Here is a 57671-nt window from a genome sequence, read left to right as displayed (position 1 = left end):
GTTGCCAAATGGAAGAAGCGGACCGGAACCCAAGACCTGCCGACAGGCCTGAAGGATGTTCATTCGACGATATTGAGCATTGAGGATGAGGCGATCATTGTCGCCTTTCGCAAGCACACGCTGCTGCCGCTGGATGATTGCCTCTATGCCTTGCAGGCCACGATCCCACACCTGACGCGCTCATCCCTGCATCGCTGCTTGCAACGGCACGGGATCAGCCGGCTGCCAGAGGTCACTGGCGACAAAGAGCCCAAGCGCAAGTTCAAGACCTACCCGATCGGCTACTTCCATATCGACATCGTCGAGGTTCAGACCGCCCAAGGCAAGCTACCATTACGATAGCCATGCTCAACTGATCGCACACCTCAGCGACTTCATCGACGCCTATAACTTCGACCGCCGCCTCAAGACCCTCCGTGGCCTGACGCCATACGAATACATCTGCAAAATCTGGCTAATCGAGCCCGAAAGGTTTACGCTCAACCCGCACCATCAAAGGCTGGGACTAAAAACCTAGAGCATCGTGCGGAAAAGTGGAACCCGTTTTAGCTACGCTGGCCTTCGGCTCCGCATGAAACGATGCGACAACAAAGAACTAGATCGCGCGACCTGTGTCGGATTTAACGCAGCGCGCTCTAAGCTGAACACTGCCCCTCGAACCTCGCGATCAGGTGGCAACATCAGCAACCGCTGCGCTACCGAGCGAAATTGCATCCAGTTCGAGAATGGTGACGGCATGGCTTAAAGGCCAGACCTTGAGCGCAGCTTATGGGTCCGCCGACACGAATCAATTGACCTAATTATCTATCAATATAGTAGACAATATGTTGGCGGCGCGGGGCGGCTTTGGCAGAGTAAGTATGAAATTTTTCAATCGGTTTCTTCTGGTGGGCACTGTTTGTGCCTCGGTTCCTATGCTGCTGGAGACCTCTCAAGCCCAGCTTCAGCCCGCCGAAAGTGCGGATGCCGGGGGTGAGATCATAGTCACCGCCGAGCGCCGAGCAACCGACCTGCAAAAGACTGCCATTGCCATTTCGGCCTTCACGCCCGAATTGCTGGAGCAGCGCAACATCACCAGCGTGCGCGATCTGGCGGGGCAGGTGCCCAACCTGTTCGTGGCGCGCACGTCGATCAGCCATACCACCCAGACCTTCTCGCTGCGCGGCGTGGGCGAGGGCGACCCGATCCAGGAGCCGGTGCTGGCCGTCTATATCGACGACGTCTATGTGCCGCGCCAGATCGGGTCGATGAGCGAATTCGTCGATCTGGAGCGGGTCGAGTTGCTGCGCGGACCGCAGGGCACGCTTTATGGCCGGAACAGCAGCGCGGGTGCGCTGCGCCTGATCACCCGTGATCCTGACGATATGACGCATGTCACTGCCGAGGCTGGATATGGCAGCTATAATGACGTGCAGTTGCGTGCGCTGGTCAGCGGGCCGATCATCAAGGATGCATTGTCGGCCAGCATTTCCTATATTCACCGAACGCGCGATGGCGTGACCTATAATCCGACTCTGGGTCATGATGTGAACCGGATCGATCTGGATGGTTGGCGCGGCAAGCTGCGCTTCACCGGCATAAACGACCTCGACGCATTGCTGACGCTCAATGTGATCCGCGACCGCAGCGACAGCCGGTCCTATATTCCGGTCAATCAGCCGGGCGGGACATTCAGCCGCCGTCGCTCCTATTCGGAGGTCGAGCCGCTTCAGCATTTCAATGCGCTCAACGGATCGCTGCGCCTGATCTATACATTGTCGTCCCAGCTTTCGATCAAGTCGATCACGGCAGCGGGCGGCTTCAACCTGGACCCCGTCTATTATGAAAATGACGGACAGGCCGCGCTGATCCAGAAGAACCTGATCCACTATAATGACAAGTTCATCAGTCAGGAAGTGCAGCTGAACGGCGAGCTTGGCGACGTCAGCTTCACCAGCGGCCTCTTCTATCTGCATGAGCGCTTCTTCGTGGAGCGCGACGGTTTCAGCCGCGCCGGTACGGCAGCGACCGCGCCCGTGAACAAGCAGCGTGCGCACAACATCACCTATACCGACGCCTATGCCATATTTGGCGAAGGGACATGGAAGGCGAATGATATTTTCAGCCTGACCGCCGGCATTCGCGGCACGATCGAAAAGAAGCGGTTCGTTTTCGACAACAAGGTGATCGACGATAATCGCAATGTCGTGTCGCAATCCATCGCTGGGGAAGCGGAAAAGACATGGAAGGCGCTGACGCCCAAAGTCTCAGTTCAGGCGCAATGGACGCCCAATCTGCTCAACTATCTGACTTGGTCGCGCGGTTTCAAGTCCGGCGGGTTCGACAATCGCGCCACCCGGTTGGATCTGGCGACATTGCCCTTCAATCCGGAAAAGGTCACGACCTATGAAGGCGGACTGAAGGCGACCTTGTTCGACCGGGCGCTGCGCAGCAATCTGGCGGTCTTTTACAATGACTATAAGGATTTGCAGGTGTCCTTTTACGATCCAGCCTATGTCGGCAGCCGGCGCGGCAATGCGGGCAAGGCGCATAGCTGGGGCGTGGAGCTGGAAAACGACCTGCGGCTGAGCGATGCGTTCACTGTGCAGGCGTCGGGTGGCTATCTGAAGGCCGTCTATGACGATTATAAGGGTGCGGGCGGCAATGGTGTAGATGCCGATGGCAATCCGCTGACCAACGCGCCAAAATACTCGCTGTCGGGCGGGGGCACTTATGACCTGCCGCTGGGCGCGAATGGGAGCCATGTGCGGCTGTCCGCCAACGCGCAATATCAAAGCAGCTTCTATGCAAGCGCGCTTGCCCGCGTGCAGGATCGGGTGCCGGGGCAGACCTTCGTCAACGGATCGGTGACATGGATATTGCCGGACGACCGGTTCCAGATTGCGTTGACCGGCAAGAACATATTGGGTGCGAATAAGCCCGTCAGTTCGACCTATACGCCATCGACCGGGGTCTATTACCGCAACTATGCCGATCCTGCGACGGTGCTCATCAGCGTGCGCTTTGCGTCCTGATCATCGCCCGGCCAGGCGCATGAGACAACTGGTGCCTCATCGGGTCGACGACGTGACCCGGCCCGGTAATGTCCAAGGGAGATCGCGGCGAGTGCGTATCGTTGCGCTTGCTGAGCTTCATTCGAAGCGGCCTATCATCTCTGCTTTGCGCAGTATTTCGAGATTTTCGCCTCATGTATCAGGTATTTATAATAGAAAGTTAGGTGAAATTTCCCGCTTTCCCAATGGTGTCGATAACAGTAAAAATTTGCTGGAAATTACTACAATAAAAAATGGATTTATACAAGATAAGTTCGGTTCACTGAGATCGTTGGCAATCTTGTTTAATTTGGTTATCTTGGAATATTGTAAATATATTATCTTCGATCATGTGCGTCTAAATTTAGCATTCCGGCATCGGGCGCATAGCATTGACCTGACGCACGAGTTCGAGATCGGCTTGACCAAACCCCTGCAGATATCGACCGGAGCAGAATATCGACTCGACCGCTTCCGGACTTTCGCTGGCGCCCCACTCGCTTACGAGCCGGCAACCTACACATTCCAGCCAGGTTGCCAGCAATATGACTGGAATGTCGGCCGCGTCGCGTCGCCGGTGGTGCAGGGCGCGATCCTTCTGTCGCCCGCCGACGAAGCCGACATCAGCCGAAAAGTCTATGCCGGCTATGTCGACTTCGGTGTCTACCCGACCGACGCCCGGTATATCGGCGCAGCGCTGCGAGCAGAACATTATAGCGACGGATCGGGCAGTCCGATCGGCCCCGGCTTCCGCGCCCTCTCCGACGCAGATCGGCTATGCCCAGACGGATGGCCGTACATCGTCCTTCTTCAACGCCGAAACCGGCCAGACCGAACTGCGTCCGACCGTCGCGAAACTGGTGAAGGCGGACAGCAATGTCGGCCAGTTGCTCGGCGCAGGCTCCGTCTTCTTCGGCGGCGACAAGATCGGCGAACTGGAAGTACTCCAGCCGCACACCAAGTTGGTCAGCACGCTGAACTGGACCAAAGGCATTTTCGGCCTGAGCATCACCAACACCCGCTATGGCAAATATACGCAACGCACCGCGGCGGGGGACGATCGCTATTTCGGCGCGAAGATCATCACCGACGCCAGCATCAGCGCGAAGGTGACGGATTTCGCTACCCTCTCGGTAGGCGCCATCAACCTGTTCGACGTCCGTCCCGAAAAGAACGGGCCGGGCAATCCCCAGACAGGGCAGGGCTATTATGGCCGGTCGCCCGTCAACCCAGCGGGTGGCTATTATTATGGGCGGATCGCTCTTGCTTTCTGATCGACGCAATTTCCTTGCCAGCGCCGCTGCGCTCGGCCTCGCCGCTTGCGGCGGGGTCGCGAACGGCGCGCGCACGAAACTGGTCCTGGGCGACCAGGTGCACCTCCTTCAGTCGAAGGCGGAGGCGGCGGGCGCGCTCAGGAACCTGGACTATGACATAGAATGGGCCAATTTCGTCGGTGCCGCGCCCTTGCTGGAGGCGCTGAACGCCGGGGCAGTGGATACCGCACCGGCGGGCGACCTGCCGGTCGTACTGGCGGCAGCGGCCGGCGCGCCGCTCAAGGTGATCGCGGGGTCGGTTTCCTCCACCCGCGACATCGGCATCATCGTGCCGCCGGAATCGCCGATCCGCAGCGTTGCCGGCCTCGCCGGCCATCGCGTCATCGTGTCCAGCGCGCGAGGTAGCATCTCCCATTATCTACTGATCGAAGCGCTCAAGGAAGCAAAGGTCGATCGCAAGGCGGTCGATATCGGCTTCATGCTGCCTAATGACGCCGCCGCCGCCTTTACTGCCGGCCGGGTCGATGCATGGGCGACCTTCGGCACTTATCAGATTGCCGCGGAATCGCGTGGCGCCCGGGTGCTGCGGGACGGGCAGGGAATCAACACCGGCCTTACCCTCATCGCGGCATCGCAGGCAGCACTCAATGACCCTGGAAAGCGTCGCGCGCTCAGGGACGTGCTGGCCCGGTTTCGCACCGCCAGCCGGTGGGCGCAGGCGCATCCTGACGCCTATGCAGGCCTGTTTGCCAAGGCGACGGGCGTCGATCCCAAATTGGCGAAGCTTATCGTCGACCGACAGAATCCCCTGCTCGTTCCGCCGGACGGGGCAATCATCAAGCCGTTGCAGCGCGTGGTCGATCGCTTCCACGCCGATGGCGAACTGCCTGTCCATGTCGATGTCGCGAACATCGTCGATCCGACGGTCTTCCCGGCATGAGCAGCATTGTCCGACCCTTCAGACATTCTCATTGGGCGGCGGGATGCCGCCTTTCTACAATTGCCCACAAAGGAGCATCGACATGGCCACTGTCTTGAAGGATGATCGTTTCCGCCAATCCGGCATCAGCGAGGCGGAATGGAAGGTGCGCGTCGATCTCGCCGCCTTCTATCGCCTCTCGGCCCTTTATGGCTGGGACGACTTTATCTACACCCATATCTCCGCCCGCGTGCCCGGACCGGAGCATCATTTCCTGATCAATCCGTTCGGCCTGACGTTCGATGAGATCACGGCCTCCAGCCTGGTGAAGGTCGACCTGGATGGCAATGTCATCGGCGAAAGTGATTTTGGCATCAACTACGCCGGCTATGTGATCCATTCGGCGATCCATGGTGCGCGCGATGACGCCCATTATATCGCGCATTTCCACAGCGCGGACGGGATGGCGGTATCGGCTCATGCCGAAGGGCTGCTGCCCTTGAACCAGCGTGCGCTCGCGCTCATCCCGCGTCTGTCCTATCATGATTATGAAGGCGTGGCGCTCAATCTGGATGAGCGCGAACGGCTGGTCGCGGACCTTGGCGATACCAAGGTCATGTTGCTGCGCAATCATGGTACGCTGGCGCTCGGATCGACGCCCGGCGAGGCATTCAGCGGCATTTACCATCTTGAGGAAGCCTGCAAGGCACAGGTTCGCAGCCTCGCCATTGGCCGGGACAATATCCTCATCGCGCCCGAAGCGGCGCAGGAGGAAGTGCGCAAGCAGATCAGCCGCGAGCGTCAGCCGGTGGAAGGCGCCAAATCCCATCATGACATCGTCTGGGAAGCGGCCCTGCGCAAGGCGCAGCGTCAGTCGCCCGGTTTCGATGCCTGAGGGGGACGGCATGACACAACGGCAACTCAAGCTCGGCCTGGTTCCGACCGGCGTCGGTGGTCCCGGCGACAGCAACCGCTGGCTGGACACCGACATCCCGCTCGACGCCAGCATCAATATCGACTGGTATATCGATATCGTGCGTCAGGCGGAAGCGGCCAGGTTCGACCTGGTCTTCATCGTCGACAGCCAGTTCATCACCGCCAACTCGCCACCGCATTATCTCAACCGGCTGGAGCCGTTGACCCTGTTGTCGGCGCTGGCGGTGGCAACCAGGCATATCGGCCTCGTCGGAACGCTCACCACCTCCTACAACGACCCGTTCAATCTTGCCCGCCGCTTCGCCTCGCTCGATCTCATCAGCAAGGGACGGGCGGGATGGAATGTCGTCACCAGCGGCGATGCCGGCACGGCGGGCAATTTCAGCCTGCCCGAACATTTCGACTATGACACGCGCTATCGGCGTGCAGTCGAGTTCCTCGATGTGGCGCGGGGCTTGTGGTCGAGTTGGGAGGATGGCGCGCTGGTGCGTGACCGCGCGACCGGCCAGTTTCTCGATCCCGACAAGCTGCACCAACTCGATCACCGCGGCGAATTTTTCCAGATTGCCGGGCCGCTCAACATCCAGCGCTCACCGCAGGGTGAACCGGTGATCTTCCAGGCCGGCGACAGTGACCAGGGTCGCGATCTGGGCGCTACCATCGCCGACGCCATCTTCACGCATGCGGCGAGCTTCGAGCAGGGCCAGGCCTTCTATGCCGATCTCAAGGCCCGCGCCGCTCGGCGGGGCCGCGATCCCGACCAGATCGTCATTCTGCCCGGATTCTCCGTCTATGTCGGCGATACCGATGCGCAGGCCAGGGAGATCGAGCGGCATTATCGCGAACTCGACCAGAGTTTCGATCAGGCGTTGGCCGAATTTGGCCGTCCCTTCGGTTGGCATGATTTCCGTGCCTATGATCCCGACGTCCCTTTTCCGGTCGAGGCGCTGGAATATGCAAAGAGCAGCTTCTACACTCAGGCGAAGAGGATTACGGACCAGGCCGTCGAGCAGGGATTGACTCTGCGCCAGGCCGTGGAACGCGTACGTGCCGGACGTGGCAGTCCCTTCGTCGGATCGGCGGAAACGGTAGCCAACGAGATACAGCGCTGGTTCGATGGGCGTGCGCTCGATGGCCTCAACGTCCATTTTGGCCATCCGGCACAGTTCAGGCGGTTCGCCGATGAAGTCGTACCGATCCTGCAACAGCGCGGCCTGTTCCGCACCGAATATGAAGCCGATACGCTGCGTGGCAATCTGGGCCTTGGCGTACCGGTCAATCGGTACGAAGCCCGGCGATCGCATCGCGACGCCGCGTGAATCTATGACAATTCATCGACGCTCTCCCGCCAACTCTCATTGGCGGGGGGCATCGGCTCTCGCCACTATGGTCCCGACCGCAAGGAGATCATCATGGCGACACTTCTCACCGATACGCTCAAGGCCCGCTATGCCGCGTTGCAAGCGGAGCGGGAACGCAGCTGGTCCGCTGCGCAATTGGCAGGCAACGCCCGCCAGCGCGCTGTCCTGACAGAGCGTTTCGATCCTGCAGCGGTCGCGCAACCTGGCAGTATTCTTCCGCCCTTGTCCTTTGCTGAAGTCGACGGCGAAACGCTTTCCCTCGATTCCCTGACGGCCGACGGCCCCGCGCTTTTCCTTTTCTTCCGCTTTGCCGGCTGTCCCGCCTGCAACATCGCGCTGCCTTATTATGCCGAACATCTCTATCCCGTGCTCAAGCAGCGGGGCATTCCGCTGGTAGCGCTCAGCCCGCAGCATTCGGACCGGCTAAGGGATATCAAGGTCCGCCATGACCTGCCCTTTGCCGTTGCCACGGATGCGAACAATGACTTGGCCCGGACACTGGGGATCAGCTTCGTTCCGGATGATCGTCCGACGCCGCCGCCTGCCGGCTGGATTGGCGAAGTCATCGGCACGAACAGCTGGGAATTGCCACAACCGGCTGTCCTGCTGGTCGGTCCGGGGCGCCGCGTCGAATGGCTTCAGGTCAGCCCCGACTGGCTCGATCGGCCGGAGCCGGAAGAGATACTGGATCAGATCGCGCTGCGCTTGTCCTGATATCCGGGACGCGGCCTGCGCCAGCGGATCATGCCAAGCAGTGCATTGATCGTGCGCGCATTTGGTTTGGACCCGCTGGCAGGCAAAGCCTATCTCCTCTCTATCAACGCTGGCACGGCCAGTCGTCCTGGAGAGGAGATTTCAAGACATGAGTCATTTTAGCCCCACTGATCTGGCGCGCCAACTGGGCCAGGGGCTATTGTCCTTTCCAGTCACGCATTTCGATGCACAGGGCGCATTTAGGGAAGGCCCTTATCGCGACCATTGTGGCTGGATGCTGGAACGGGAATTGACTGGCCTGTTCGCAGCCGGCGGGACTGGTGAATTCTTTTCGCTGACCCCGACGGAAGTGGCCCGGGTGGTCGCCGCCGCAGTCGCTGAAAGCAACGGGCGCATTCCAGTCATCTCGGGCTGCGGCTATGGTACGGCCATCGCCACCGACATCGCCCGTGACGCGGAGAAGGCGGGTGCGGACGGCTTGCTGCTCCTTCCGCCCTATCTTATGAACAGCAAGCAAGAGGGGCTGGCCGAGCATATAGAGGCGGTCTGCCGCGCGACTGGCCTTGGCGTCATCGTTTACAATCGCGACAATGCCATCGTGAATGACGATACGCTGGCGCGCCTTTGCGATCGCAACCCCAATCTGATCGGCTTCAAGGACGGGGTCGGTGATATCGAACTGATGACCCGGATCTATGCCCGTATGGGCGATCGGCTGACCTATATCGGTGGATTACCGACGGCAGAAACCTTCGCCACGCCCTATCTCACCATGGGTGTCACGACATATAGTTCCGCCATCTTCAATTTCATGCCGGAATGGGCACTGGCTTTCTATAAGGCGGTGCGCGCGGGGGATCAGGCATTCGTGATGGAACAGCTGCGCAGCTTCGTCCTTCCCTATATCGCCTTGCGCGATCAGGGGCGCGGTTATGCTGTGTCGATCGTGAAGGCAGGGATGCGGATCATCGGCCGTGATGCCGGTCCGGTTCGCTCGCCGCTGACCGACCTTTCGGCAGAAGAGGAAGCGCAACTGCGCGTCCTGATCGAGCGCGCCGGTGCGGCGTGACTAAAAGGCGGAGCGCGGATAGTCTGGCATGATGTTCGAACTCAGCCAGCTCCGTTGCTTCGTCGCCGCCGCCGAGGAATTGCATTTCGGCCGGGCCGCCCAGCGGCTCAACATGACCCAGTCTCCGCTCAGTCGGCAGATCCAGCTGCTTGAGCGGATATTGGACGTGCAGTTGCTGGAGCGGACAAGTCGACAGGTAAGCCTGACTCCGGCGGGCAGCGTTTTTCTGATCGAGGCGCGCCGCATCGTCCGTCTGGCCGACAGCGCCGCGCTCTCCGCCCGTCGCGTGGCGAAGGGGGATGCCGGGCGGGTCGCGATCGGATTCACGGCCGTTTCGGGCTACAATATCGTTCCCCGTATCGTCGCGCAGGCGCGCGCCGTACTGCCCAATATCGAACTGGAACTGCGCGAGATGGTGTCGGGCGACCAGGTCGACGCGCTGCTGACGGGGTTGGTCGACATCGGCTTCGTCCGACCGCCGGTCAACCGCCATGAATTCGACAGCGCCTGTGTGCTGCACGAGCCTTTGTTCGTCGCCCTGCCGCCTGGCGACCCGCGCAAGGCGGTGGCGGCGCTTGCGCCAGCCGATTTCGATGGCCAGCCGCTTATCATGTATTCCCGGCAAGGCGCGGGCTATTTCCACAACATGCTCGAAAACCTGTTCAACGAGGTCGAGGCCGCGCCCATCTATGTCCAGCATGTGACGCAGATCCATTCGATGCTGGGTCTCGTCCATGCCGGCGTCGCAGCGGCCATCGTGCCCGAAAGCGCGACGGGCCTCCATATGAGTGACGTGCATTTCCGTCGCCTGATGACGCCTCAGGAAAAGCCGGTCGAACTGCATATGGCCTGGCGGCGTGACAATGCGAACCCGGCGCTTCCGGCGATGCGACAACTTTGCACGGAAACGACGGCATGATCCTGATTGGCCGCCGTACCCTTGTTGCCGGACTGGCGACCGCATCAATCGCAGCTCCTGCGCGCACGCGGCCACGGTCCAGCCCCATCGCGAACACCCGATACGGGAAAGTGCGCGGCACGGTGGAGGGAGATGTGCTCGTCTTCCGAGGCGTCCGCTATGGCGCCGACACGGCAACGACCCGGTTCCGCCGCGCCGTGTCGCCCAGACCTTGGTCAGGCATCGCCGATGCCAGCCGCTATGCCGCTGCGGCGCCCCAGACCAGAGCGAGCGAACCCACTTCCGAAGACTGCCTGTTCCTCAACATCTGGACGCCCGCGCTGGATGCCGGAAAGCGTCCGGTCATGGTCTATCTCCATGGTGGCGCGCACGCCCATGGCTCGGGCAGCGATCCGCTCTATGACGGCGGTAATCTGGTGCGCCGTGGCGACGTGGTGGTGGTGACGCTCAACCATAGACTGGCCGCCATGGGCTATGCCTATCTTGCCCAGCTTGGCGGGCCGACTGAATCCGGCAATGTCGGCAATCTCGATATCATTCTCGCGCTTCAATGGGTGCGAGATAATATCGCGCAGTTTGGCGGCAACGCCGATCGCGTCATGATCTTTGGCCAATCGGGCGGCGGCGCGAAGGTCGTGACACTGATGGCCATGCCGGAGGCCCGTCCGCTTTTCCATGCGGCGGCGACGATGAGCGGCCAGCATGTCACGGCGGCCGGTCCAATCCACGCCTCGACCCGCGCCGGCGCATGGATGAAACAAGCGGGCGCACCCGATCTCGCCACGCTGAACCAGTTGCCGATCGAGAAACTGGTCGAGGCCATGGCGATGACCGATCCGTTGGAAGGAAAGGGCGAAATCAGTTTCACCTCGACCCTCGACCATGGCGTTCTGCCGCGCCATCCTTTCGTTCCCGACGCGCCGCGCGAGGCGGCGCATATCCCGCTGATCGTCGGCAATACGCATGATGAAACCGCGCTGTGGATCGAAAAAATCCTGCGCGCAGGCGATACGACATGGGATAATCTACCCCAACGGCTCGCGAAGGAAATGGTCAAGGATCTCGCACCGGATTATGTGGTCCGCCGCTACCGTGAACTCTACCCAGACCGCAGCCCAAGCCAGATTCTGCTTGCGGCATCGACGGCGGGCCGCTCCTGGCCCGGCCATCTCATCCAGGCCGAGGAACGCGCCCGCATCGGCGCGCCGACCTGGATGTATCAGCTTGATTTTCCCTGCCCCGAAGCGGGCGGGATATTGGGCGCGTTTCACACGCTCGACATTCCGTTGGTGTTCGACAATGTCGATGCGGAAGGCTCCCGCACTGGGACGAGTCCGGAAGCGCGGCGACTGGCGGGGCAGATGGCGGATGCCTTCATCGCGCTGGCCCGAACCGGTGACCCCAATAATCGCGCAATTCCAGGCTGGCCGCAATATGATCTGGCCCAGCGACCGACGATGCTTTTCGACCGGACGGTGCGGGTCGACAATGATCCGCGCCGGGAGGAACGACTGTTGTTTGCCGTCGCCCCCTATATCAAGCCGGGCGGCTGAACGCTTAGCGGTCCCAGGGAAAGGCGAGGGTCGGCCGATTGGCGAAGCGCGTCATCGTCAGCCCCAGTCGGACCCCGCACCCCGGCTCCAGCCGCAGCGTGAAATCCCGCCCGCCGACCGCCGTGGTCCGCCCATCCATCGTCACGGCATCGATCCGATGTTCGGCATAGGCGCCGCCCTGCACGACGACGGTTCTTGCAACCCTGCCGAGATTCACCAGCATGACATCCGTGTCGCGATCTCCAAGCCGGTGGACCAGCGCCGCCACATCCATCGGAACCCCGGCCCGGCGTGCCGCCGGATCGAAATAGCGCAAACGGCAATGCAGCGGAACGCCGCCCTGCGACGGAGAGGTTTTCGACCACGGCGGCCGGGCGATGTGCAGTCCGCCGGTCATCAGCTGGACGAGGCTTTTGACGCTTGCCGGATTGATGTCGATCGGCCAGTCCGCAAGCCGCGTCTGCGGCGTCGTATCGTCTTTCTCGCGCGCGGCGACGCGATCCGCCACGCGCTTCAGGTCAGTGGCCAGAGCCTGGACGGGATAGTCTGCATTGTGGCCATCCAGAAAATCGATCCACGGCTCGTCGCCGGCCATCTCCCGATCTTCGGCCTTCTGCGACATGTACCAGATTTCGAAGCCGTTGCTGCGGTAGCGGCCCGGCTTCCAGCCGTACCAGCCCTGCGCGCCATACATGGTCGGCGCGCTCATCACCCCATCCACGTTACGCGATGCTTCGTTGATCCGCGCCGTCTGCCGCCGCCACAGGTCGATGAAGCCCATGTCGCCGCTGAGCAGCAGGCCGCCCATGAAGGCGGTAATGGCGCGGGGGACGCGATTGCGGTCCTCGCGCTCGCCCGTCTGCGGCACGACCGGGGAAAATCCCCAGCCATAGACGCCCTTCCACCAATCCTTGCCGACCGTGCCGTCAGGCCGGACATGGCTGGGCAGCAGGCCGTCATTTCGTGCCGCCCGGTCCGCCCAGGCGCCCAGATAATCGAGCGCCCAATCCCGGAACCGTTCCCCGCCGCCTAGCGCATAGGCGTTCAGCCCCAGGGTCGTGGCTTGCAGGTTGAGCGGATTGTCACCGATCACATCGCCATATTCCGCATAATGATCGAGGGTCTGCTGATAGGTCTTCTCGCCATGCTCCATATGAAATGGGGCGGGATCGAAGGGGTCACCGGCCCAGTCGAGCGGCGTCGCCTGCCGCAGCATCGGCCCGCGGCTACCGTTCAGCAGGCTGCGGATCATTTTCAGGCGCGGATCATAGTTGCGGACGTCGGGATCGCGCCCGGTGTAGAAATCCGCATAGCGCCGCGTGCGCGCCAGCAGCTTTGCATCGCGCGGGATGGACAGCCCCATGACGTTGAAGCTGGTCAGTCCTTCGGCATTATGCTGCCAGTCCATCTGCGCGGGAAATTCGCGATGATACATGCCCCGCTTCGCGATCGGCACATCGGTCGTGCGCGCGGCGGCGAACTGCCGCAAATGACCTTCCCAGAAACGGCTGGCGAGCGCCTCGATCCGGTCGCTACCGCCAAGCGCATGGAGCAGGAACCAGTCGTTGGTCGCCTCGGCGGCGTCATCGGGACCGTCATTCGCGCCCCAACGCTCGAACACCTTCAGCCGGTCGCTCCGGTCGACATATTTGGCATAGAAAGCCTCGCACGCCACTGCATTGGCATCGAGCAACTGGCGCTGCATCCGCGCCCATGGCGGCGCAGCCATCGGCGTGGCGGCTACCAGAGTCGCGGGGACCGTGCGCGCCTGAGCCGGCAGGGCCAGCGCGGCCGCACCGGCCAGGAAATGCCGTCGATCGACCCGCATCAGGCCAGCTCCAGCCGACGGATCGGTCCCACGATGACGGTGAAGGCGAAGATGGTAAGCAGGCAATGCGCGCCCACGAACACCAGCGCCAGATCGAAGGAGCCGGTCGCCGCCACGATATAGCCGACGACGATCGGCGTCACGATGCCGGCCATGTTGCCGAACATGTTGAACACCCCGCCCGACAGGCCGGCGAGCTGCTTTGGCGCGACATCGGCCATCACCGCCCAGCCGAGCGAGGCGATGCCCTTGCCGAAGAAGGCGACCGCCATCAGCGTGACGACCAGCCATTCGGCCTCGACCCAGACGCAGGCGATGATGATCGTGGCCAGCAGCATGCCGACCACCAGCGGCGCCTTGCGCGCCAGATCCAGCGATCCGGTGCGCCTGAGGAGCATGTCGGAAAAGAAGCCGCCGGCAAGGCCCCCGGCAAAGCCGCAGAGCGCCGGCGCGGCGGCGGCGAAGCCCGCCTCCATGATGTTGAGGCCGCGTTCCTTGACCAGATAAATGGGGAACCAGGTGACGAAGAAATAGGTCAGCACATTGATGCAATATTGGCCGAGATAGATGCCCATCATCATGCGATTGGCGAGCAGTTGCCGCACATTTGACCAGGTAAAGGTCGGCGTGCGCGCTGCGCCGGTGCCGGCGTCCTCCATGTGAATGAGACCGCCGCCCGCCTCGATATGCGCCAGCTCCGCAGCATTGATCGACGGGTGCCGCGCTGGGCTGTGGATATAGCGCAGGAACAGGGCGGTCGCCACCAGACCCAGCGCGCCCATCACCCAGAAAACCGACCGCCAGCCGAAGCTATGGACCAGCCAGCCCATCAGGGGGGCGAAGGCGACGAGCGAGAAATATTGCGCGCTGTTGAAGATGGCTGACGCCGTCCCGCGTTCCGCGCCCGGAAACCAGGCAGCGACCAGCCGGGCATTGCCGGGGAAGGACGGCGCTTCCGCCGCGCCGACCAGAAAGCGCAGCGCGAACAGCGTCGCGACGACCGGCAGGCCCGCGATCAGCCCGACCGTCCCCTGCATGGCCGTGAACAGCGACCAGATGGCGATGGCGCCTGCGTAGATCTTCTTGGTGCCGAAACGGTCGAGCAGCGCGCCGCCGGGGATCTGCGCCAGCACATAGGCCCATGCAAAAGCGGACAGGATGAAGCCGGTCTGCACCGGCGATAGTCCCAATTCGCCGCTCGCCGCATTGCCCGCGATCGAGAAGGTTGCGCGATCCGCATAATTGATCGAGGTGATCAGGAAGGTCAGGGCGATGATCTCGCACCGTACACGCGTAGGACGCGCGGCAGTGGAGGAAATGGCGACGGCCTCGGTCAAGACACTCTCCGAAAAGGCGCCGCCCGTCTTTCGGGGCGGTCAGGGATGGAAGCAGAAGGCTAGACCGACAAGCGGGTCGGGTCCAAGTCCAAATGTGGCATGATCCAGCCATGGCTTGGCTTGATCGGGTGGCGGTTTCCGATCCCATCGCAGATCAGTGCAAGTCTTGCATCGATTCATGCTGGATTGGCGTTGGCGTTTGCCGCCGATACGGGTCTATCGAAAGGCTACCGATCCGGTCCAAAGGCCGGACAACGATCATCTAGGGGAGTGATAAAGCCATGAATGGCACCCGTCGACTGAAAGCATATCTGAGCCTGTCCAGCGCCTTCGCTGCGTTTGCCCTGGCTCCTCATGCTCTTGCTCAGGATCAGGCCGCGCCGCAGCAGGATGCGCCGGTCGCCGATATCGTCGTCACCGGTTTCCGCGCCAGCCTTAGCAACGCTCTGGCCGTCAAGCGTAACGAAACCGCGACGGTCGACGCGATCAAGGCAGAAGATATCGCCGAATTTCCCGACCTGAACCTCGCTGAATCGTTGCAGCGCATTCCCGGCGTCGCGATCAGCCGCGTCAATGGCGAAGGTCGCAACATCTCTGTCCGCGGCCTTGGCGCGGAATATACGCGCGTCCGCATCAACGGCATGGAAGCGATCGGCACGACCGGCGGCACCGACAATTCGGGCGGCGTGAACCGCGGCCGCGGCTTCGACTTCAACATCTTCTCTTCCGATCTGTTCAGCAACCTGTCGGTGCGCAAGACCGCGACGGCAGATGTGGAAGAAGGCTCGCTCGGCGGCACGGTCGATCTCCAGACCACCCGCCCGCTCGACTATAAGAAATCGACCGTCGCCCTGTCGGCGGCCGCCAGCTACAACGATCTCAGCGAAAAGACGACCCCGCGTCTGTCGGGCCTGGTCGCGACCCAGACCGACGACGGCCGTTTCGGCATCCTGCTGTCGGTCGCCTATGAAGAACGCAAGATCAAGGAAGAAGGCGCGAATATCACCCGCTGGACCTATGGCGGATTCAACAACGGCTTCAATCCGGCTTCAACTCTGCCGGGCAAAACGATCGCGCAGATAAATGACCCCAATCCCGATACCGCACTCTTCCACCCGCGTATCCCCGGCCTCGTCAGCTACGATATCTCGCAGCAACGTCTGGGCGCAGCGGGTTCGGTCCAGTTCAAGCCGACCGACCGCACCCTGATTTCGCTCGACGGCCTCTATTCGCGCCTCGACGGCACCCGCAAGGAAGCCCAGCTTCAGGCGATCAGCTTCAGCCGTTCGGGAACGGGCAAGCCGCAGACCATCATCCGCGACGGCGTGGTGGACGACAACAACAACATCATCAGTGGCCGGTTCGATAATGTCGATCTGCGTTCCCAGTCGCGCTACGACGTGCTGAAGACCGAATTCTATCAGGTTACAGGGTCGGTCGACCATCGCTTTACCGACCGGCTGAAGGTCTTTGCGCTGGCAGGCTATGCCAGTTCCGAATTCAGCAACCCGATCCAGACCACGGTGACGATCGACGCGATCAACACCGGCAATTTCCAATATGATTTCTCGACCCGTTTCCCCAACATCCAGCCCGGCGTCGATGTCGCCAATCCGGCGACATGGTCCTTCGTCAACGGCACGTCAGAAGTGCGCATCCGCCCGCAGACGGTCAGCAACGCCTTCACTACGGCCAAGGGCCATGTCGAATGGGAAGCGATCGACGGCATTACGCTGAAAGCGGGCCTCGACTGGCGCAAGTTCGAATATGACTCGACGGAACGCCGCCGCCTTCAGGGCGAAAGTGTGATCGCACCGTTGTCCGCCTCGCAACTGGCCGGGATGACCACGCTTTTCTCTGGCTTCGGCAAGGGGCTGAATGTGCCGGCGGGCACCCCGACCGCCTGGATCGTGCCTGATCTCAACGCCTTTATCAGCCAGGGCGGCATCTACAGCAACCCGCTCTACGCCACCGGCGGGATCGAGAATGCCACGGCGCGCGGCTCCTACATCACGGTGACGGAAGAGGATACCGGCGTCTGGGGCATGGCGCAGTTCAACCTTCAGGATACCGCCGGCGTGCCGATCCGCGGCGACATCGGCCTGCGCTATGTGAAGACCGACCAGTTCTCGACCGGCTATGCGAGCCAAGGAACGGCAATCAATCTCGTTACCGCCGACCGCAGCTACAAGCGCTGGCTGCCTTCGCTGAACCTCGTCGGCAATATCACCGACAATCTCCAGGTGCGTTTCGCCGCCGCCAAGACGTTGGCCCGCGCCGGCATCTCGGCGCTGACGCCCGGTGGCAACCTCAATGTGTCGGGTGGCAACCGGACTTTCAGCACCGGCAATCCGGACCTGAAGCCGACGTCGTCCAAGAATCTGGACGCATCGATCGAATGGTATCCGATGCAGGGCGCCATCTATGCGGTGTCGCTGTTCCGCAAGGATATCGGTACCTTCGCCCAGACGCTGAGCGTCGGCGTGCCTTATAGCAGCCTTGGCCTGCCGGACTCGCTGCTGACCGGCACGACGGCGTCGCCCAGCGACATCTTCATCGTCAGCCAGCCGGTCAATTCGGACGGCGGCATTCTCAAGGGGTTCGAGGTCAACGTCCAGCAGCCCTTCAGCTTCCTGCCGGGCCTGCTCGCCAATTTCGGGGTGATGGCCAACTATACCTATGTGAAGTCGAATATCGAATATCTGACCTCGGCCAATGGCGCATCCTCCGTCACCGCGCCGCTCATCGGCCTGTCCAAGCAAGCGGCGAACCTGACGCTGTATTATGAAACCAAGAAGTTCCAGATCCGCGGGTCGCTCGCCTATCGATCCAAATATCTGACTGCCGTGCCCGGAACCGAAGGAAATGCCTATAACGGCACCAACAGCACGCTCAACGTCGATGCGCAGGCCAGCTACAATCTGACGGACCGTCTGAAGCTGAGCATCGAGGCGATCAACCTGACGGATGCGAAGAACGACCAGTTCGTGGACGAGACCAACCGCCTCAACGTGCTGACCCATAGCGGTCGTCAGTTCAACTTCGGTGTGCGCTACAGCTTCTAAACCTCTCCCTTCCCGAGGCGGGTCGCACCCAAGGCCAGTTGTCCATTGCGGACAACTGGCTTTTTTTGGGGAAGGGAGCGGGAATCAGGCGCCGGTGGCGGGGCCGCCCATGGCCTTTACCAGCGCAATGCTGGCGCGCATCCGGTCGGTTTCGACCGCCAGGAAGGCGCGCTGCGCCTCCAGCGCGTCGGTCTGGGCGGTGACGACTTCCAGATAGTCGGAAGCGCCGTCGCGATAGCGGCTATAGGCGATCTTGCTGGTCCGCTCGGCTGCCTGCGCGGCGTCACGCTGGTCGACCGACTGGGCTGCCAGATGGCGATTGGCCGCAATCGCATCCTCCGCCTGCCGGAAGGCGCCCAGCACTGTCTCGCGATAGGCGGCGGCGAGTTCGTCATATTCCGCGCGCGACATCTTGACCTGTGCCTTGCGCCGTCCGCCGTCGAACAATGTGACGAGCGCTGATAGCGGACCCAATCCCCAGAAGCTGTTGGGGCTGCTGATCAAGTCGCCGCGCGTCGTTTCCCATCCGCCGGTCAGGCCAAGCGTAAGCGAGGGAAAATAGGCCGCCTTGGCGACGCCGATCCTCGCATTGGCGGCATAAATGCGCCGCTCTGCCGCCGCGATGTCGGGCCGTCTCTGGAGCAGTTCCGATGGCGTGCCGGCCGGGATCGACGGCATTTGCGGCAGGCTGTCCTGCGCCGCGATCGAGAAGTCGGATGCCATCACGCCGATCAGCGCCGCAATCTCATGCTCGGTCGCGGCGCGTTCATTCGCCACGGCGGAAATCTGCGCGCGGGCGTTGCTGAGCGTGGTTCTGGCCCGGTTGACGTCCATGCCGGACGCGATGCCGCCCTTCCGCCGCGTGGCGGTCAGAGTATAAGCGCGGTCGAACGCCTCGACCGACTGACGCAGCAAGGCCGCCTGCGCGTCCAGTCCCCGCAGCCGCGCATAGGCGTCGGCAACCAGCGCCTGAAGGCTGAGGCGAGCGGATGCCAGATCGGCCTCGCTCGCCTGCGCGTCGGCACGCGCGGCGGTCACACTGTTGCGGATGCGGCCCCACAGATCCAGTTCATAGTCGAGCGAACCGCCGACAACATAGTCATTGTAGGTGACGGCATTGCCATTGCCCTGAAAGCGGTTGCCCGACACCCGGCGGCGGCTCGCGTCGGCACCGGCGCTGATGGTCGGGATCAGGTCCGACGCTTCGACACGCGCGGCGGCGCGCGCCTGATCGTAGCGGGCAAGTGCGGCCGCCAGCGTCGGGCTGGCCTGCTCTGCGCGCGTTTCCAGATCATTCAGAACCGGATCGCCAAACGCTTCCCACCAGGCGCCGCGCGGCGCGGCGTCCATCGGCTGGGCGGCGGTCCAGCCTGCCACTTCCTTGAAGGCGGCAGGCGCTGCGCTTTCGGGCGGATGATAGTCGGGCGCCATCGAACAGGCCGCCAGGACCATGGACAGCAGCGCTGTTACCCGGCGATCAACGCCCATTCGCAGCGCCCTTTCCGCCGGCCGCCGCCTTCTGCACCTGCACCCGGTCGCCGGTGCGGATCGCATCGGGCGGGGTGTCGACGACCCGGTCCTGCGCGGTGACGCCGCCCGAAAGCTGGACGGTCGATCCCTCGTCACGCGCGATCGTCACCGGCTTCACCGTCACGCGGCCGTCAGTGCCGACGACGGCGACGGTCGGGCCGTCATTGCCATAGAGGATGGCGCTGCCCGGCAGGCTCAGCGCATTGCCCTGACCGGCCGCAACCTGGAAACGCACCTGCGCGAAGGCGCCGGGCTTCAGCGCCGCATCGGGGTTGGGCGCCTGCAGTTGCACCAATACCGCGCCCGACTGCGGATCGACCGCGCCGGCGCTGCTGGTCATGGTCGCGGTGAAGCTGCGGCCCGGATATTCGGGCAGAGACAGGGTCGCGGTGGTGCCGGGCTTTACGGCAGCCGAATAGCCCTGCGGCACGCGGACGTAGATGCGGACGCGATGGATATCGGACACGGTGAAGAGCGGCTGAGCCGACGCGTTGCCAGCCACCACCAGCGCGCCGATCTGGGCCGATCGGCTGGTGACGACGCCGTCGAACGGCGCGGACAGGCGGGTGAAGCCCTGCAACGCCTTCAGTCGATTCACATTGGCGAGCGCGGCGTTCGACACGGCGATGCGCGCGGCGAGGTCGCCCGCCTTCTCGTCGGTTTCCTGCTGCGAGACGGCATCTTCCTTCAGCATCGACGCCCAGCGCTTCGACGTGGTTTCTGCCAGCCGCTGGTTGGCGAGCGCGGTCTGATAGTCGGCCTGCGCGGCGGCGAGTTGCTGATCGACGTCGGGCGCATCAAGGATCGCGAGCGGCTGACCCGCGCGCACCTGATCGCCGATATCGGCCAGCCAGCGCCGTACATAGCCGTTGGTCCGGGCGTTGATGGCCGCGCTGTTATAGGCCTGGACATTGCCCGGCAGGACGAGCGCATTGCCTTCCGCATCGGCCTTGGGCGTCACCACCGCGACGGTCGGCAGCGCCGCGTCGACGGCGGTCTGGCGCAGTTCTTCGGTCGCGTTGATGCGCGAAACGACGCCGACGCCGACGACGACGATCGCGATCATAGCCGCGCCGATGCCGACGCGCTTCAGGGTGCGGCTGTCCGGTCCTGCTTCGGCCGGGTTCTCGATGGGGGCGTTGTGCTCAGACATGGCTCGGCTGCATTTCCGTGGTGGAGGGCTTTTGCCCATGTTTGCGGTGGACGAGGGCGAAAACGGTGGGAACGAAGAAGAGGGTCGCGATGGTGGCGCAGATCAGGCCGCCGACGACCGCGCGGCCCAGCGGTGCATTCTGTTCGCCGCCTTCGCCCATGCCGAACGCCATCGGACCCATGCCGATGATCATGGCGAGCGCGGTCATCAGTACCGGGCGGAAGCGGACCATGCCCGCTTCCAGCGCGGCCTTCGTCGCATCGCCCAGTTCGGCAAGCCGTTCACGCGCGAAACTGACCACAAGGATCGAGTTCGCCGTCGCCACGCCCATACACATGATCGCGCCGGTAAGGGCGGGCACCGACAGCGTCGTGCCGGTCATGAACAATATCCAGATGATCCCGGCCAGTGCGGCGGGCAGGGCGGTGATGATGACGAATGGGTCGACCCAGCTCTGGAAGTTCACGACGATCAGCAAATAGATCAGCACCACCGCCCCGGCGAGACCGAAACCAAGGCCGGAAAAAGCGGTGTTCATTGTCGCATATTGGCCGCGGATAGTGACGGTCGCGCCCTTGGGCTGGTCCTTCTCCATCGACTTGATGACGTCCTGAATATCGCCCGCAACCGCGCCAAGGTCACGGCCTTGGGTGGTGGCGAAGATGTCGAGCACCGGCGCAATATTATAGTGCGAGACGACCGGCACGGTGTTCGAGCGGACGATGGTGGCAAGCCCGCCCAGCGGCTGGACCGTGGTTGCGTTGGCGCCGGAAACCGGGACGTTGGACAGGTCGCTCAGCGATCCGACCAGATATTCGGGCGCCTGCGCGACGACCGGATATTGCACGCCATTTTCCGGATTCACGAAGAAGACGGGCGCGGTCTGGGACGTGCCGGCAAGCTGGCTCGCCAGGCTGGTGGTGACGTCGCGTTCGGTGAGGCCGAACTGACCGACGCGGGACCGGTCGACTGCGACGTCCAGCTGCGGCGATCGGCCGGGTTGCTGGATACGCGCGTCGGCCAGGCCGGGAATGGTCGCGATCCGGGCCAGCAGCTTTTGCGCATAGGCGCGGTTGGCTTCGGCATTCTTGCCCGCAATCTGGATGTCGATCGGCGCGGGCGCGCCGAAGTTCAGTATCTGGCTGGTGATGTCCGCCGGCAGGAAGGCGAAGGTCGTACCGGGGAAGCGGCGCGGCATTTCGCGGCGCAGTTCCGCCACGAGGTCGTCAGTCGGACGGTGGCCATGATTAAGCGCGATCAGCATGTCGCCGTCCTGCGGGCCGATGGTGCCGCTATTATTGTAGACGGTGTTGATGGAGCTGACCGGCAGGCCGATATTGTCGGTGATCGATGCCAGTTCGGCTGCAGGAATGATCTTGCGCACTTCGCGGCTAATCCGGTCGAAGCGGGCGGCGGTATCTTCGATACGCGAACCGACCGGCACGCGGATATGCATCGCAATCTGGCCGGAATCGACCGTGGGGAAGAAGTTGCTGCCCAGCATCGGCAACAGGCCGAAGGACAGGATCACGATGCCCATGAAACCCAGCAGGAAAGGCTTGCGCGTATTAAGCGCGCGGTAGAGCAGGCCGACATAGCCGGTGCGGATCTTCTCGAACCGCGCCTCGAACCCGCGCTGGAAACGGACCAGCGGGTTATGCGAGGTCGCGCTGCCGGCCATGTGGGCATCGCCATGTTCGATATGCGGCTTGAGCAGATACATGGCCAGCGTCGGGACCAATGTGCGCGACAGGATGAAGGACGCGATCATCGCGAACACGACCGACAGCGCCATCGGGACGAACAGGAAGCCCGCGACACCCGGCAGGAAGAACATCGGCACGAACACGATGCAGATGCAGAGCAGGGCGACGAAGGCCGGCGTCACGATTTGCGCCGCGCCGTCCAAAATGGCTTCCGTGACGCCCTTGCCCTGTTCCAGATGCCAGTTGATATTCTCGATCGTCACCGTCGCGTCGTCGACAAGGATGCCGACAGCGAGGGCAAGGCCGCCCAAGGTCATGACGTTGAGCGTCTGGCCGAACATCGCCAGCGCGGCAATCGCCGCCAGGATCGCCAGCGGGATCGACAGGGCGATGATGACGGTGGAGCGCCAGCTGCCCAGGAACAGCAGGATCATCAGCGACGTCAGCGCCGCCGCGATCGCGCCTTCATGGATGACGCCCTCTACCGCCGCCTTCACGAACAACGACTGGTCGCCGACCGGCAGGATTTTCAGGCTGTCGGGCAGGGTGGCGGCGATACGGGGCAGCGCCTGCTTCACGCCATCGACGATCGCCAGCGTCGAGGTCGAGCCATTTTTGAGCACGGTCAGAAGCGCCGAGCGACCGCCCTCGACATGGACGATATTCTGCTGCGGCCCGTTGCCGTCGCGGACATAGGCGACGTCGCGCATATAGATAGTCGCGCCGTTCACGACCTTCACCGGCAGGTCGTTGAGCGCCTCGATCGAGGTCGGGGCGTTGTTCAGGCGAACGCTATATTGGGTTGCGCCGACCTTGACGAAGCCGGCCGGGTTGATCTGATTTTGCGCGGCGATCGCATTGCCGACATCCTGCGCCGACAGCCCCTTGGACTGGAGCGCCAGCGGATTGAGGTCGATCTGCACCTGACGCTGCTTGCCGCCCGAGGGGAAGGGCATGGCAAGGCCGGGAATGGTGACGAGTTGCGGGCGGATCTGGTTCTGACCCAAGTCGAACAATTGCTGTTCGGACAACCCCTTGCCCGACAAGGCGAGCTGGAGGATCGGGACGGTCGATGCGCTATAGTTCAGGATCAGCGGCGGGGTGATGCCCGGCGGCATCTGGCGCAGCACCGTCTGCGAGATCGACGTCACCTGCGCGGTCGCGGTGCGGATGTCGGCGCCGGGCTGGAAATAGATTTTGATGATGCCCACGCCCTGAAGCGACTGGCTTTCGATATGCTCGATATCGTTAACCGTGGTGGTCAGCACGCGCTCATAGGGGCCGACGATCCGGTTCGACATATCCTCGGGCGACAGGCCCGCATATTGCCAGGCGACCGCGACCACCGGGATGCGGATGTTCGGGAACATGTCGACGGGCGTGCGGACAGCGGCGAGTACGCCGACGATCGCGATCAGGATCGCCATCACAATGAAAGTCAAAGGACGGTTGAGGGCAACCTTGACGATACCGATCATCCACGACTCCGGGACGCGCCGGCGGGACCGCCGGGTTGAAAACAGTGATGCCTCTCCTGATGGGATGCCTATCGTTACCGCAACCATCCCGGCGGATAAAGCCGCTTGTCACGGCATGATTTGATGAACGTCATTCATGAATGTGACGATGGTCCGGGTCCGGGGGGCTGCGGCATCAGGGGGGATCACACGCGGCTTTCGGAACGACAGCGAACCACCGCCACATCCGGTTTCGCCATGCAACCTAGAATATTCCGCGTCTAATATATAATACAGCAACATTGATAGCTTGGGCGACTTGATTCATGGACCTTCGACATCTGCGATACTTCCTGTGTGTTGCCGAGGAAATGCATTTCGGTCGTGCCGCGCTTCGGCTGGGCATTTCACAGCCGCCCCTCAGCCAGCAGATACGGGCGCTGGAAGAGGAACTGGGCGTGACCTTGTTCGAGCGGACCAGCCGCCGCGTGGCCTTGACCGAAGTCGGTCGGCTGTTCGTGCCGGAGGCGCGCGCGACCCTTGCGCAGGCGGAACGGGCGGCGCAGACGGCGCGGCTGGCGCAGATGGGGCAGATCGGACATCTGTCTTTGGGCTTTACCGCGTCCGGTCCGTTCGTCCCGCAGGTGGCAAAGGCACTGTACAGGTTTCGCCAATGCTTCCCCCATGTCGAACTGACGCTGTTAGAACTGGGGTGCGACGAGCAGCTCGACGCAGTCGAACGTCGGCAGCTCGACGTGGCGATCGTTCGCTGTTTCGCGCCGCCTGTCCTGCCCAATGGACTGGTTTTACGGCCACTGATCGAGGAGGAGATGTGCTTGGCGATCCGGCAGGATCATTACCTCGCGCGGCAGGCAAGCAATCCGACGATCGAGGATTTGAAGGACGAGCCGCTGGTCCTTTATGGCGCCGTCATCGGCGCGGGCTTCAACGAGCATTTCTTCGCATTGTGCGAACAGGCCGGGTTCCGGCCGACCATCGCGCAGGAGGCGGGCAGCCTCGCGACTTTGCTTGGGCTGGTGGCGGCCGGTTTCGGCGCGACGATCCTGACGCAGTCGCTGACCCGGCTGCATGTCGACAATCTTGCTTATCGGCCATTCGCGACGCCCGTCAGCAGCAGCCTGTGGTTGATCCACCGCGAGGATTTGTCGCCGACCTCGCGGGCATTCAAGGAAACGATATTGGCTGCTGGCGACGATGAACCATCGCCGCCAGCAGCAGGGCTCAGATGATCGGGCGTCAGACCAGCTTGTTGGTGCGCACCAGTTCGCGATACCAGTCAGCGCTCAGCTTGGGCGTGCGCTTCTGGGTCTTGAAATCGACATGGTGGATGCCGAACAGCTTGGTATAGCCGTCCTCCCACTCAAAATTGTCCATCAGGCTCCAGACGAAATAGCCCTTCACCGGGATGCCCTCGCGGGTCGCCCGCTGGAGGTGAGTCATATAGTTGCGCAGATACATGACGCGGTCGGTGTCATAGACCTTGCCGTCCTCGGCGACCTTGTCGTCGGCCGAACAGCCATTTTCGGAGATGTAGAGACCCTTGGGCTTCCAGTTCTCACTGATGGCGCGCATCCCCCAATAAATGACCTCCGGCGTGACGTAGAGCCAGGGGGAGGGCATGCGCGGCGCCTGACCCGGATGCGGCAGTATTTTGTAGCCCGACGGCGCGGATGGATCGGCGCGCACGGTGTTGCCGGTGTAGACGTTGACCGACAGGAAATCGAGCGGCGCGCCGATCAGCTTCATGTCGCCGTCCTTGACCTTGGGCGCGTCTTCGCCCTGCGCGGTCAGATAGCTTTCGATATAGCGACCTTCCATGATAGCGGTCAGGAACATGGCGTTCTCTTCGCGCACCGCCTTCTTCACGGCTTCGATATGGTCTGGCGTCTCGATCGCGGGGACGTAGATATTGGGATTGTCGGCGATGCCGACCTGTGTCCCGCTTTTCGTCGCGGCGCGCAGCGCCTGCACGCCCAGGCCATGGGCCAGCACGCCATGGTGGCGGATCTGGTTCACTTCGCCCATGGGCAGCTTCAGGCCCGGCGCCTTGCCGCCAGTCATGTAGCTGAGGTCCGTGAAGCAGCGCAGTTCGTTTACCGTCATGAAATGCTTCACGCGATCGTTGAGGCGGCCCGCCATATAGGTCGCATAGTCGGCGAAGGCATAGGCGGTATCCCGGTTCTGCCATCCGCCGGGCAGGGCAGCGGGCAGATCCCAGTGGAACAGGGTGACGTGCGGCGTGATGCCGGCCGCCAGCAGCCCGTCGACCAGCCGGTTATAATAGTCCACGCCCTTCTGGTTCGGCTTGCCCTTGCCGTCGGGGAATATCCGCGACCAGGCGATAGAGAAGCGATAGGCTTTCACGCCCAGCGCCTTCAGCAGCGCGATGTCGTCCTGATAGCGGTGATAGCTGTCGCAGGCGACGTCGCCGGTGTCGCCATTGGCGACCTTGCCCAGCGTGTGGGAGAAAATGTCCCAGTTGGTCGCTCCGCGGCCATCCTCCTTCGCGGCGCCCTCGATCTGATAGGCGGCGGTGGCGCAGCCCCAGAGGAAGTCGGGCGGGAAGGACAAAGCGCCCTGCGAGGCTGCGGTCGATCCGGCTTGTGCGGTTGCGGCGGTGGTGCCGCCGACGAGGCTGGCGCCCAGCGCAGCCGCGCCGAGGCCCATGCCCAATTCGCGACGATTGATACCCGTCATGTTTCTGAACTCCTTATTGACCGACAACCTGCACCAGACCGGTAACGGCCTGGCCGGTGGGCAGCTTCATCTTGCTCGTCAGCGACTTTGCGGTGTCGTCCCACACCAGTTCGGCCTTGGAGCCGCCCTTGCGATAGGCGTTGGTCGTGCCGTCGTCATCATAGAGGGTGAAGCGGGCGTTCGCGCCGGGATAGACGCGGATGCTCTCGATCGCCTGCTTTTCCGCTGTGCTCTTGATCTGGACGCCCATCGGGACGATCGAACCGGCCTTCACGAACAGCGGCATGCGGTTGATCGGCGCTTCGACCTCGACCGTCTGGCCGCCCTCGAACTTCTGGTTGGTCCAGTAGTCATACCAGGCCGTGCCCGTGGGCAGATAGACCGACCGCCTGGTCTGGCCCTGCTGCGTCACCGGGGCGACCAGGAAGGCGGGACCGAACATATATTGGTCGCCGATGTTCGACACCTTGGGATCGTTCGGGAAATCCATGAACAGCCCGCGCATGAAGGGCGCGCCGGTGTCATAGGTGTTGCGCCCGAGCGAATAGATATAGGGCATCAGCGTGTAGCGCAGGCGCAGCCAGTCGGCCAGGATCGGTTCGGCCGCCTTGCCATAGTCCCACAGCGCTGTGCCGGGCCGCTGGCCATGGATACGCAGCGTGGGGGTGAAGACGCTATACTGGAACCAGCGCACGAACAGTTCGGGATAGTCGGGATAGTCCGCGCCCATCGCCGTCGCGCCTGCCGGATCGACCAGGATCGGGTTCTCCGCCTTTGGACCTTTGGGCCACTGCCACCCGCCGATATCGCTGCCCCAATAAGCAAGGCCCGACGCGGTGAAGTTGAGGCCCGCCGGGATCTGCCGCTGGAGCGCTTCCCAGGTCGACTTGATGTCCGACGACCAGAACAGCCCGCCATTGCGCTGCGACCCAAGATAGGCGGCGCGCGCCAGGATCATGTTGCGGAAATTGGGGCGGTCGCGCTCGGAGCCTTCGGCCACGCCGGTGGTATGCACCAGCGGGAACAGATTGTGGTAGCGGTCGCCCGAACCCTTGGCGTAGAAATAGCCGTCGGGAACCAGATCAGGCTCGGTCTCGTCCAGCCAGAACCAGTCGAAGCCTTGGGCGGCGATATTGTCGCGGATCTTCCCCCAGAACCATTCGCGCGCCTCCGGATTGGTGCTGTCGATCAGCGCCCCGGCGCGGTCCGATCGCATCGGCAGACCGTCGACCGGATTGCCGTCCTTGTCCTTCAGGAACCAGCCCTTGGTCGCCAGCATGTCGAAATAGCGCGATTCCCGCTCGAAACGCGGCCACACGCTGATGATCGAGTGCATCCCCATCGACTTCAGCTGGTCGTTCATGCTCTTGGGATCGGGGAAATAGGTGCGGTCGATGTCAAGCTGCCCCATGCGCGTCCAGTAGAACCAGTCGAGCACCATCACGTCGAGCGGCAGGTTGCGCTGGCGATAGCCATTGGCGATGTCGAGCAGTTCCTTCTGGCTCTCGTAGCGCGCCTTGCTCTGGATCAGGCCGAAGCCCGCCTTGGGTGGCAGCGGCGTCTTGCCGGTCAGCTTCGCATAGCCGGCATAAAGTTCGTCCGTGGTCTTGCCGGTGATGACGAAGAAGGACACGCGCTCGCCGACCTGACTCTGCCAGTGAGTGCTGCTGTGCAGGCCCGGCTGGATCAGCGTGCGGGCCGGATTGTCCCAGACGATGCCATAGCCCTTGTTCGTGACGATGAAGGGCACGCAGACCGTCTCGCCCGCAGGCGCATCATAATAATGCTGGCAGTCGATCTGCTTGCCGCGCAGATCCATATAGCCTTCCTGGTTCTGGCCCAGGCCGTAATAATGTTCGTCGGCAGGAGAATCGAAGCTGGCGCCGACCTTGAAGGTCTTCTCGCCATTGACCGTCACCGGCGCCATTTCCCAGCCGGTCATTTTCGTCAGCAGCGTGCCGCTCGCATCCTTGACCGACAGGCTGACCGGCGGCAGCGAGGGCGCAAAATAGCGCTGCATCTGCGTCGGCGCTCCGGGCCATTCCTTGGCGTCGATCGTCAGGCTGATCGCCGAGGAGGAGAAGATGTCGCCGGTCGCATCGGTGCGATGGGTCCAGCCAGTCGCGTCCGACTTGGCGTTCGGTCCTTCGCCCGGCGCCGCCGACGCCAGCGCAGGATCGAGCGCGATCGTCACGCGGACGATATTGGGCGCATAAGGCTCCACCGCTACGCGGCTGCCATGGCGGTCCAGCAAGGCCATCGGTTCGGCCAGCGCAGGAGCCGCCATCGCGAGGAAGGACGCACCGAGCGCGATCCCCGCCAATCTTGTGTTGAAGCCCTTTGCGATCATCCCTGTATTCCCTTGCTTGAACTTTATACGAGGCCGCGACCGTCGATGCGGACGACCGGAACGAAATTGCTGTCGTGCGGCATGTCGAAATGGAGGCCCGCGCCATCCTGACGGAAAGCCAGCGGACCGCCGCCGAGCAGCGTCACTTGGCTGATCTTGCCGTCAACGCGCCCACGCGCCAGTGAGCGGATAGTCGTAGATCCCTGCGCCCGGCCTAGGAACAGCGCATAGAGCGCGCCCTTGTTGGTGGTGAAGCGGATGTCCTGCGTGGTGAAGGGCTTGGCCTTCTCCTCATTCTGCATCCCTGCGATCATTTGCGTTGGCCCCTCGCCATAGATGCGCCAGGGCCGCGATCCGAAGATCGCCTCGCCGCCATGGGTCATCCATCCGGCCATGCCGTCCAGAACCTTCTCCGTCTCGCTGTCGATCGATCCGTCGCCCGGCTGCGGGATGGAGAGCATGAGGTTGCCGTTCTTCGACACGACATCGGCCAGCCGCTGGATGACCTCCTCGGCGCTCTTGTAGCTTTTGTCGTGCAGCCGCGCCTCATTGTAGAACCAGTCGCCGATGCAGGTGTCGGTCTGCCATGGCTCGTCCCACAGATGGTCGGTGAAGCCGCGCTCCACGTCCTGCACGATGCCGAAGCGGGCATAGGGCTTCAACTGCTTGCCGGTCAGCACCACGTCGATCTGGCCGTGCCAGTCGATCGAGCGGTTATAATAATCCGCCGCCGCCTCCAGCCCGACCGGGCCGAAGGGCAGTTCATGATCGTCCATATAGACCATGTCGGGCTTGTATTTCGCCACCAGATCGGTCTGGCGCAGCAGCCAGCGGGTGACATAGGCCGGGTCGTCCTTTGGCCCCGTCTCGATCCACCGGCCGTTATGGGCGTCGTGCCATTTGTCCATCGCCTCGATCGTGTCGATGCCGTCGGGCAGCACCGCATGACCGCCGGTATAGAGTTCCTGCGGGTCGAGGCCGTCCCACCACAGCCCCTTGCCGTCTGCCTTGCGCAGGCGGAAGGCATCGTAGCGCTCGCCCTTCTTCGGGCCGACCGGGTCATAGCCATAGGCCGGCTGATACCAGTGCCAGGCATGGGCGGCATGGTTGGACACGCCGAACTTCATCCCCGCCTTGCGCGCGGCCTGCTCCCAGATGCCGACAATGTCCTTCTTCGGCCCGACGCGCAGGCTGTTCCAGGCATGATAGCGGCTGTCATAACAGTCGAGATTGTCGTGATGGCAGGCGAGCGCCATGAAATATTTGGCCCCCGCCTTCTGGTATCGGGCCATCAGCGCATCGGGTTCCCACTTGTCGGCGGTCCAGAGATTCTGGATGTCCTTCATCCCCGCGACCGACGGATGGCCGTAGGTCTTGAGGTGATGCTCATACATGGGGTGGCCCTGCATATATAGGAAGCGGCCATACCAGTCGCCCTGCGCCGGCACCGACTGCGGCCCCCAATGCGACCACATGCCGAGCTTCGCGTCACGGAACCAGTCGGGATAACGATAATTGCTCACCAGCGAGGGCCAACTGGCCTGCACCGGTCCGCGCATCGTCCCCATGGGGCTGGCGGCGCGGGCCACGCGGGCGAGGCCGAGCGCGGCGGTGCCGGCGAGGAAGGCGCGGCGTCCCAGCATCGTCATTGAATTTCCCTCAAGGCCTTGTCGATGGCCTGCCGCGCCAGCGGGCGCATGATCGCATAGCCTTCCTTGGTCGGATGGACGCCATCGGTGGACAGGCCCGGCTTCATGGCGCCGTCGGGCTGCGCCATCGCGCTATGATAATCGACATAGGTGAAGCCCCGGCTGCGGGCGTAATCGGCCAGCCATGTATTGATCGCCGCAATCTGCGGCGCGGGCTTCATCGCCGGGCTCCAGGGGAAAGCGCCGGCGGGCGGCACGGACGCGATCACGACCTTGATCCCGTGCGCATCAGCCAGTTCGGCCATGCTCTGGATATTGCCCAGCACCGTTTCCATCGTCGCCGCGCCGGTATTGCCGGCGATGTCGTTGGTCATCGCCATGATGTGCACGACTTGCGGCTTCAGGGCGATCACGTCATTGCGGAAGCGGACCAGCATCTGCGCCGTTGTTTGGCCGCTGATGCCGCGATCAACCAGCCCGTCCGCGAACATCTCCGGGTCTTGGTTGATCCAGTTGTCGGTGATGGAATCGCCCATGAAGACCGCACGAACCTTCTTGCCTTCCAGCGCCTTGTTGTCCGCGGTATAGCGGCACAACTGCCCGAAATCGCGGGTCAGCATGTGGAGGTTCCACATCTTCCATTCCGCTTCGCCTGCGGGCTTGGGATGGACCGGACAGGGATCGGCCACGATGCCGACCGGATCGTCGGCATGGGGATCGCCGGGCACCTTCGTTTCGGCATGGGCCGTGCTGGCAAGAGCCAGCGCGCACAGAGCAGCCGTCAGGCGAAACATCATCCTTCTCCCTTGCTTCATTTCTGTCGCAGAACCTGCCTGATCGCCCGCTCCGCGATCGGCGCCATCACCGCATAGCCGTTATCGAGTGGGTGGACGCCATCGCGCGTATAGGTGGCCGCCATCAGCCCGCTCCGGTCGACCATCGCGGCATGATAATCGGCAAAGCCATAGCCCCGCTCCGTACAAAAGGCGCGCAGCCAGCCATTGAGCGCCATCAGTTGATCGGGCTTGCGCTCCTTCACCACGTCCTTCGCCGCTTCGGTATAATTATTGACCGGCAGGATCGAGCCGAACACCACCCGGATATGATGAGCGGTGGCGAGGTCAGCCATCGCCTCCCAATTGGCCTCGATCTGTTCGGATGTTTCCTGTTGCAGGAAGCCTTGCACGTCGTTGATGCCGGCCAGAATCACTACGACCTTTGGCTTCAGCGCGATCACATCCTGGTGGAAGCGCAACAGCATCTGCGCCGTTACCTGACTGCCGATGCCGCGATTGACATAGGGCTTGCCAGGGAAGCTGGCAGCGAGGTTCCACCGGTCGGTGATGGAATCGCCCAGAAACACCACGCGCTGCTCGCCGGGCTTTGGTACGGGCAGGGCGGCATTGGCAGGCGCATAGAGATAGCGCTCGCCGAAATCCTGCATCAGGCCGGGCACCAGCTTCGCGCGGAAGGGGCCAAGCCATGGTCCCCAATCCTTTTCCGCCACGGTGCGCCGTTCGGGTGAGCTTTGATACGGATCGGGCGCAGCCTGCGCTGCGCCCGCCACCAGCAGGAGCAAGAGCGGCAACGCACCTATCATGCCGGGATCAGCCCATGCCGGGCGCCGAAGGTCGCGAACAGCTCCGGCCAGGCGGAGGCCTGCATCATGCGCGGCAGGCGCACGCCGAAACCATGGCCGCCATCCTCGAAAATATGGAGCGCGACCGGACGTTTGGCCGCCTGCATCGCCTGAAATAGGGCGATGCTGTTGGCGGGCGGGACCAGCCCATCGTCCGTCGCGTGGACGAGGAAGAGGGGCGGCGTACTTGCGTCGACCCGCATCTCGACCGACCGGGCACGCCGCATATCCGCACCCGCGCCTTCGCCCAGCAGATTGTCGCGCGATCCGCCATGGGTGAACGGCGCGTCGAGGCTGACGACTGGATAGATCAGGCCGGCGACATCGGGGCGGGCATCCTCCCGGTCGGCGGCATCGACCGGGGTATAGATCGTCTCGCCATGGCGGGTCGCCAGCGATCCCGCCAGATGCCCGCCCGCGGAAAAGCCGAGGACGCCGATGCGGCTTTTGTCGACACCGAACTGGACAGCTCCGGCGCGTATGATCCGCATCGCCCGCTGCGCATCCTGCAACGGCACATCCTCGTGCCGCGCCCAGCCTTCGCCCGGCAGGCGATAGAGCAGGATGAAGGCGGTGATGCCGCGCGCATTGAGCCATGCCGCCTGGCTGGCGCCTTCATTGTCATAGGACAGGAAGCCATAGCCGCCGCCGGGCGCCACCAGCATCGCCGCGCCATTGGGGCGGGCGGGGCGGCATACTACCAGAACCGGCCGATCTATGCCGGTTACAAAGCGATCGGGCTTGGTCGGATCTTTGGACTGGTCGTCGATCTTGCGGACGATGCGCGCGCCGGTGTCGCCGGGCGGCGTGCCGGGCCACAGTTCGATGATCTCGTCGCTGGCCGATGTCTGTGCGGACGACAGGCCGGGCAGGGCCGCGAGACCGGCAGCGGCGATCAGGGCGGAACGGCGGTCGAACATGGTCATTGGTCGTCTCCGATGCTGCGCGTCGGCACTGCCATGATCGGCGACATGGCCGTGCCGATCGCATGGGCTGCGTCGCGCACCAGCTGGCTGCAATCGTCCAGTGTCGCCCGGTTCGCGGCGCCGTCGACGAAGGGCATAGTGAGCGCGGCGCGGGCGATGCCGCCGATCAGGATCGGCGCGGAAAGGTCGGTGATCCCCGTCAGCATCGGGCTGGGGGCGATCGCCCCGCCCGCCGCGACGGCCGCATCGAGGCGCGCGATCAGTTCCGCTTCGTCCAGCGCCTCGTCGGTCGCGCGAATGTCCGCCAGCATCGCCGCGCGGGCATCAGGCGATTGGAAGGCCAGCAGGATGCGCCCGCTATTGGAGCGATGCAGCGGCCGCTTGTAGCCGACGCGCACGGCAAAGCCCGACAGGCCGGGCGCCTCGATCGCGATGATGACGACCATCTCCGCCCCCGACGCGACGGCGAGGTGACAGCTTTGCCCCGCCTTGCGCGCCAGATCCTGCATCACCGGCAGCGCTGTGGAGGCGAGGTCGCGAATCGGCGGCTGGCTCATGCCCAGAGCGAAGAGGCGGTTGGTCAGGCGATAGCCGTCTTCGTCCCGCGCGATATAGCCATGCTCTTCCAGCACCTGAAGCATGCGGAAGATTTCACTGACCGACCGGCCCAGCGCTACGGATATATCGGACATGATCAGAGGCTCGCTCGCGCTGGCGAGAAGCTCCAATATTTCCAGACCCTTGGTGAGCGCGGGTGCCTGATAGCGCGCCTTGCCGGTCATGTTGCTCCCCTCCCTTATGCGCTGCTTCGGTTCGTCGAAGCGCGGCGTCATGTTAGCGCTATCCTGCGCATTAATCCACATATGAAATCAATTTTTATATTTCATAATTTGAAATGGGAGAGTAATGGAGCGTCGTCTTGGTACCGCTCCCAAAGCGGGGCGAGACACGAAAGGGAAATGTTTTCGGCCGCTTTTGCGCGGCGAATCGATTAGCGCTCCGACCCAGGAGCCAGGGAGAGGAAGGTTCCATGTCCAAGATGATTCACATGCCGCGTCGCGCTGCGTTGATGGCGGGTATTTCGATCGCCAGCATCACGCTCGGCTGCACCGCCGCCCATGCCCAGGATGCGACGACGCCCGATCAGGCGGCCGCTTCTGCGGACGAGGGAGACATCGTTGTCACCGGCGTGCGCGCCAGCCTTTCCAGCGCTCAGTCGATCAAGCGCAATTCCGACGTCATCGTCGATTCCATCGTGGCGGAAGACATCGGCAAGCTCCCCGACCGCAACGTCGCCGAAGCATTGCAGCGCATCCCCGGCATTCAGGTCCAGCGTCAATATGGCGAAGGCAGCTCGGTCGCCATCCGCGGCCTGACGCAGGTCCGCACCGAACTCAACGGCCGCGACATCTTTACCGCCAGCGGCGCCAACCAGCTGAGCCTGGAAGATATTCCGTCCGAATTGCTCGCCGGCATCGACGTCTACAAGAACCCGTCGGCCGACCTGATCGAGGACCAGCTGTCGGGCACGATCAATTTCCGCACGCGCAGGCCGTTCGACTTCGACGGCTTCAAGGCGGCGGCGACGCTGACGCAGAGCCATTTCGATCTGGTCGACAAATATAAGCCGTCCGCGTCGCTGATGCTCAGCGATCGCTGGGACACGCCGATCGGCGAAATCGGCGTCCTCGCCAGCGTCTCGTTCCAGAAGACCGCCTTCCGTCAGGACACGATCTCGACCGAGCCTTTCTATACGCTCGATCCCACCAACGCTGCAGATGCCGCCGTGCTGGCGACGCTGGGCCGCACCGGCCAGACCACGACCCTGCCGCATGGCACGGGTATCGGCGAAGTCTATGGCGATCGCCGCCGTCTGGGCACTGACGTGTCGGTCCAGTGGCGTCCCAGCGACACGCTGGAGCTGACCGCCGAAGTCTTCCGCTCTGACTATAAGTTCCGTTTCGACGATTACAGCTTCTTCGCCTACACCTCGACCAGCGCGATCCAGCCGCAGCCGGGTGCTCCCTTCACCTATGCCGACAATGGCGATTTCCAGAGCGGCACCTTCATCGACCTGCCGGTCGGCAACAACACCAGCGCGCAGACCCGCCGGTCGAAGACGACCGACTATTCGCTCAACCTGAAGTGGAAGCCGACGGATCGGCTGACCGTGACGGCCGACGGTCAATATGTCGACGCGAAGACCAAGAATCTGCGTTCCATCTTCGGTCTCAACGGCACGGCCGACACGCTGTATCAGGATATTTCGGGTTCGATCCCGGTGGTAAACATTGGTTCGGCAACGGGCCTCACCAACCCGGCAACCTATAACAGCGCCTTCTATCTCGACAATCTTAACGAGTCGAAGGCGTCGGACAAGACCGCTCGTCTGGACGCCGAATATCGCTTTGACGCCGGCATCCTGTCGTCGATCAAGGCTGGCATCCGCTTTGCCGACCGGAAGAACCGGACGATCGACACCGGCTATCGCTACACCGGCCTGTCGGGCATTCCGAGCGAGCTGGAAAATGTCGACCTGAGCGACTTCTTCCGTGGCGATGCCGACCTGTTCGGCAATATCATCGCGTTCAACCGCGGCATCATCCGCAACTATCAGCAGACGCTCGACACGCTGGGCATCGCCAGTGCGCCGGCCTATGTCCAGAGCGGCACCAACGAGCAGCGGCAGAAGACCTATACGGGCTACGCAACCGCCTTCTTCAAGACCGACCCGGTCGACGGCAATATCGGCGTTCGTGTGGTCCGCACCGATCTGGACGTGTCGGGCTATTATCAGCAGACGCCGATCATCCAGAATCCGGACGGAACCGAAACCAACGGCCCGACCGTGTTCAACCCGATCGCCGTGTCGCGCAGCTACACCTCGGTCCTGCCGAGCCTCAACCTGCGCGTCCATCTGATGGACAATCTGCAACTGCGTCTGGCGGCGGCGAAGAATATCTCGCGGCCCAGCTTCACCCAGCTGAACCCGAGCCTGACCATCACCGAGCCGGGCACCGCGCAACAGAATCAGGTGCACACCACCAGCGGCGGCAATCCCTACCTCAAGCCGATGAAGTCGGACAATCTGGACGCATCGCTGGAATGGTATTTCTCGCGCACTGGATCGCTGACCGCGGCGGCCTTCTACAAGAATATCAAGAATTACATCCAGACGGCGGTGTCGACCCGCAACGTCACGTTCGGCAATGGCAACAGCTATGACTATGAAGTGACGTCCTACAACAATGTTGCCAAGGGCAAGGTGAAGGGCTTCGAGCTGGCCTACCAGCAGTTCTTCGACTTCCTGCCCGGACCGCTGAGCGGCCTCGGCATGCAGGCCAACTTCACCTATGTCGACTCGCAGGCGCCGTCGCCCGCGACCTCCGGCCCGGTGACGAATGTGCCGCTGGAACTGCTGTCCAAGTATAATTACAATCTGGTCGGCATCTATGAGCTGGGCGGGCTGTCGGCGCGCGTCGCCTACAACTGGCGCAGCAAATATGTGGTGACGACTGCTGGCAACGGTACGGGCAACCTGCCGATCTTCAACAAGTCGTTCGGCCAGCTAGACGCATCGATCAGCTATAATGTGACGCCGCAATTCGCCTTGGCGGTCGATGGCACGAACCTGACCAACACGCGCCGCAGCACCTATTTCGGCATCGACACTCGTCCGCGCGACGTGGTGGTGAACGACCGCCGCATCAGCCTCACGGCCCGGATCACCTATTGATCCATCATGCGGGCGTTCATAGCGTCCCCTTCCTGGGCAGATCGGACCCATAAAACAGGGCCGGTCTGCCCGTTCAGGGCAAAGAGAGGACGGCCGATGCAAGTGGAAGGGATAGCGCCACGGGCCTGGGGCGAGCGAAGCAGCCGCGCGGCGATGGTCCTGACCACGGGACTCTTTTTCCTGTGGGGAATGGCGAACAATCTCAACGATGTGCTGATCGCGCATTTCCGGCAGACCTTCGCCCTGTCGGATTTCCAGTCGGGTCTGGTCCAGTCGGCCTTCTACCTTGGCTATTTCTGCTTCGCCATTCCGGCCGCGCTGGCGGCGGAGCGGTTGGGATATAAGGCGACGGTGATCCTGGGCCTCATCCTGTTCGGCGGCGGGGCGCTGCTGTTCCTGCCGGCGTCGATGCAACTCAGCTACGGCTTCTTCCTCTTCGCCCTGTTCGTCATTGCGAGCGGCCTCGCCTTCCTGGAGACGGCGGCCAATCCCATGGTTGCGGTGATGGGGCCGGCGGACGGCGCGGCGCAGCGCCTCAATCTGGCGCAGGCCTTCAATCCCTTGGGGTCGATCGCCGGTGTCGCGCTGGGCGCGACCTTCATCTTGTCCGACGGGCCGGGGCAGGGTGCTGCCGGCGCTATGGCCGTCCAGTTGCCCTATCTCGGCATTGCGCTGGTTGTGCTGGGTTGGGCGGTGATGCTGGCCTTCACGCATTTCCCGCGCTCCGCGACCGAAGCGGGATCAGGAGGCGGCGCGCCGACGGGCGCCTATGGCGCGCTGTTGCGGCGTCCCCGCTATCTGGCGGGTGTGGCCGCGCAATTCTTCTATGTCGGTGCACAGGTCGGCATCTGGAGCTATCTGATCCGCTATGCGGAAAACGCGCTGCCGGGGATCGGGGCGCAGAAAGCGGCCTGGCTGCTGACCCTGTCGCTCGCACTTTTCATGATTGGCCGTTTCGTCGGCGCTGCCCTGCTGGCGCGGTTCGACGGTGCGTGGCTGATGGCGATCTTCGCCACGATCAACATCGCGCTATCGGTGGTGGCTGTCGCAGGCGGCATGGTCGGCCTTGCGGCGCTGGTGGCGACCAGTTTCTTCATGTCGATCATGTATCCCACCATTTTCGCCCTGTCGCTGCGCGACCTGGGGCCGCTGACCAAGGCAGGGGCGTCGATGATCGTCATGGCCATCATCGGCGGTGCGGTGCTGACCATGGCGATGGGGCTGGTGTCCGATCTTGCCGGGACGATCCGCGCAGCCATGCTGGTGCCGGCGGCCTGCTTCGCCATCGTCCTGATCTACGCCCGTGCTGCGCGACGGGGAGGGGCGGCATGATCCCGACATTGGGCATGGGCACGGCGCCCATCGGCAATCTCTATCGCGTCGTGAGCGAGGCGGAGGCGCGAGCGACGCTCGACGCTGCCTGGGACGCGGGCATTCGCTATTATGACACCGCGCCTCATTACGGCTTCGGCCTTGCCGAACGACGGCTGGGGGTGATGCTGGCGGAACGCGATCCGGCTTGCGAGGCGATCGTCTCGACCAAGGTCGGCCGGTTGCTCATGCCGACCCACGCGCAGGGCGAACGGCACGGTTTCGTCGACGCCGACCCGTTCGAGCCGGCCTTCGACTATTCGCATGATGCGGTGCTGCGTTCTTTCGAGGGAAGCTGCCGGCGACTTGGGCGTGAGCGGATCGACCTGCTGCTCGCCCATGACCTCGGCCGCGTGACCCATGGCGACGCGCATCCCGATCATCTGCGCGCTTTCCTGAATGGCGGCTATGGCGCGATGCGCGCCCTGCGCGACAGTGGCGCGGTCGAGGCGATCGGCATCGGCGTTAATGAAGTCGCGATCTGCGATGAACTGCTCGACCATGTCGAACTGGACATGATCCTGCTGGCGGGACGCTATACATTGCTGGATCGGAGCGCCGAGCGCCTGCTGGCGCGCTGCGCCGACCTCGGCGTCCGGCTGATCGTCGGCGGTCCTTATAATAGCGGCATATTGGCGCGCGATCTCAATGGTCCGCTGCATTTCGATTATGCCCCGCCCAGCGCGGAGATACTCCGCAAGGCGCAGCGGCTGGCGCAGGTCTGTGTCGACTTCGCTGTCTCCCTGCCCGCCGCCGCCCTGCAATTCCCGCTGCGCCATCCGCAGGTGGTCAGCGTCATTCCCGGCCTGGTCGGGACGGACCAGGTCGCCGACACCATGGCGCGCATGGCCGCGCCGCTCCCCGAACCGCTCTGGCCCGCGCTCGACGCGGCGCTCGATCCCGATCCTCCTCTGAAAGGCCTGGCCATGTTGCAGGACGATGCGCGGCTGATCCTGCTGCATCCAGACGATAATGTGCTGATCTGCGTCCGCGTGATCGAGGCGGGCGATATCCTCCCGTCTTCGGGCGGCACCATTTCCGCGCGCGAAGGCATCGCCATCGGCCACAAGATCGCGCGCGTGCCGCTGAAGGCCGGGGACAAGGTCGTCAAATATGGCGCCCCGATCGGGTCGATGACCGCCGATGCGGGGACGGGGGACTGGGTCCACATGCACAATATGAAGAGCGACTATATCAGCAGCCATACGCGCACCGCGCTGGAGGAGGGGGCATGATCGAGGCCTGGCTCCGGCAGGATGGGCGCAAGGGCATCCGCAATGTCGTCGCGGTCGCCTATCTGGTGGAATGCGCGCATCATGTCGCGCGGCGGATCGTCGACAAGGCGGACGATCCTGACGTCCAGCTGATCGGCTTTCCCGGCTGCTATCCCAACGCCTATGCCGCCAAGGTGATGGAGGCGATCGCCACCCACCCCAATGTCGGCGGGCTGGTGATCGTGTCGCTGGGCTGCGAAAGCTTCAATCGCGAGCGGCTGCTGGCGGTGGCGCGGGCGAGTGGTCGCCCGGCCGAACTGCTGGTGATCCAGGAGGCCGGCGGCACCGCGGCGACGATCGCGGCCGGGCTGGAGGCGGTGGAGCGGGTGCGCGCCGCTATCGCCGATGCGCCGCGCGTGGCGATGGGCGTGGAGGAACTGGTCGTCGGCACCATCTGCGGCGGATCGGACGGCACCAGCGGCATCACCGCCAATCCGGCGGTCGGTCGCGCCTTCGACCGGCTGGTGGCGGACGGCGCGGCCTGCATCTTCGAGGAGACGGGCGAACTGGTCGGTTGCGAGACGATCATGGCCGACCGCGCGCGCACGCCCGAACTGGCGGTCGCGATCGAGCAATGCGTGCAGAAGGCCGAGCGCTACTACACGATCATGGGCTTCGGCAGCTTCGCGCCGGGCAATGCGGAGGGCGGCCTGACGACGCAGGAGGAAAAGTCGATGGGCGCCTATTCCAAGTCCGGCTCCTCTACCATCGACGGCATATTGAAGCCGGGCGACGTTCCGCCGACGGGCGGCCTCTATCTGCTTGACGTGGTGCCCGATGGCGAGCCGCGCTTCGGCTTTCCCAATATTTCCGACAATGCCGAGATCGTCGAACTCATCGCCTGCGGCGCGCATCTGACCCTGTTCACCACCGGGCGCGGATCGGTGGTCGGATCGGCCATTTCGCCGGTCATCAAGATCTGCGCTAATCCGGACACCGGCCGCCGCCTCGCCGCCGACATGGACGTCAATGCCGGCCGCATCCTGGAAGGCGATGCGACGCTGGAACAGGTGGGCACGGAAATATACGACAAGGTGCTCGCCGTCGCGGCGGGTGAACGCAGCATCTCTGAATCCCTTGGCCATCAGGAGTTTATTTTGACCTACAAGGCTTTCGATCCCATCGGTCCGGAATGTCTGCCCGCAAGGACGCGCGCATGAGCGGGCGTCTCAACGGCAAGGTAGCGCTGATCACGGCGGCGGCGCGGGGCATCGGCCGTGCCACGGCACAGCGTTTCGTGGAAGAAGGCGCGCGCGTGATCGCGACCGACCGGGATCGCGAGGCGCTTGAGGGGCTAGAAGGCTGCGAGTTGCGCGCGCTCGACGCGACCGATGGCGCGGCCGTCCGCGCGCTGGCGGCGGAGGTCGGCCCGATCGACATCCTCGCCAATATCGCGGGGGTGGTCCATGCGGGCAATATCCTGGAATGCAGTCAGGAGGATTGGGACTTCGCCCTCTCGCTCAACATGACCGCCATGTATCACACGATCCGCGCCTTCCTGCCCGGCATGCTGGACAAGAGCGCCGGGGCGATCGTCAACATGTCCTCCATCGCCAGTTCGGTGAAGGGCATTCCCAACCGCTTCGCCTATGGCGCGAGCAAGGCGGGCGTCATCGGCCTCACCAAGGCGGTGGCCGCCGATTTCGTCGGCCAGGGCATTCGCTGCAACTGCATCTGCCCCGGCACGATCGACACGCCCTCGCTCCAGCAGCGGCTGCACGATACCGGCGACTATGAAACCGCGCAGGCCGCTTTCATCGCCCGCCAGCCCATGGGCCGCCTCGGCCGGGCGGAGGAGATTGCGGGCCTCGTCCTCTACCTCTCCAGCGATGAGGCTGCCTTCACCACCGGCGCGGTCCATGTGATCGACGGCGGCTGGGTCAACTGATGCGGCATATATTGCTGATCGATTTGGTCGACGATGCGCAGGCCATCGCTCAATATGAGGCATGGCACGCGTCGGGCGCGCTGCCGCCGGCGATCGGCGCGAGCATCCGCGCTGCCGATGTGACCGCCATGGAGATTTACCGCAGCGGTAATCGCCTCGTCATGCTGATGGAAACCGGTCCCGGTTTCGACCCGGCGGCCAAGGTGGTGGCGGACGCCGCCAATCCGGCGGTGCAAATCTGGGAAGCGCAGATGGACGGCGTCCAGCGACCGCTTCCATGGGCAACCCCGGACGCCAAATGGACCGAAGCCACCCGCATCTTCTCCCTCGACGAACAGCCCTGAAAGGCCTTTTGAATGAACCTTGCCCGGTTTCTGCTCGCCGCCACCCTCCTGTCCGCCACGCCTGCATTGGCGCAGGGCGATGTCCCCCATATCGAAACGCAGGCGGGCCGCCACGCGCTGATCGTCGATGGCGCGCCCTTCCTGATTCTGGGCGGGCAGGTCAACAACAGCAGCAACTATGCCGCGCCGCTGGCAAAGGTCTGGCCGGTGCTGGACCGGATCGGCGCCAACACGGTCGAGGTTCCGGTCGCCTGGGAGCAGTTGGAACCGCAGGAGGGGAAGTTCGACTATGGCTTCGTCCAGACCCTGCTCGATGAGGCGCGCAAGCATGACAAGCGCATCGTCCTGCTCTGGTTCGGCGCGTGGAAGAATACCGGTCTTGCCTATACCCCCGACTGGGTAAAGCTCGACAATCGCCGTTTCCCGCGCATGAAGACGAAGGAGGGCAAGGACCATGACGTGCTTTCGCCCCATGGCGCGGCGACGCTGGAGGCGGACAAGCGCGCCTTCCTGAAGCTGATGACCTATGTGCGCGATCATGATGCGCAGAACACAGTCATCATGGTGCAGCCGGAAAATGAGGTCGGCAGCTACCGCAATCCGCGCGATTTCGGCGCGGCGGCGCAGACGCTGTTCGACGGGCCGGTACCGGCGGCGCTGGCTAAGGCCTTGAAGAAACCGGCGGGCAACTGGGCGACCGTCTTTGGCGATCAGGCCGATCGCGCGTTCAATACATGGCACACGGCCCGCTATATCGAGGCGCTGGCGTCGGCGGGCAAGGCGATCAAGCCGCTGCCCATGTATGTGAACGCGGCGCTGGGCGATCCTTTCGCCAAGCCCGATCCGATGGCGCTGTCGAGCGGCGGGCCGCAGGGCGATGTCATCGACATCTGGAAGGCGGCCGCGCCGTCGCTCGATTTCGCCGCGCCTGACATTTACGACCGGGCGAGCCGCAACGTCTTCAGGCATCTCGATCTCTACACTCGGCCGGACAATGCGCTGATGGTGCCGGAAATCGGCAATGCTGCCGAATATGCCCGCTATTTCTGGGCGACGCTGGGGCGCGGCGCAATCGGCTTCTCGCCTTTCGGCATGGATGGCACCGGCTATTATAACTACCCGCTCGGCGCCAAGAGCTTCGACGACGCGACGCTCGATGCGTTCGGCGACAAATATCGCGCCGTGGCGGCAGCGCCCTGGGCGAAGATCGCCTTCGAACATCCGGTCTGGGGCACGGCCAAGCCCGACGATGGCGCGTCGACGAGCACGACCATGGGCGACTGGACGATCACGGCCAGCTTCGGTCAATGGCAATTCGGCCAGCGCGAATGGTTCCCCAAGGCCGACCTGCCAGCTTGGGCCACGGCGCCGACCGGCGGCATGGTGGTGGCGCAACTGTCCGCCAACGAATTTCTCTTCACCGGCGACCATGTCCGCGTGAACTTCGCAGCGAAGGAAGGCAGCGCTCCGGGCGGCATGGTGGTCAGGGTCGAGGAAGGCCATTTCAACAAGGGCGCCTGGATCATGGACCGGGTCTGGAATGGCGACCAGACCGATTATGGGCTGAACCTGATCGACAAGCCGGTCTGGATCAAGGTGACGATGGGTCGTTATCGCTAGAGTGATTTCGAGTGTAATGGAACATTTCACGGCTCGGAAATCACGGAAAACAAAAGAAACAGAGCCTGTTCCGCTTCGATCTGATCGGAGGAGGTTCTAAGAACGGAACATCTATAACGTCATGGCATGGGAGGGTGCGTCACACCCCCTTTATCGTCATGGGCATATGGGAGGATGATGGCGGCTCGACAAAGGAGCCGTCATGTCCAACGCCATCGCCACCGTTTCGCTCAGGGGTACGCTGGAGGAAAAGCTGCGCGCGGCGGCCGGGGCGGGCTTTACCGGGGTCGAGATTTTCGAGAATGACCTGATCGGATCGTCCCTGTCCCCGCGCGCGGTGCGGCGGATGCTGGATGATCTGGGCCTTGCCTGCATGCTCTACCAGCCCTTCCGAGATTTCGAGGGGATGCCGGGTGCGCTTCGCCAGCGTGCCATGGACCGGGCGGAACGCAAGTTCGACCTGATGGGCGAACTGGGCACGGATCGCATTCTCGTCTGCTCCAACTGCGCGCCGGTGTCGCTGGGCGAGCGCGAGCGCATCGTCGATGATTTCCGCGAACTGGGTGATCGCGCGGCGAAGCGCGATATCCTCGTCGGTTATGAGGCGCTGGCATGGGGGCGCCATGTGTTCGACCATCGCGATGTCTGGTCGATCGTCGAGCAGGTCGATCATCCCAATATCGGTATCATCCTCGACAGCTATCACTCGCTGTCGCGCGGGATTCCGAGCGAAAGCATCCGCGCCATTCGCGGCGATAAGATCGTCTTCGTCCAGTTGGCCGACGCACCGTTGCTCGACATGGACCTGCTCTACTGGAGCCGCCATTTCCGCAACCTGCCGGGGCAGGGCGGGCTAGACGTCGAAGCCTATGTCGCGGAGATATTGCGCACCGGCTATGACGGGCCGCTCTCGCTGGAAATCTTCAACGACCGCTTTCGCTCGAACAGCGCGGCGCTGGTGGCGGAGGACGGGCATCGCTCGCTCGACTATGTGCGCGACGCCGCCCGGCGGCGGCTGGGGCAGGAGACACACATGCCCGCGCCGCAGCCGATGCTGGGCGCCGAATTCGTGGAATTCACCGCCGATGGAGCCAGTTCGGCCCGGCTCGGCAGCACTTTCGCCTCACTCGGCTTCACCCTCGCCGGCGAGCATCGGCAGAAGAAGGTGACGCGCTGGCGGCAGGGTGGCGTGAACTTCGTCATCAATGCCGAACCCAAGGGGTTCGCCAGCGCCTATCGCAGCGCCCATGGCCCCTCCATCTGCGCGATCGGCGTGCGGGTGAGGGATAAGGCGGCCGTGCTGGCGCGCGCGGCGGCGCTGGGGATCAAGGCCTATAGTCCCGAAGGGCGTCCGGGTCGCATGGCGATGCCGGCATTGCGCGGTGTCGGCGGCAGCCTGGTCTATCTGATCGACGACAATGAGGTCGAAGGGCTTTGGGCGCGCGAGTTCGTGGCGCTCGACGTCGAGCCGGACGCGCTGGTCCACGCGCGCAGCTTCGATCATCTGGCCGCGGTGGTGCATGAGGATGAGTTCCTGTCCTGGCAGCTTTACTGGCGCGCCCTGTTCGGGCTGGAGGCGAAGGCGGCGCAGGATGTGATCGACCCGTCGGGTCTGGTCCATAGTCAGGCGCTGCAATCCCCGGACAGCGGTTTCCGCGTGACGCTCAATGCCTCGGACGCGCGGGAAACCCTGTCGTCGCGCTTTCTGGAACAGGGTATCGGCGGCGGTTATCAGCATGTTGCGCTTGGCACCGACGATATTTTCGCCACGGCGCAGGCGCTGCGTGACAGCGGCGCGGCGATGCTGACGATCCCGGCCAATTATCATGAGGATCTGGCGGCCCGCTTCGGTTTCGACGATGCGACGATCGCGCGCATGGCGGAATTGGGCATTCTCTATGACGAAGATGCCGATGGCAACGGCTTCTGGCAGCTTTACAGCCGCGCCTTCGACAAGCTGTTCTTCTTTGAGATCGTGCAGCGCACGCCCGGCTATGCCGGCTATGGCGCGCCCAATGCCGGCGTCCGGCTGGCGGCACAGAATCGCTTCCGCGACGATATGGTCGTGGACTGATGTCCACGACCATAGGGCGTCACAGGATCAGCTTGACCGTCAGGCCGGCTACGACCGCATCGGCATAGCGGCTGGTCGCGCCGACGCGGTGGATATATTGCAGGTTGGGGCGCAGAAGCAGTTCGCGTGTCGCCTGCCAGCCATAGAATATCTCGCCGCTCGCTTCCCATGTCTGCACGTCGACCGCCTGCCCCAGCGATTGCTGGTCGCGTTGACGGTCGGAGATGCGCGGATTGACCCGGGCATAGACCAGCCCCAGACCGAAATTGTCCTTGGGGCGGCTGTCCCACAGTCCGCGCGCGACGAAGCCGCCGCTCAGGAAGATGGGCACGCGCGCCGTATGGCTGTCCGACAGGGTCGCGGTGCCGAACAGCGACAGGCCGCGATCGCCGGGGCCGAAGCGGGCGATCATCTTTTCCGCCATCACCCAGGCGCTCCAGCGTTCCTGCCGCATGGCAGGAGACAGGCCGGACAGGACATAGCTGTCGCCATTGATGTCGTCGCGCACGTCGGCCCGATCGGTCGTGTCGACCAGACCGCCGATGCGCACCAGCCCCGGCAGTCCCCCTTCCTTCTGGCCCGACTTCCATCCCAGTTCGACCGGGACGACTAAGCTGTCGAAGCGCGGCGCGAGTTGCCAGCCATTGCCGGTCTGGGCGCGAATGCTGTTCACTTCGAACGCCGCGACAGTGACGCTGAGGCCGCCGCCAATGTCTTGCCGGGCGCGCACGCCCCAGCGGGGGATGGGGAAGCCCGAAAAACCGCTATTGTAGAACAGCGTCGTCGGGCGCGGGCAGAAGGCGAAATTCTGGAACTGGCAGCCCGAAGGCAAGGTCGCGAAGTCGTCGCCCGTATGATAAAGGCCGATCTTCAGCGCGGTCTTGCCGCCGTTCAACTGCTGTTCGTAGCTGAGTTCGGCCGGACGCAGATCCTGTCCGCCGCCGAACAATTCCTGCACTTCGAACAGATTGCCGAGACGGGTGGCGGTCAGATCCTCGCCCTTGCGGTGGATGATCGTCGCGATGAACTTACCGCCGTCGAGGCCGAAGGCCTTGCCGGTGTCGACAACCGCCGATGCGAGCAATTGCTGCGTATAGGCCGCACCCTGATCGCGCCCGCCGCTGATGGAGGCCGCGCTTTCCGACACATAGGAGAAGGTGAGGGTGACGCCCTTGTCCTTCAGCTTCGTGCGCCAGCCCGGCTTTGTGGCCGGGGGCGGTGGGGGCGTCTGCGGACCGGCGGGCGGCCCCTGCAATTGCGGCGCTTCGCGGGCCGCGACCTGCACGGGCAGGACTATGGCCGGCGGCGGAGCCGGCGGGGCGTCGGCGATCATGCGGCGGCGCTCCGCCTGGTTGCGCGATCGAAGTCGGCGATCATGCGCTGATTGTCGGGTTCGTTGTCGGTGAACAGCGCAAAGGCATGCGCCGCCTGCATCACCGCCATGCCGCCGCCATTGAGCGTCGCGCAGCCCTTGGCCGCCGCAGCCTCAAGCAAAGACGTCTGAAGCGGGAAATAGATGATGTCCGACACCCATTGATCGGGCGTCAGCAGGTCGGGGTCGAAGGGCAGGCCGGGATGACTGAGCATGCCGATCGGCGAGGTCTGGGCCACGCCGTCCGCGCCTTCGATCGCTTCCCCAGCCGTGGCGGCGATGCCGACTTTCGCCGTGGGGAAGAGGCAGCCGAGCCGACCCGCCAGAGCCCTGGCCCGGTCCTGCGCCGGGTCGCAGATGGTGAGCCGAGTCGCGCCGAGGTCGAGATGGGCATAGCCGACCGCCGCGGCAGCGCCGCCCGCGCCGATCAGGGCGACATGGGCGCGGGGACGGTTGCCCAGACCAGCCAGGAAATGCGCGCGATAGCCCGACCAGTCGGTATTGTCGCCATGCGCCTTGCCATCGCGGAACAGGATGGTGTTGACCGCGCCCAGCGCCTTGGCGGCACCGGACAGGCTGTCCATCAGCGGGATTACATCCTGCTTGAAGGGATGGGTGACGTTGAGGCCATTAAAGCCCATAGCCTGAAGCATCGGCAGCAGCCGGGGCAGGTCGGCGGCGCCATAGTCCATCATTTCGCCGTCGAGGATGCGATAGACCATGGTCAGGCCAAGCGCGCGCGCTTCCGTCTCATGCATGTCGGGGCTGCGCGATCCGGCGATGCCGCTGCCGATCAGCCCGCAGAGGATGGACGCGCGGGACCGGCCCGTATCGCGCACGGGATGCTGGAACATCGAACTTCTTCCTTGTTTAGACTGTTTCAGTCGGCCTTGGGCAGGCGGATCATCGCGGCGCAGATGCCCGCCAACACCACCGGCACCGCGAAGATGCCGAAGATCACCGGCAGCGAAACCTTGGCCGCCAGCAGGAAGCCGCCCAGCATCGGCCCGATCACTGCGCCGATTCGGCCGACGCCCATGGCCCAGCCGATGCCGGTGCCGCGCGCTTCGGGCGGATAGAGGCTGGCCGCCAGCGGGTAGCAGCCATTGAAGCCGCCCTGCACGAACACGCCGATCAGGAAAGCGGTGGCCAGCGTTGCGACCAGCGGCATGGCGACCGATCCGAACACCACCAATGCGACTGCTGCCAGCGCCATATAGGTCAGGATCAGCTTGCGCAGGTCGAAGCGCATGGCGACGAGGCCGATCGAGGAGGTGCCGAAGAAAGCACCGATATTGTAGATCGCGCCCGCATAGATGGCGTCCTTGGCCGGCAGGCCGGCCTCGACCGCGAGCTTCGGGATCCAGCTGATGACGAAATAGAGCGTCATGAAGCTGAAGATGATCGCCAGCCACAGCAGGATGGTGCTCGGCGCGCGGCCATCGCTCAGCAGGCCGCGCATGCCGGCATGCTGGGCGGCGCTGACATTGCGCGGCGGCAGAACGTCAAGGCGCGGCTGGCCGATCGAAATGAGCAGGCGGTTCGCCTTCTCCAGCGCGCCCTTGGGCTGGCGGCTCAAGAGGAAGGCGATGGATTCGGGCAGCAGCAGCCAGACCAGCGGAATGGCGGCGGCGCACAGGATCGCTGCGCCCAGCAGCATCGCCTGCCAGCCATGGGTCGCGACCTGGCTGGCGACGACGAAGCCGGTGATGGTCGCACCGACCGGATAGCCGGCCTGAAGGAAGCCCACGGCAAAGGTGCGATGCTTTGCGGGCGCATATTCGGCCGTGAGCGCGGCCATGCTGGCCAGCACGGTGCCGATGCCGATGCCGACGACGAAGCGGCTTGCGATCAGTTCGAAGATCGACGTCGCGATGCTCGACCCGAACATGGCGAGCGCCATCATGACGAGGGAGGCGAGGATCAGCTTGCGGCGGCCGAAGCGATCCGCGAGCGGGGCGATCAACAGGCCGCCGGCCGCCATGCCGGCGAGGCCCGCGCTGAAGACGACGCCTAGGCTTTCGGGGCTGACCTGCCAGTCGGCAGACAGGGCCGGGGCGACATAGGACAGGATCAGTACGTCCATGCCGTCGAGCATGTTGAGGATGAAGCAGATGGCGACGACCAGTATCTGGCGCGCGGTCCAAGACGAATCCGAAGCGGGTGGCGCGGCGTTATCCACGGTCACATAGGGCCGCACGGATACCGTGCCGGTGGGGGAATAGCTGGCCATGGATATGACGCCTTTCATCCTCTCGGGGGCATGCCACCCTGAGCTAAAACCAACCCGGTGTCCTAATCGGCTTCAATTCTGCGGGTGTGCCTCAGTCCTCCTTTCCATAGGTAATTTCCACCAGGGGAATCTCGATCCACTATGCTCTTATGTTATGCCTTGGGCGAACGCGGCAGGCCGATCAAGGCGGTCCGGGCAATCTCCTCGAACGTCTCGCCAATGATTGCGCGGGGCGATTCCAGGTTGCGGTTAATATAGACCGGAAGCACGCCGGGGTCTTCAAATTCCAGAAAGCGGACAGTGTCGGCATGAGGCTGCATCGCCGTGAAGCTGTCGACCAAGGCGATGCCCATCCCATTGGCGACGAAGGCGACGGCGGTTTCCGCGAACCGGATATAGGTCGCGATTTCGAGCGTGCGCCCGGCGCGCGCGAACATGTCGGCGATCGCGCGGCCATGCGGCGTATCGGGACGGAAGGATTGTAACTGCTCATCGGCGATGTCGGCGACGCTGATCCGTTCGCGTGCCGCAAGCCGATGGCTGCTCGGCACGGCACAGACCATGCGGCCGGTGCCGATCCGGCTCGACAATATGTTGGGATGATCGATGGGGAAGACGCTCAGTGCATAATCGCCGCGCTGCAGCGCCAGATAATCCGTCGCCTGTTCGACCGAGAGAATGTCGAACTGGATCGTCAGGCCGGGATAATTGGCAGTGAGACGCGCCAGCATCGGCGGCACGATCGAATGACCGAGCGATGGCGACGCGCCGACCCGGAACAGTCTGTCCTCCCCCTTGGCCAGCCGCCGGATGACATGGGACAGGTCGTCGAACCCCTTGTAGATATGCTCGATCTCGTCGAACAGGATGCGCGCTTCCTGCGTCGGGACCAGCCGCCCGCGGGTGCGGTCGAACAGGCGGAAATGCAGCCTGTCCTCCATATGCGCCAGCATCCGGCTCAATCCGGGCTGCGACGTGCCCAGCATGCGCGCCGCGCCGCTCACCGTCTTGGTGATCATCACCGCGCGAAACATCTCTATCTGTCGAACGGTAAGCATGGCCAGCCATCATCAAGTGAAGGGATGATGGGGCTAGTCCATTGCTGGGGCGTGAAACAACATAAAAGGCAATTCTGCCACTTCTGCGCGGCCGCCACCGTCCCCATGCCATGCTGTCCGGGCGCTCAGTGTCCCGCCAATGCGTCCCACGCCAGGGCGATCGCGCCAAGGGGGCCGGCCTGATCCCCCAGGGCAGGGGGGCGGACGATGGATGCGATGCTGGCCGGCGTTACGAACGACAGATAGCCGTTCAGTTGCGTGACGACCTTGGATCGGACCCTGTCCAGCAAATCCGCGCGTCCCATGCCGACCCCGCCACCGATCAGCACCTGCCGCGCGGCCGTCGTCAGCAGCAGGGTGCAGACCAGTTGGGCGATGTCGTGGGCGACATGATCCCATCGAGGATCGTCGGCGGCGATCTGATGGCCCGGTACGCCGAAACGCCTGGCCAGGGCGGGGCCGCTGACCAGCCCCTCGATACAGTCTCCATGAAAGGGGCAGGCGCCCGCGAAATCGTCACCGGCAGCCCTCCGGATCAGGATATGGCCGACTTCGGGATGCATCGCGCCATGGAGGGGAGCGCCCTCCAGAGCGAAGCCGCCACCCAGGCCCGTGCCGATGGTGAGGTAGCAGAGGCAATTGGAGGCAGGCGTGGATTGCGCGCCCGCGCCCCAGCGCATTTCGGCGAGGGCGGCGCCGTTGACGTCGGTGTCGATCGCGGCGGGGCAGGGCAACCCGTCCGTCAGGGCGCCGAAAATGTCGGCACCGGTCCAGCCCGGTTTCGGCGTCGGCAACATATGTCCGAAATCCTGCGCGGAGCGATCGAGCCGCAGGGGACCGAAGGACGCGATCCCCAGCGCCGCGAACGGTTCCTCCATCCACCAGCTCTTGAGAATATCTGCCGCAGCGCCCAGCGTTTCGTCGGCTGAAGTGGTCGCGATAGTTTCCCGCTGGAAGATATCGCGGCCGCGCGAACGCAAGACGAATATTTTCGTCCCGCCCAATTCCACCCCAGCCAGTAGCGGTGCAGCCGTCATGCCATGTTTCCTCCTTCGCAGCGCCCGGGCATATGCCGCCATGGAGATATTTGCAAAAATCTCTCCTGCTGGACTTCGAATGACGGGTCGGGCGTGACGCGGGAAATAGCCCTTCATTTTCGGTCCATTTTCAGCCTACCCTGTCGATGTGAATGCCACTGGAAGGAGTTGAGGCTTGCCCACCCTGTTTGAGCCGCAGGCTGCGATGATCGCTGCCACCAGCGAGGGGAGGGGTTTCCCCGTGCGCCGCATCTTTTGCATCGGCCGCAACTATGCCGCTCATGCCCGTGAAATGGGCAAGGATCCCGAGCGGGAAGCACCCTTCTTTTTCACGAAATGGGCGGAGAATGTCGTGCCGTCGGGGACGGTCATCGCCTATCCGCCGGGCACGCGCGATTTTCATTATGAGGGCGAACTGGTTATCGCCATCGGCAAGGGCGGCCGCAATATTGCGCCGGCCGATGCGCTCGCCCATGTCTATGGCTATGCCGCCGGTCTCGATATGACGCGCCGCGACCTCCAGTTCGAGGCGCGTGAAATGGGACGACCCTGGGATGTCGCCAAGAATGTCGAGCAGTCAGCGCCTCTGGGTCTGATTCATCCGGCCAGTGCGGTGGGCCACCTTTCGGCTGGCCGGATTGCCCTTACCGTCAATGGGCAAGTCAGGCAGGACGGCGATCTGGGAGAGATGATCTGGAATGTCGCGGAGGTCATTGCCTATGTCTCGCGCTTCTACCGGCTGGAGCCGGGCGATCTGATCTATAGCGGTACGCCCGCGGGGGTCGGCGCGGTGGTGGAAGGAGACGAGATCATAGTGACCGTCGAGGGTTTGAGCGATTGCGTCATCCGGATCGGGCCTGAAGCCGATGACTGAGCCGATCCTCCATGGCTATTTCCGATCGACGGCATCCTATCGGGTGCGGATCGTGCTGAATCTCAAGGGCATCGCCTATACCGACGCCTTTCACCATTTGCGCAAGGGCGAGCAACGCGCGCCCGACTATCTGGCGCTGAACCCCCAGGGGCTCGTTCCTGCGCTGGACATGCAGGGCACGGTACTGACGCAAAGTCTGGCCATATGCGAATATCTGGACGAGTTGGTCGACGAGCCGAAGCTGCTGCCGGAAGATATGGTGCGCCGGGCCAAGGTCCGGGCCGCAGCGCTACTGATCGCCTGCGACATCCACCCGATCCAGAATCTCCGAATATTGGACCGGTTGCGTGATCTGGGTCTGGCGGAGGAACAGGTGGCCGATTGGGCCAGGCAGGTGATCGATGAAGGCCTGGAGGCGTTCGACCGGCTGATCGCTGAGGAGGACGGGCCATATTGCTTTGGCGATCAGGTGACGCTGGCGGATGTCTTTCTGGTGGCGCAGCTCGTCAATGCCCGCCGTTTCGGGGTCGATCTTCGCTGGCCGCGGCTGGTGGCCGTCGAGCGATCCTGTCTGGCACTGGAAGCCTTCAGCCGCGCCGCGCCGCAGAATCAACAGGATGCGGAGTGACCTTCGCCATGCGGTCGGTCATTTGCAGACAGCCCATTTGTCGCAGCTGATGCTGTCCGCGCCGGGGAGATGGCGGAGGTAGTCCCGGGTCCAGACGGTTCCTCCAACGACGACATCCTCCACAACCAGCGGGTTGACGTCTATCGCAACGGATGGCTTCAATTCACGCCCGACACGGATGCGTTCGAGCCGCAGGTCGCGGATCGGTGCATGTGGCAGGCCCCGCACGACAAGCAGGCGGCCCGTCGACGCGACCGTGCAATCGGAAACCGAAACCCGCTCCACCGAAGGGGGATAGGCGCCGCCATCCCCTTCCTCATAGAGCATCCATATCTGTACGAACGCCTTGTCGATCCTGCCGGCCTCGATACGGCGGAGATGGACATCCTCCACCCTGCCGCCGCGAAAGCTGTTCGACTTGATGATCAGGGCGCGGGTGAGCGCAGGACTGTCCATCCGGCAATCATGCACGAAAACATGACGCACCCCGGCAGTCAATTCGCTGCCGATCGCGACGCCGGCATGGCCGTCCTTCATCAGGCAATGGCGCACGACGATATTTTCGCATGGCTTTGCCAGCCGCCTGCCATCTGCATTGCGCCCCGCCTTGATTGCGATACAGTCATCGCCGGTGTCGAAGATGCAGTGTTCGATCAGCACCCCGGCGCAGGATTCAGGATCGATTCCGTCATTATTGGGGCCATGGCTGGTACAGGTGACGTGGCGAAAGATGACGTCCCGGCATTCGACCGGGTGCAGCAGCCAGAAGGGCGATGCTGTCACCGTTACCCCTTCCATCTTCACGCGGGTGCAGCGATAGGGCTGGAAAAGGGGCGGCCGAAGTCGACCGCCGGCTCCGAAAATCCGCTGCTCTATCGGCACATTGTTTTCCGCCATCTCGAACAGGCGAGCGCGGTCTGCCGCCTGCCGTTCCGCAGCGGGCGTGTCACCATAGCGATCCGCCCATGGCCCTTTCCAGGGCCACCAGGTCCGGTCGTCGGCGGACCCGTCGATCACGCCCTTGCCCGTGACAGCGACGTCCTGTTCGTCAAAGGCGTAGATCAGCGGATGGTAGCCCATCAGTTCCACCCCTTCCCACCGGCTGTGGACGGGCGGAAGGTAGCGATCGGCATCCGGAATGAATTTCAGTCTTGTTCCCGCAGGAACATGAAGCTCCATCTGCGAATGGAGCCGGATCGGACCGCTCAGGACGACGCCCTTCGGCAGAATGATGCGTCCGCCGCCTGCCATCCGGCATGCCTCGATCGCTTGGGCGATCGCCGCGCTATTGTCGGTCTTGCCATCGCCGACACCGCCGAAGCGAGCCAGAGGGAAGCGTCGCCGGGGGATGCGGGGAGGCTGGATCTGATTCGCGATGGCGTCGGCTTGCGCCGCTACCATATCCTGGTCGCCTTGCGCGCGGAGCGATGTCGGAAAGGCCGTGGCGGCGAAAGGGAGCGCGGCTGTCATGTTCGTCAGAAGATGTCGGCGCGTGTAGTGGCTTGGCATGAGTTGGCTCCCCCTGAGTGGCAGGGATTCAAGGGATGATTGTCAACGTCCCGGCATATTGGCCCGCGGCCTTTGCAGGTTCGCCCGCCGGGCCGGTCAATTCGGCCGCCTGCCCTTTCGCGCCCATGGCAGGGATCGCATGGAGGAAGCCGAAGTCGCTCGGCGGGAAATCGACGGTCGTCGTGGGGAAATCGGCCAGTCGCGCGCCCAATTGCAAATAGGGTGCGCCTTCGCTGAAGATCGTCAGCGGACCTTGATCGCTCGTCAGCCGTACCCAGCGTGGGTCTGCGAAATATCCCGCCGTCCGCGGGGCGGGCAGTTCCGTGCCACGCGTGTCGGCAATATCATGAACGCCCAATACGGGCCCCCGCAAACGATTCTGCCACACGGGCGAAGGGCCACGCACCAGCGACCGAACGGAGCGCAATTCCGGGCCTTTCCGGTTGAACCCGATGCCGTGATAGAGGAATTCACCGGTCAAGCTGTATCGATAGTCCAGCGTGAGCCGGCCATCGTCCGTCAATGTCCAGCGCACCAGGTCGAGGCCGCCGCTATTTTTGGTCTCCAGCCAGGCTGTGGCCCGACCGGTTCGGGGATCGCGGCCCTGTCCCGTGGTAATTCTCGCTTCGCCGTTTACCGGGATAGCGAACCGCTCCTGCTGGCCCGCAATTTTAACGGACCTTATGATCGGCGTCGTCCGTACACCGGCAAGATTGGTCAGGTGCACTGTCCGAACGGTCCGTGGTGCAAAGGCATAATCCTGTCCATCCTTCGCTGAGCGCGCGCCGTCATAGACCGTCTGCCATTGATGCTCGTTGTCGGACACATCCAGACGGAATCCTGCCCAGCCATCCTCGACGGCGATGCCAAGGTCGACATGCGCGAGATCGGCGCGGGCCGGTTGTGGCAGTTCATAGACACCCTCGCCGCGGTCGATGGCCTGAATCCAGGCAGGTTCACCCGTCGATCGTGGCCGGGCGACGACGAGTTGCGGGCCGGCCGCGAAATCCTGATGCCGTCCGCCTTTCCCTATGCGCGTCAGCAGGCCGGTCGCCGCATCGAAATCGGCAGAAATGGTGCCGACCGTCAATTGGATGCGGGTCGCGTCCCGTGTCGCTTGAGGATGACCCAATGATCGGGCGGTAAGTGGCGTCGCTGCCGAAGCGGTCGGCCACACCCAGGTCCACAAGCTGTCGCTTCCGCGCCGGGCCGTCAGGCGCAGCGCATCGGGCCGATTCTGCGTTCTGGCGGTCGGCACCCGCAATATCCCGCTGGCATGCGGCGCGATCGGCTCACCCGGCATGTCGCCCGATGCAAGAATATGGGGATGGACTGTCTGCGATGCGGGCGAGGCGAAGGTGATCCATTCCCAGTGGAAGGTCACATCCTTGAGGGAGGTGAAATCATAATCGTTCCGTATTTTCAGGCTGCCGTCGAAATCATCGTCGAGGGAGGGCGTCTCTATCTGCACCGGCGACCAGATTTCCTGAATGGTCGCGGCACTCGGTTCGGGCTCATGATGCGGCCCCAATATGCCGTCGGGCGCATAGGTGGCGTAAGTGTCGATCCGTCCGCTCTGATCGGCGCGAGCGATGCCTTCATCGGCGAAGTTCCACAGGAACCCGCCCGCGCCACGGGGCGATGCGGTCATGGCGCGCCAATAATCGTCCAGCCCCGAACCGCCACCGCCGTCGAACAGCCCGTGGAGAAACTCCGTCGGCATCACCAGCGTCTTGCCTGCCAGTCGTCGTTGCAGATCGGGATAGCGGGGATAATGTTTGGTATCGATCCCGTTAAATTCCTCCCAGGGATGGAGAACCCGGCGCTGTTGTGGATCATAGAGTGCGAAATCGCCGTCCAGTTCCCGGTTCCAGCCGCCTTCATTGCCGTTGGTCCAGAACAGGATGCTGGGGTGGTTCACATCCCGTTCGACCAGTTCGCGGACGAGCTTGCGGCCGACCTCGCGATCATGGGCATGCTGCCAGCCGCTCAGTTCGTCGATGACATATAGCCCCAGTTCGTCGGCCGCCTCCAGGAAGGATTCTTCCGGCGCATAGTGCGACATGCGCACTGCATTCATGTTCAGCTACCGGATGGTACGCACATCCGCATAGGCGTCGGCCCGGTTGAGGGCGCGGCCGGTTTCGGGCCGGAAGCTGTGCCGATTTACCCCTTTCAGCATGATGCGCTGGCCATTCAGGAAAAGGCCTGCGCCTTCGCGCACTTCGAATGTCCGAAAGCCGAAGCGTCTGACGACATGGTGCACGGGCTGGTCGCCATCGAAAAGGGTGACATCCAATGCGTGCAGATTGGGTGTTTCCGCCGACCAGAGGGCAGGATGGTCAAATTGCCCCAGCAACCGTATCCGACCCGCGCCGCCAGCGGGAATGTCGGCCGTCAATGGCTGGCCGACCGGCCGACCGGCTGTGTCGACAAGCTGGCCGACCAGATGCGTCACGGTTCGGGGCGCGGCGAGCGTGACATCGGCGGTCAAAGCACCGCTCGCCTTCGCGTCGATGGCGACATGCGAGATCGACTGGGCGGGGACGGCTTCCAGCCAGACGGGCCGATAAATGCCGCCAAAGGCCCAGTAATCGCCGTGGCGCTCCGCAATGTCGGTATCCTTTGCGGCCGAAGCCTCGCTGACATGCACGTCCAGGCTGTTCTGTTCTCCCGGTTTTACCAGGGCGGTTATATCGTAGCTGAAGCGGTTGAAACCGCCTTGATGGACGGGGCCGGCCACCTGACCGTTCACCTTGACCAGCGTATCGGTCATGACCCCGTCGAAGACGAGGCGGATCGTCTTGCCCTTCCATGCCGACGGTATGGCGAAGCGACGATGATAGACAGCATGGTCGCCGACGCGTGGACCTTTGTCATAGCCATATTGATAATGACCATAGCCCTGCTGCTGCCAATTCGAGGGGACCGGGATCGTGCCGGACCGGCTTTCGCCATGGCCGCCGTCAATCTCGAAATCCCATGGGACGGCATCCTCTGGTCCATGGCCGGAAAGCATCAGTTTTTCCGTTTCCGGTACCGAGGCGGCGGCTGGCAGGGCGAACGCCAACAGAAGTGCCCACAAGCCGAAACCCGCCTTCCCTGAACGGGCAACGACTTTCGACCATGGGCCTTTCAACTGTCCTTGTTCGGATTGGTGCACGCCATCCTCTCCGCCAATGTTCCTCTATGCAGGGCGTTGTTCCACATTGTGCCAGCGGTGGCAAGTGGCATGTCGGGAATGGAGCAGAGTAGGCTAGGCTGTATTGACATTTTAGGGATTCACAGCGCCGGTTCTTTGTGATTCAACAGTGGCTTTTGGAGGCTGGTGTGGAAGGCGAGGTTCTTCGGGACGATCAATGGGAGCGATTGCGGGAGTTCGTTCCGGGCGGGCGCAAGGGTACCCTTGCCGTCGCAGACGGCGTGGAGCTTCGAGTTCAGGCCGCCTTTAGTGCGTCCGATACGTCTGGGAGCGCAGCGGGTCAGATAATGATCCGGGGGATCATTATCCCGCAAGC

The 57671-nt window shown here is 63.4% G+C and carries 38 protein-coding genes and 4 pseudogenes (1 of these 42 running past the window's edge); 22 read left to right on the top strand and 20 right to left on the bottom strand.

The window, feature by feature from the left end; translation table 11 throughout:
• The 10 genes and pseudogenes from DM806_RS02885 to DM806_RS02840 form a co-directional block, all read left to right on the top strand.
• Positions 1-517, top strand: a pseudogene (locus DM806_RS02885) (IS3 family transposase) (it extends 117 nt beyond the left edge of the window).
• A 343-nt stretch (positions 518-860) separates the two neighbouring features.
• On the top strand, positions 861-3014 hold the full coding sequence (locus DM806_RS02880; protein ID WP_256869073.1) for a TonB-dependent receptor: 2154 nt from the start codon (positions 861-863) through the stop codon (positions 3012-3014).
• A 665-nt stretch (positions 3015-3679) separates the two neighbouring features.
• A complete protein-coding gene (locus tag DM806_RS02875) occupies positions 3680-4306 on the top strand; it encodes a TonB-dependent receptor (protein ID WP_179041757.1) in 627 nt (208 codons plus the stop codon).
• Positions 4296-5246: an ABC transporter substrate-binding protein gene (locus tag DM806_RS02870; protein WP_218647331.1), complete on the top strand. Its 951-nt coding sequence runs from the start codon at positions 4296-4298 to the stop codon at positions 5244-5246. Before DM806_RS02875 ends, DM806_RS02870 begins: the two co-directional genes overlap by 11 nt.
• 82 nt (positions 5247-5328) lie before the next feature.
• Positions 5329-6120: a class II aldolase/adducin family protein gene (locus DM806_RS02865; RefSeq protein ID WP_179041755.1), complete on the top strand. Its 792-nt coding sequence runs from the start codon at positions 5329-5331 to the stop codon at positions 6118-6120.
• 10 nt (positions 6121-6130) lie between these two features.
• On the top strand, positions 6131-7480 hold the full coding sequence (locus DM806_RS02860) for an LLM class flavin-dependent oxidoreductase (RefSeq protein WP_179041754.1): 1350 nt from the start codon (positions 6131-6133) through the stop codon (positions 7478-7480).
• A gap of 93 nt (positions 7481-7573) precedes the next feature.
• Positions 7574-8236 carry a peroxiredoxin-like family protein gene (locus tag DM806_RS02855; protein WP_179041753.1) on the top strand — a complete coding sequence of 221 codons (663 nt, stop codon included), beginning with the start codon at positions 7574-7576 and terminating at the stop codon, positions 8234-8236.
• 148 nt (positions 8237-8384) lie between these two features.
• On the top strand, positions 8385-9305 hold the full coding sequence (kdgD, locus tag DM806_RS02850; protein ID WP_179041752.1) for a 5-dehydro-4-deoxyglucarate dehydratase: 921 nt from the start codon (positions 8385-8387) through the stop codon (positions 9303-9305).
• Between the two features lie 31 nt (positions 9306-9336).
• Positions 9337-10224, top strand: coding sequence for a LysR family transcriptional regulator (locus DM806_RS02845; RefSeq protein ID WP_179041767.1), 888 nt, complete (start codon positions 9337-9339; stop codon positions 10222-10224).
• A complete protein-coding gene (locus DM806_RS02840; RefSeq protein ID WP_179041751.1) occupies positions 10221-11777 on the top strand; it encodes a carboxylesterase/lipase family protein in 1557 nt (518 codons plus the stop codon). The genes DM806_RS02845 and DM806_RS02840 overlap by 4 nt, the downstream gene beginning before the upstream one ends.
• A 4-nt stretch (positions 11778-11781) precedes the next feature.
• On the opposite strand, the gene DM806_RS02835 is transcribed toward DM806_RS02840, so the two are convergent.
• Both DM806_RS02835 and DM806_RS02830 read right to left on the bottom strand, forming a co-directional pair.
• Positions 11782-13605, bottom strand: a complete 1824-nt coding sequence (locus DM806_RS02835; RefSeq protein WP_179041750.1) for a hypothetical protein — start codon at positions 13603-13605, stop codon at positions 11782-11784.
• Positions 13605-14942: an MFS transporter gene (locus tag DM806_RS02830; protein ID WP_179041749.1), complete on the bottom strand. Its 1338-nt coding sequence runs from the start codon at positions 14940-14942 to the stop codon at positions 13605-13607. The genes DM806_RS02835 and DM806_RS02830 overlap by 1 nt, the downstream gene beginning before the upstream one ends.
• A gap of 281 nt (positions 14943-15223) precedes the next feature.
• Between DM806_RS02830 and DM806_RS02825 the strand changes: the two genes are divergently transcribed.
• Positions 15224-18007, top strand: coding sequence for a TonB-dependent receptor (locus DM806_RS02825; RefSeq protein ID WP_179041748.1), 2784 nt, complete (start codon positions 15224-15226; stop codon positions 18005-18007).
• A gap of 84 nt (positions 18008-18091) precedes the next feature.
• Here the strand turns inward: DM806_RS02825 and DM806_RS02820 are convergent, their stop codons facing one another.
• The 3 genes from DM806_RS02820 to DM806_RS02810 are packed head-to-tail and all read right to left on the bottom strand — an operon-like array spanning position 18092 to position 23874.
• Positions 18092-19495: an efflux transporter outer membrane subunit gene (locus tag DM806_RS02820; protein WP_179041747.1), complete on the bottom strand. Its 1404-nt coding sequence runs from the start codon at positions 19493-19495 to the stop codon at positions 18092-18094.
• Complete coding sequence (locus DM806_RS02815; protein ID WP_179041746.1) at positions 19485-20690, bottom strand: efflux RND transporter periplasmic adaptor subunit; 1206 nt, start codon at positions 20688-20690, stop codon at positions 19485-19487. The genes DM806_RS02820 and DM806_RS02815 overlap by 11 nt, the downstream gene beginning before the upstream one ends.
• Positions 20683-23874 (bottom strand): efflux RND transporter permease subunit, encoded by a 3192-nt coding sequence (locus DM806_RS02810; RefSeq protein WP_179041745.1) that lies wholly within the window; start codon positions 23872-23874, stop codon positions 20683-20685. Before DM806_RS02810 ends, DM806_RS02815 begins: the two co-directional genes overlap by 8 nt.
• 305 nt (positions 23875-24179) lie before the next feature.
• Here DM806_RS02810 and DM806_RS02805 point away from each other — a divergent pair, with 305 nt between their 5' ends.
• Positions 24180-25103: a LysR substrate-binding domain-containing protein gene (locus DM806_RS02805; RefSeq protein WP_179041744.1), complete on the top strand. Its 924-nt coding sequence runs from the start codon at positions 24180-24182 to the stop codon at positions 25101-25103.
• Between the two features lie 7 nt (positions 25104-25110).
• Here DM806_RS02805 and DM806_RS02800 read toward each other — a convergent pair whose 3' ends face one another.
• From DM806_RS02800 to DM806_RS02770, 7 genes are read right to left on the bottom strand one after another with little or no spacing between them, the layout of a single operon-like run.
• Positions 25111-26571, bottom strand: coding sequence for a GH1 family beta-glucosidase (locus DM806_RS02800; RefSeq protein ID WP_179041743.1), 1461 nt, complete (start codon positions 26569-26571; stop codon positions 25111-25113).
• A 13-nt stretch (positions 26572-26584) separates the two neighbouring features.
• Entirely contained in the window at positions 26585-28921 is a 2337-nt protein-coding gene (locus tag DM806_RS02795; RefSeq protein WP_179041742.1) for a glycoside hydrolase family 31 protein, read from the bottom strand.
• A gap of 23 nt (positions 28922-28944) precedes the next feature.
• Positions 28945-30570, bottom strand: coding sequence for an alpha-L-fucosidase (locus tag DM806_RS02790; RefSeq protein ID WP_179041741.1), 1626 nt, complete (start codon positions 30568-30570; stop codon positions 28945-28947).
• On the bottom strand, positions 30567-31364 hold the full coding sequence (locus tag DM806_RS02785) for an SGNH/GDSL hydrolase family protein (protein WP_179041740.1): 798 nt from the start codon (positions 31362-31364) through the stop codon (positions 30567-30569). The genes DM806_RS02790 and DM806_RS02785 overlap by 4 nt, the downstream gene beginning before the upstream one ends.
• A gap of 17 nt (positions 31365-31381) precedes the next feature.
• Entirely contained in the window at positions 31382-32158 is a 777-nt protein-coding gene (locus DM806_RS02780) for a GDSL-type esterase/lipase family protein (RefSeq protein ID WP_256869071.1), read from the bottom strand.
• Between the two features lie 8 nt (positions 32159-32166).
• Positions 32167-33135, bottom strand: coding sequence for an alpha/beta hydrolase (locus DM806_RS02775; protein ID WP_179041738.1), 969 nt, complete (start codon positions 33133-33135; stop codon positions 32167-32169).
• Positions 33132-33968: an IclR family transcriptional regulator gene (locus DM806_RS02770; protein WP_256869070.1), complete on the bottom strand. Its 837-nt coding sequence runs from the start codon at positions 33966-33968 to the stop codon at positions 33132-33134. Before DM806_RS02770 ends, DM806_RS02775 begins: the two co-directional genes overlap by 4 nt.
• 197 nt (positions 33969-34165) lie before the next feature.
• Between DM806_RS02770 and DM806_RS02765 the strand changes: the two genes are divergently transcribed.
• The 8 genes and pseudogenes from DM806_RS02765 to DM806_RS02730 all read left to right on the top strand — a co-directional run bounded on the left by DM806_RS02765 (position 34166) and on the right by DM806_RS02730 (position 45442).
• Positions 34166-36871 (top strand): TonB-dependent receptor, encoded by a 2706-nt coding sequence (locus DM806_RS02765; protein ID WP_179041737.1) that lies wholly within the window; start codon positions 34166-34168, stop codon positions 36869-36871.
• Positions 36872-37024: 153 nt separating this feature from the next.
• Positions 37025-38203, top strand: coding sequence for a sugar MFS transporter (locus DM806_RS02760; protein ID WP_179041736.1), 1179 nt, complete (start codon positions 37025-37027; stop codon positions 38201-38203).
• Positions 38200-39159: pseudogene (locus DM806_RS02755) on the top strand (aldo/keto reductase); the annotation flags it as partial. The gene DM806_RS02760 and the pseudogene DM806_RS02755, both read left to right, overlap by 4 nt.
• 314 nt (positions 39160-39473) lie before the next feature.
• Positions 39474-40676, top strand: a complete 1203-nt coding sequence (locus tag DM806_RS02750) for a UxaA family hydrolase (protein ID WP_179041734.1) — start codon at positions 39474-39476, stop codon at positions 40674-40676.
• Complete coding sequence (locus tag DM806_RS02745) at positions 40649-41404, top strand: SDR family oxidoreductase (protein WP_179041733.1); 756 nt, start codon at positions 40649-40651, stop codon at positions 41402-41404. Before DM806_RS02750 ends, DM806_RS02745 begins: the two co-directional genes overlap by 28 nt.
• Positions 41404-41748, top strand: coding sequence for an L-rhamnose mutarotase (locus DM806_RS02740; RefSeq protein WP_179041732.1), 345 nt, complete (start codon positions 41404-41406; stop codon positions 41746-41748). The genes DM806_RS02745 and DM806_RS02740 overlap by 1 nt, the downstream gene beginning before the upstream one ends.
• Before the next feature lie 12 nt (positions 41749-41760).
• Positions 41761-43368, top strand: a complete 1608-nt coding sequence (locus DM806_RS02735; RefSeq protein WP_179041731.1) for a DUF5597 domain-containing protein — start codon at positions 41761-41763, stop codon at positions 43366-43368.
• 202 nt (positions 43369-43570) lie between these two features.
• Complete coding sequence (locus DM806_RS02730; RefSeq protein ID WP_179041730.1) at positions 43571-45442, top strand: bifunctional sugar phosphate isomerase/epimerase/4-hydroxyphenylpyruvate dioxygenase family protein; 1872 nt, start codon at positions 43571-43573, stop codon at positions 45440-45442.
• Between the two features lie 19 nt (positions 45443-45461).
• Here the strand turns inward: DM806_RS02730 and DM806_RS02725 are convergent, their stop codons facing one another.
• From DM806_RS02725 to DM806_RS02705, 5 genes are all read right to left on the bottom strand, one after another.
• On the bottom strand, positions 45462-46775 hold the full coding sequence (locus DM806_RS02725; protein ID WP_179041729.1) for a carbohydrate porin: 1314 nt from the start codon (positions 46773-46775) through the stop codon (positions 45462-45464).
• The gene (locus tag DM806_RS02720; protein WP_179041728.1) at positions 46772-47668 is read right to left on the bottom strand and encodes a shikimate dehydrogenase; all 897 of its coding nucleotides are present in this window, start codon (positions 47666-47668) and stop codon (positions 46772-46774) included. Before DM806_RS02720 ends, DM806_RS02725 begins: the two co-directional genes overlap by 4 nt.
• 26 nt (positions 47669-47694) lie before the next feature.
• Positions 47695-49047 (bottom strand): MFS transporter, encoded by a 1353-nt coding sequence (locus DM806_RS02715; protein WP_179041727.1) that lies wholly within the window; start codon positions 49045-49047, stop codon positions 47695-47697.
• Positions 49048-49199: 152 nt separating this feature from the next.
• Positions 49200-50105, bottom strand: a complete 906-nt coding sequence (locus tag DM806_RS02710) for a LysR family transcriptional regulator (protein ID WP_179041726.1) — start codon at positions 50103-50105, stop codon at positions 49200-49202.
• A gap of 125 nt (positions 50106-50230) precedes the next feature.
• Positions 50231-51142: an ROK family protein gene (locus DM806_RS02705; protein ID WP_179041725.1), complete on the bottom strand. Its 912-nt coding sequence runs from the start codon at positions 51140-51142 to the stop codon at positions 50231-50233.
• 175 nt (positions 51143-51317) lie between these two features.
• Here DM806_RS02705 and DM806_RS02700 point away from each other — a divergent pair, with 175 nt between their 5' ends.
• Positions 51318-52016 carry a fumarylacetoacetate hydrolase family protein gene (locus DM806_RS02700; RefSeq protein ID WP_256869069.1) on the top strand — a complete coding sequence of 233 codons (699 nt, stop codon included), beginning with the start codon at positions 51318-51320 and terminating at the stop codon, positions 52014-52016.
• Positions 52009-52644 (top strand): maleylacetoacetate isomerase, encoded by a 636-nt coding sequence (maiA, locus tag DM806_RS02695; RefSeq protein WP_179041724.1) that lies wholly within the window; start codon positions 52009-52011, stop codon positions 52642-52644. Before DM806_RS02700 ends, maiA begins: the two co-directional genes overlap by 8 nt.
• A gap of 18 nt (positions 52645-52662) precedes the next feature.
• Here the strand turns inward: maiA and DM806_RS02690 are convergent, their stop codons facing one another.
• The 3 genes and pseudogenes from DM806_RS02690 to DM806_RS26940 all read right to left on the bottom strand — a co-directional run.
• Complete coding sequence (locus DM806_RS02690; RefSeq protein ID WP_179041723.1) at positions 52663-54045, bottom strand: glycoside hydrolase family 28 protein; 1383 nt, start codon at positions 54043-54045, stop codon at positions 52663-52665.
• A 136-nt stretch (positions 54046-54181) separates the two neighbouring features.
• Positions 54182-57172, bottom strand: a pseudogene (locus DM806_RS02685) (glycoside hydrolase family 2 TIM barrel-domain containing protein).
• 263 nt (positions 57173-57435) lie between these two features.
• Positions 57436-57671 (bottom strand): annotated as a pseudogene (locus DM806_RS26940) (hypothetical protein); the annotation flags it as partial.

Source organism: Sphingobium lactosutens, from assembly GCF_013393185.1.
GTDB classification, from domain to species: domain Bacteria; phylum Pseudomonadota; class Alphaproteobacteria; order Sphingomonadales; family Sphingomonadaceae; genus Sphingobium; species Sphingobium lactosutens_A.
This window is presented reverse-complemented; position numbering and strand designations above follow the sequence as displayed.

Bases quoted from the DNA above. Each gene is read 5' to 3' on its own strand.
- DM806_RS02880 (WP_256869073.1), top strand. From the start codon at position 861: ATGAAATTTTTCAATCGGTTTCTTCTGGTGGGCACTGTTTGTGCCTCG.
- DM806_RS02875 (WP_179041757.1), top strand. From the start codon at position 3,680: ATGTCGACTTCGGTGTCTACCCGACCGACGCCCGGTATATCGGCGCAG.
- DM806_RS02865 (WP_179041755.1), top strand. From the start codon at position 5,329: ATGGCCACTGTCTTGAAGGATGATCGTTTCCGCCAATCCGGCATCAGC.
- DM806_RS02860 (WP_179041754.1), top strand. From the start codon at position 6,131: ATGACACAACGGCAACTCAAGCTCGGCCTGGTTCCGACCGGCGTCGGT.
- DM806_RS02855 (WP_179041753.1), top strand. From the start codon at position 7,574: ATGGCGACACTTCTCACCGATACGCTCAAGGCCCGCTATGCCGCGTTG.
- kdgD (WP_179041752.1), top strand. From the start codon at position 8,385: ATGAGTCATTTTAGCCCCACTGATCTGGCGCGCCAACTGGGCCAGGGG.
- DM806_RS02845 (WP_179041767.1), top strand. From the start codon at position 9,337: ATGTTCGAACTCAGCCAGCTCCGTTGCTTCGTCGCCGCCGCCGAGGAA.
- DM806_RS02840 (WP_179041751.1), top strand. From the start codon at position 10,221: ATGATCCTGATTGGCCGCCGTACCCTTGTTGCCGGACTGGCGACCGCA.
- DM806_RS02835 (WP_179041750.1), bottom strand. From the start codon at position 13,605: ATGCGGGTCGATCGACGGCATTTCCTGGCCGGTGCGGCCGCGCTGGCC.
- DM806_RS02825 (WP_179041748.1), top strand. From the start codon at position 15,224: ATGAATGGCACCCGTCGACTGAAAGCATATCTGAGCCTGTCCAGCGCC.
- DM806_RS02820 (WP_179041747.1), bottom strand. From the start codon at position 19,495: ATGGGCGTTGATCGCCGGGTAACAGCGCTGCTGTCCATGGTCCTGGCG.
- DM806_RS02815 (WP_179041746.1), bottom strand. From the start codon at position 20,690: ATGTCTGAGCACAACGCCCCCATCGAGAACCCGGCCGAAGCAGGACCG.
- DM806_RS02810 (WP_179041745.1), bottom strand. From the start codon at position 23,874: ATGATCGGTATCGTCAAGGTTGCCCTCAACCGTCCTTTGACTTTCATT.
- DM806_RS02805 (WP_179041744.1), top strand. From the start codon at position 24,180: ATGGACCTTCGACATCTGCGATACTTCCTGTGTGTTGCCGAGGAAATG.
- DM806_RS02800 (WP_179041743.1), bottom strand. From the start codon at position 26,571: ATGACGGGTATCAATCGTCGCGAATTGGGCATGGGCCTCGGCGCGGCT.
- DM806_RS02795 (WP_179041742.1), bottom strand. From the start codon at position 28,921: ATGATCGCAAAGGGCTTCAACACAAGATTGGCGGGGATCGCGCTCGGT.
- DM806_RS02790 (WP_179041741.1), bottom strand. From the start codon at position 30,570: ATGACGATGCTGGGACGCCGCGCCTTCCTCGCCGGCACCGCCGCGCTC.
- DM806_RS02785 (WP_179041740.1), bottom strand. From the start codon at position 31,364: ATGTTTCGCCTGACGGCTGCTCTGTGCGCGCTGGCTCTTGCCAGCACG.
- DM806_RS02775 (WP_179041738.1), bottom strand. From the start codon at position 33,135: ATGACCATGTTCGACCGCCGTTCCGCCCTGATCGCCGCTGCCGGTCTC.
- DM806_RS02770 (WP_256869070.1), bottom strand. From the start codon at position 33,968: ATGACGCCGCGCTTCGACGAACCGAAGCAGCGCATAAGGGAGGGGAGC.
- DM806_RS02765 (WP_179041737.1), top strand. From the start codon at position 34,166: ATGTCCAAGATGATTCACATGCCGCGTCGCGCTGCGTTGATGGCGGGT.
- DM806_RS02760 (WP_179041736.1), top strand. From the start codon at position 37,025: ATGGTCCTGACCACGGGACTCTTTTTCCTGTGGGGAATGGCGAACAAT.
- DM806_RS02750 (WP_179041734.1), top strand. From the start codon at position 39,474: ATGATCGAGGCCTGGCTCCGGCAGGATGGGCGCAAGGGCATCCGCAAT.
- DM806_RS02745 (WP_179041733.1), top strand. From the start codon at position 40,649: ATGTCTGCCCGCAAGGACGCGCGCATGAGCGGGCGTCTCAACGGCAAG.
- DM806_RS02740 (WP_179041732.1), top strand. From the start codon at position 41,404: ATGCGGCATATATTGCTGATCGATTTGGTCGACGATGCGCAGGCCATC.
- DM806_RS02735 (WP_179041731.1), top strand. From the start codon at position 41,761: ATGAACCTTGCCCGGTTTCTGCTCGCCGCCACCCTCCTGTCCGCCACG.
- DM806_RS02730 (WP_179041730.1), top strand. From the start codon at position 43,571: ATGTCCAACGCCATCGCCACCGTTTCGCTCAGGGGTACGCTGGAGGAA.
- DM806_RS02725 (WP_179041729.1), bottom strand. From the start codon at position 46,775: ATGATCGCCGACGCCCCGCCGGCTCCGCCGCCGGCCATAGTCCTGCCC.
- DM806_RS02720 (WP_179041728.1), bottom strand. From the start codon at position 47,668: ATGTTCCAGCATCCCGTGCGCGATACGGGCCGGTCCCGCGCGTCCATC.
- DM806_RS02715 (WP_179041727.1), bottom strand. From the start codon at position 49,047: ATGGCCAGCTATTCCCCCACCGGCACGGTATCCGTGCGGCCCTATGTG.
- DM806_RS02710 (WP_179041726.1), bottom strand. From the start codon at position 50,105: ATGCTTACCGTTCGACAGATAGAGATGTTTCGCGCGGTGATGATCACC.
- DM806_RS02705 (WP_179041725.1), bottom strand. From the start codon at position 51,142: ATGACGGCTGCACCGCTACTGGCTGGGGTGGAATTGGGCGGGACGAAA.
- maiA (WP_179041724.1), top strand. From the start codon at position 52,009: ATGACTGAGCCGATCCTCCATGGCTATTTCCGATCGACGGCATCCTAT.
- DM806_RS02690 (WP_179041723.1), bottom strand. From the start codon at position 54,045: ATGGTAGCGGCGCAAGCCGACGCCATCGCGAATCAGATCCAGCCTCCC.